The organism is Pseudomonas sp. GW531-T4 (assembly GCF_017349615.1).
In the GTDB taxonomy this organism is placed as follows: Bacteria; Pseudomonadota; Gammaproteobacteria; order Pseudomonadales; family Pseudomonadaceae; genus Aquipseudomonas; species Aquipseudomonas chlororaphis_I.
In genome coordinates, this window is sequence record NZ_JACMZT010000008.1 from 113,590 (window position 1) to 169,133 (window position 55,544).

Genomic DNA, 55,544 nt, shown 5'->3' on the forward strand with positions numbered 1-55,544 from the left:
CCGGCGTTGAAGTTGACGAAACCTTCGTGCATCACGGTGGTGCCTTCGCCGATGTAGGCGCCCAGGCGAATACGCGCGCTGTCAGCGATACGCACGCCGCTCGGTACCACGTAGTCGGTCATTTTCGGGAACTTGTCCACCGAGAACACTTCCAGCAGCTCGCCGCGCAGGCGCGCTTCCAGTTGACGCTCGGCCAGTTCGCCGAGGTCGACCGCGCCCTGGTTGGTCCAGGCCACGTTCGGCAGCAGCGGGAAGATCCCGGCCAGGTTCAGGCCGTGTGGCTTGACCAGGCGGTGGGACAGCAGGTGCAGCTTCAGGTAGGCCTCCGGGGTGGAGGTCAGCTGGGCGTCTTCGGCCAGCAGGGTGGCAACCAGCGGCTTGTGGCTCTCGGCCAGGCGGGTCAGCAGCGCGGCCTGGGTGGCGTCGATGCTTTTCAGGGCCTCGGCCAGTTGCGCGGCCTGGGCGGTGGTGAAGGTGATGGCCTGGTTGCCTTCGCTGTAGCCCAGTACCGGGGCGATGGCGGCAACGATTTCCGCGGATGGCTTGACCAGGGGCGCGGCGTAGAACACTTCCAGCCACGCGCCTTGACGGTTTTGAGTGCCGACACCAAAGGCCAGGCTGAACAGGGTAGTGGACATGCTGTTACCTCTTACAAAATTGAACGGGCAGGCGTTATTTGATTTCTGCCGCGTAGATATCGGGCTTGAAGCCAATCAGGGTTCGGTCACCGAGATCGAGCACCGGGCGCTTGATCATCGAGGGTTGTGCGAGCATCAGTTCGATCGCTTTCGCCTGGTCGAGATCGGCTTTGCGTTCGTCGTCGAGTTTGCGAAAGGTCGTGCCCGCACGGTTCAGCACCACCTGCCAGCCGTGCTCGTTGCACCACTGGGCCAGGTGTTCGCGGTCGATACCGACCGCTTTGTAGTCGTGGAAGTCATAGCTGACAGCGTGTTCATCGAGCCAGGTGCGCGCCTTTTTCATGGTGTCGCAGGCTTTGATGCCGAAAAGGTGCAACGTTTTGCTTGAAGCGGTCAAGGAATTGCCCCCTTTTGAGATGCTGGAGTTAAAGGTCACGGATTATGCCATGCCCGCGCCGGTTCGGCGTCGGCGAAGGCCCGGCTTTGTAGCTTTGTGTGACAGCGGCATGGGCCACTTGCGACTTTTGTGCAGCGGCGAGGCCCGAGCTTAAGCGGCTAATATGGCACTTCGACGGTAACCTGTTGCCTGAAGTCTGCTGCTGATCGATTGGGAAAACCGCTTTATGCAAACCGCTTATACCGTCCTTATCCTGCTGATGCTGGTGAGTCTCTCGCGGCTGGTCGGACGGGTGATTCCGTTGCCGTTGCCGCTGGTGCAGATCGCCGCCGGGGCCTTGTTGGCCTGGCCCACCCTGGGGCTGCACGTGGCCCTGGACCCGGAATTGTTTCTATTCCTGTTCCTGCCGCCGCTGCTGTTCTCCGATGGCTGGCGCATGCCCAAGCGTGAGCTGTGGCGCCTGCGCGGGCCGATCCTGACCCTGGCCGTGGGCCTGGTGCTGTTCACCGTGGTGGGCGCCGGTTATTTCATTCACTGGTTGCTGCCGACCATCCCCTTGCCGGTGGCCTTTGCCCTGGCGGCTGTCTTGTCGCCGACCGACGCCGTGGCGGTCTCGGCGATTTCCCAGAACCGCCTGCCGACGCCCTTGATGCACATGCTGCAGGGCGAGGCTTTGATGAACGACGCTTCCGGCCTGGTGACCTTCAAGTTCGCCCTGGCGGCGGCCGTGACCGGGGTGTTTTCCCTGGCCAATGCCAGCCTGACCTTTGTCCTGGTGGCGGTGGGTGGCCTGGCGGTCGGCGTGGCCCTGAGCTGGCTGGTGGGGCGCTTGCGTGCCTGGATGATCGCCCGCGGCTGGGATGACCCGGCGACCCACGTGGTGTTCATGCTGTTGCTGCCGTTCGCCGCCTACGTGCTGGCCGAGCGCCTGGGAGCCTCGGGCATCCTCTCGGCGGTGGCGGCGGGGATGATGCAGAGCTGGCTCGATCTGTTGCCCCGGCAGACCAGCACCCGCTTGCTCAACCGCAGTGTCTGGTCGCTGCTGGAATTCGCCTTCAACGGCCTGATCTTCCTGCTGTTGGGCCTGCAACTGCCCGACATCATCAAGGCCGTGGTCAGCCAGGAAACCACCTTGTGGCCGACCCTGTTCTATCGCTGCCTGGATGTCGGGGCGATCTTCCTGGTGCTGCTGGTGCTGCGGTTCATCTGGGTGCAAAGCATCTGGCGCCTGTCCGGGCTGTTGCGCCGCTGGCGTGGCAAGGGCGAGCTGACGCTGGTGCCGACCGCGCGTTCCTGCTGGTTGCTGACCCTGGGCGGGGTGCGCGGGGCGGTGACCCTGGCGGGCGTCATGTCGGTGCCGCTGTTGCTGGGGGCGGGCGAGGCTTTCCCCGAGCGCGACCTGCTGATCTTCATTGCCGCGGGGGTGATCCTGTTGTCGCTGATTGCCGCCTGTATCGCCCTGCCGCTGTTGCTGCGGGGCATCCAGAAGAGCCCCGACGAGAAGCGCCACGCCGAAGTGCGTGACGCCTGGCGCAAAACCGCCGAGGCGGCGATCCATGCCCTGGAAGCCGAGGAAGTGGCCGATGCGGCCAACTCGCCGGATGCGGCCCAGGCGGCGCTGGCCACCGAGCTCAAGGGGCGGTTGATGTCGGAATATCGCCATCAACTGGAGGTGTTCAACGATTCCGCCGAAGCCCAGGCATTGGCGTTTCAGATGGACTTGCTGGAGCGCAAGTTACGTTTGAAGGCGCTGCGGGCGCAGCGGCTGGAGTTATATCGGTTGAGCCGCCAGCACCAGATTGGCGACGACGTGTTGCGCGAGGTCCTGGGTGAGCTGGACCTCAGCGAGGCCAATCTGGGGCAGGTGAAATGACCCTGGCTTTGTAGGAGCGAGGCTTGCCCGCGATGAACGATAACGCGGTGTATCAGATGTACGGCGTTGTCTTGATCGCGGGCAAGCCTCGCTCCTACAGGGGCGTGGGTTATTGACGGCGCTGAACGAAATCCCGGATCCGCTCGGCGGCTTCCACGCATTCGGCCAATGGCGCTACCAGGGCCATGCGTACCCGACCGGCTCCCGGGTTGCTGCCGTCGACATCGCGCGACAGATAGGAGCCCGGCACCACGGTCACATGCTCCTGTTCGAACAGGTCACGGCAGAACGCCGTATCGTCGCCCGCCACGTTCGGCCACAGGTAGAAGCTGCCGTCCGGGCGCTGCACGTCGAGCACCGGCGCCAGAATCTCCAGCACCGCATCGAACTTTTCGCGATACAGCGCGCGGTTGGCGCGCACATGCACTTCGTCGTTCCAGGCGGCGATGCTGGCCAGCTGGGTCTGAACCGGCATGGCGCAACCATGGTAGGTGCGGTACAGCAGGAAGCCCTTGAGGATATCCGCGTCGCCCGCGACGAAACCGGAGCGCAGGCCCGGCAGGTTGGAGCGCTTGGACAGGCTGTGGAACACCACGCAACGCTTGAAGTCCTGGCGTCCCAGTTCGGCGCAGGCAGTGAGCAGGCCGGGCGGCGGGGTCTGCTCGTCGAAGTACAGCTCGCTGTAGCACTCGTCGGCGGCGATCACGAAATCGTACTGGTCGGCCAGGGCGATGAGTTTCTTCAGGGTTTCGATCGGGATCAGCGCGCCGGTCGGGTTGCCCGGTGAGCACAGGAACAGGATCTGGCAGCGCTGCCAGATCTCGGCCGGTACCGCGTCGAAGTCCGGGTTGAAGCCGTTTTCATCCAGGCACGGCAGGTAGTGCGGCTTCGCGCCGGCGAGGAAGGCCGCGCCTTCGTAGATCTGATAGAAGGGGTTCGGGCTGACCACCAGCGCGTCGTCGCCACGGTTGACCACGGTCTGGGTGAAGGCGAACAGCGCCTCGCGGGTGCCGTTGACCGGCAGCACGTTGCGCGCCGGATCGATCCAACCATTGGGTACGCCAAAACGCCGTTCGCACCAGCCGGCGATGGCTTCGCGCAGGGCAGGGAGGCCCAGGGTCGTCGGATACACCGCCATCTGGTCCAGGTTATTGGCCAGGGCTTCGGCGACAAAGCTCGGCGAGCGGTGCTTGGGCTCGCCGATGGACAGCGCGATAGGACGCTTGGCCGGGTTCGGCTGGACGCCGCCGAGCAGGGCGCGGAGTTTCTCGAACGGGTAGGGCTGCAGCTGGTTCAGAGCGTTGTTCATCGGTGCGGTGTCTCACTCAAAGCGGGTCGTGGCGCGTGATCAGATGTTCAGGCGCGTCAAGGTGGTAGGCGGTTCGTGGCTGACGCTCAGCTGTTCGACGATGGCGTCCTGCAGTCGGCTGCACAGCTGGGGATCGGACAGTTGCTGGTTGTTCGCGTCGGTAATGAAGAACACGTCTTCCACGCGCTCGCCCAGGGTGGCGATCTTGGCGTTTTGCAGCGACAGGTCGAACTCCAGGAAGATCTTGCCGATGCGCGCCAGCAGGCCGGGGCGATCGGGGGCGCTCAGTTCGAGCACGGTGACCGGGCGCTGGGCGTCGTTGTGGATAGTCACTTGCGGCGGGAAGGCGAAGTGCTTGAGCTGACGCGGTACCCGACGCTGGATGATGGTCGGGTAGTCGTCAGGGTTGCGCAGGGCCTCGGTAAGGCCATCGCGGATCTGTTTGACGCGTTGCGGGTTGTTGCCGATCGAGCCGCCGTCGTTGTCGAGCACGATATAGGTGTCGAGGGTGAATTGGCTGCTCGAGGTGATGATCCGGGCGTCGTGGATGTTCAGGTTCAACTGGTCCATCGCGGCCACGGTCACGGCGAAGAAGTCGTGCTGGTCCGGGGCGTAGATGAAGATCTGCGTGCCACCCTCGAATTCGCGCTGGGTGGTTTCCTTGATCAGCACCAGCGGGCCGCCGTCGGCCGGCTGCTGGAGGATCGCGTCGCTGTGCCAGGCCACGTCGCCGGCAGTGTGGCGCAGGAAGTAGTCGTCCCCCAGTTGCGCCCAGAGCTGCTCGACGTCGTCCGGATCGGTGCCGGCGCGGACCAGGATGTCCAGCGCCGCGCTTTGCGTCTGGCGGATCTGCTCTTCGCGGTCCACCGGGTTTTCCAGGCCGCGGCGCAGGGCGCGCTTGGTCTCGGTGTAGAGCTGGCGCAACAGGCTGGCGCGCCAGGAGTTCCACAGCGTCGGGTTGGTGGCGTTGATGTCGGAAACCGTCAGCACGTACAGATAGTCCAGGCGGGTCTGGTCGACCACGACCTGGGCGAAGTCATGGATGACCTGCGGGTCGGACAGGTCCTTGCGCTGGGCGGTGGTCGACATCACCAGGTGGTTTTGCACCAGCCAGACGATCAGGCGGGTGTCCCACAGCGGCAGCTGGTGGCGGATGCAGAAGGCTTCCGCGTCCACGGCGCCGATTTCCGAGTGGTCGCCGTGCCGGCCCTTGCCGATGTCGTGGTAGAGCCCGGCCAGGTAGATCAGCTCGGGCTTGGGCAGCTTGGCCATGAGCTTGCTGGCCAGCGGGAATTTCTCCGAAACCTGGGTGTACTGCAGTTTGCGCAGGTGCTTGATCAGGTTCAGGGTGTGGGCGTCGACCGTATAGATGTGGAACAGGTCGTGCTGCATCTGCCCGACGATATGGCCGAACTCCGGCAGGTAACGCCCGAGAATGCCGTAGCGATTCATCCGTCGCAGGTTGCGGTGAATACCGATCTCGCACTTGAACAGCTCGATGAACAGGCTGGTATTACGAATGTCATGGCGGAAATCGTCGTCGATCAGGTGGCGATTTTCGCGCAACAGGCGAATGGTGTCGGCGCGTACGCCCTTGATCTCCGGGTGCTGGGCCATGAGCACGAAGATTTCCAGCATGGCGAACGGTGTGCGGCGGAACACGTTGGCGTTGATCGCCTCGATGTAGCCGTCGTGCAGCTGGAAGCGCGAGTTGATCGGCTGCGGCGGCGCTTCGTCTTCCGGGGCGAGGATGACTTCCTCGAAGTGCTGGATGATCAGGTCGCTGAGCTGGGCGATGCTCATCACCACCCGGTAGTACTGCTGCATGAAGCTTTCGATGGCCTGCTTGGCATCGTTGCCCTCGAAACCCAGCAACTTGGCGATCGAGCGCTGGTGATCGAACAGCAGGCGGTCTTCGGCGCGCCCGGCGAGCATGTGCAGGGCATAGCGGACCTTCCACAGGAACTCCTGGGACGAAGCCAGCAGCGCGTTCTCGCTTTCCACCAGGAAACCTTCGCCGGCCAGGGCTCGCAGGTTCAGCGTGCCGTACTGGCGACGGGCGACCCAGAGGATGGTCTGGATGTCGCGCAGGCCGCCGGGCGAGCCTTTGACGTTGGGTTCCAGGTTGTATTCGGTGTCGTTGTACTTGTGGTGCCGGGCCTTCTGTTCGGCGCGCTTGGCCAGGAAGAAGTCCTTGCTCGGCCACATGTGCGCGGTGCTGGTGACGTCGAGCATGCGCTGGCGCAGGCGTTCGGGGCCGCAGATGGTGCGGCTTTCCATCAGGTTGGTAACCACCGTCAGGTCGGCGCGGGCCTCTTCGGCGCATTCCTCCACCGAGCGCACGCTTTGTCCGACTTCCAGGCCGATGTCCCAGAGCAGGGTCAGGAAGCGTTCGATGGAATCGCGGAAAATCTCGTGGTCGGCGCTGTCCAGCAGGATCAGCAGGTCGATGTCCGAGTAGGGGTGCAGCTCGCCACGACCGTAGCCACCGACCGCCACCAGGGCGATGTCGGCGTCTTCGCTCCAGTCGAACTGGTCCCAGGCCTTTTGCAGGATGTTATCGACGAACCAGGCGCGGTCCTCGATGAGCCGGCGGATATCCCGTCCGCTGCGAAAGCGCTCGTCGAGCACTTCACGTGCCTGACGAATGGCTTTCTTGAAGGCGGCGATAGGGCTTGCCTTCAGGGCCAGTTCCGCCTGGAACTGGCCGCGGTCGAACAATTCGGGATCCACCTGCGGCATCGATTGGCTTTCCTTTCTATCTATAGGTAAGGGCGCAACTGCGTGGATCAGGCCGAAACGCGCGGGATGGTGTCATCGCTGCGCAGGGTGAAGATCTCGTAGCCGGTCTCGGTCACCAGCAGGGTGTGTTCCCACTGCGCGGAGAGCTTGCGGTCCTTGGTGATCGCGGTCCAGCCGTCGCCCAGCACCTTGGTGTCGGCCTTGCCCTGGTTGATCATCGGCTCGATGGTGAAGGTCATGCCGGCTTTCAGTTCCATGCCGGTGCCGGCGCGGCCGTAGTGCAGGATCTGCGGTTCTTCGTGGAACACCTTGCCGATACCGTGGCCGCAGAACTCGCGGACCACCGAGAAGCCGTTCTTTTCAGCGTGCTTCTGGATGACTTCGCCGATATCGCCCAGGCGGCAGCCCGGCTTGACCAATTCGATGGCCTTGTACATGCATTCCTGGGTGATCTGCGACAGGCGCTCGGCCCAGACCGGCACGGTGCCAACGTGGAACATGCGGCTGGTGTCGCCGTGGTAGCCGTCCTTGATGACGGTGACGTCGATGTTCAGGGTGTCGCCATCCTTCAGCGGCTTCTCGTTCGGGATGCCGTGGCACACCACGTGGTTGATCGAGGTGCAGATGGATTTGGGGAAACCCTTGTAATTCAGTGGCGCGGGAATCGCATGCTGCACATTGACGATGTAGTCGTGGCAGATGCGGTCCAGTTCTTCGGTGGTCACACCGGGTTTGACATGCTCGGCAATCATTTCCAGCACTTCGGCGGCCAGTTTGCCGGCGACACGCATTTTTGCGATGTCCTCGGGAGTTTTGAGGGTGACGGTCATACAGGCTCTCTTGACGCTCAGTGGCGCGGATAAACACGGAATGGCTTGAAAACGGTGTACCGAAGGCTGAGCCCGCTGTGGGGTCGCCACGTTTTCAAAAGCCTCAAAGGTGCGATTCTAACAGAGCCCCGGGGCAAATCTGAGGCTCTGTGCGTCGCTTCTTTCTATAACAGTGGAGCATTCTGGCCCGATTCCAAGGGGGGAGCAAAAAAGCGCCCCGGGGGAAATGAGAATCCGGGTTCCGTTTTTACCCTTCTTGTGGTATAAAATGCGCCGCTTTCCGGGGATGCTCCGAAAAGCCTAAACCCACACACGTGTCGACACGATGACCTGGGTGCCCTCAGCACAAGCTGTTGGTTGGTCATTGGGATACGTGGAGGCCTAACCCGACTTATTAAGGAACTATCATGTCCCAAGTCAACATGCGCGATATGCTGAAGGCCGGTGTGCACTTCGGTCACCAAACCCGTTACTGGAATCCGAAAATGGGCAAGTACATTTTCGGCGCGCGTAACAAGATTCACATCATCAACCTTGAAAAAACCCTGCCAATGTTCAACGAAGCTCTGACTTTCGTAGAGCGTCTGGCCCAGGGCAAAAACAAGATTCTGTTCGTCGGCACCAAGCGTTCCGCTGGCAAGATCGTTGCTGAAGAAGCAGCACGTTGCGGTTCGCCGTACGTCGATCACCGCTGGTTGGGCGGCATGCTGACCAACTACAAGACCATCCGTGCTTCCATCAAGCGTCTGCGTGACCTGGAAGTTCAGTCGGAAGACGGCACCTTCGCCAAGCTGACCAAGAAAGAGGCGCTGATGCGCACTCGCGATCTGGAAAAGCTGGATCGTAGCCTGGGTGGTATCAAGGACATGGGCGGTCTGCCTGACGCGCTGTTCGTGATCGACGTTGACCACGAGCGCATCGCGATCACCGAAGCCAACAAGCTGGGCATCCCGGTCATCGGCGTTGTCGATACCAACAGCAGCCCGGAAGGCGTTGACTACATCATCCCAGGCAACGATGACGCCATTCGCGCCATCCAGCTGTACATGGGTTCGATGGCTGACGCCGTGATCCGTGGCCGCAACAACGTTGCTGGCGGCACCGAAGTATTCGCTGAAGACGCTCCAGCGCCGGCAGCTGAAGCCTGAGTAACTGACGCTTAGCGTTTACTCAGTACGCAAAAAGGGGGCTAGGCCCCCTTTTTGCCACCTCGAAAATCATTTACCGATGGCGCCCCTGCAGTTCTTGTCATGTGTGGCGGCTATCAAGGGTTTTCGAGAGCGCAGCTCAAGAATTGATCGCCCGTTGAGTCGGGTGGAATGGTTGAAAACCTATCCAAGAGGAATTTGAAAATGGCAGAGATTACTGCGGCGTTGGTTAAAGAACTGCGCGAGCGTACCGGCGAAGGCATGATGGACTGCAAGAAAGCCTTGACCAAGGCTGGCGGCGACATCGAGAAAGCCATTGATGACATGCGTGCTTCGGGCGCCATCAAGGCTGCCAAGAAAGCAGGCAACATCGCTGCTGAAGGCGCCATCGCCATCAAGGACGACGGTAAAGCCGCCGTTCTGCTGGAAGTCAACTCGCAGACCGACTTCCTGGCTCTGCAGGATGACTTCAAGGCATTCGTTGCTGCCAGCGTTGAAAAAGCGTTCGCTGACAAGCTGACCGACGCCGCTCCGCTGATCGAAGCTCAAGAAGCCGATCGTCTGGTTCTGGTTGGTAAAACTGGCGAGAACGTCAACATCCGTCGTCTGGCTCGCGTTGAAGGTGACGTGGTCGGTACTTACCTGCACGGTAACAAGATCGGTGTTGCGGTTGTCCTGAAAGGCGGTTCCGTAGAGCTGGCCAAGGACATCGCCATGCACGTGGCTGCAAGCAACCCTGAGTTCCTGCTGCCATCGCAAGTTTCCGCTGAAGCCATCGAACGCGAGAAAGCCGTGTTCCTGCAGTTGAACGAAGACAAGATGAAAGGCAAGCCAGCCGAAATCGTTGAAAAAATGATCGGTGGCCGTATCAGCAAGTTCCTGGCCGAAGCCAGCCTGGTTGAGCAAGCTTTCGTCAAGGATCCAGAAATCACCGTAGGTGCCCTGGCCAAGAAAGGCGGCGCTGAAATCGTTTCGTTCACCCGCTTCGCGGTAGGTGAAGGCATCGAGAAGAAAGAAGACAACTTCGCTGAAGAAGTTGCCGCACAACTGGCTGCTGCCAAGCAACAGTAAGACGGTTTTTCAACTGTCGCCCGAAAGAGGCTGCCCGCTCACGCGCGCAGCCTCTTTTCAAATGGGGTAACCAATTTAGTTGGTTGCCTTCGGAACCGGTTTACAAAGTCGTGTTCTGATGGCGCTGTGACAGCGTCAAGCTAGAGTGAACGCAGGCTGCAAACAGCTTGCAGAGAATTTTTAAAATACGCCGCAGGAGAGATTCGCAATGGCTCAGCAGGGCAGTGGTTATCAAGCTCGCTATAAACGCATTCTACTCAAGCTTAGCGGCGAGGCCCTGATGGGCTCGGAAGAGTTCGGGATCGACCCTAAGGTGCTGGATCGCATGGCGCTGGAAGTCGGCCAGCTGGTTGGCATCGGTGTTCAGGTCGGTCTGGTCATCGGCGGTGGCAACCTGTTCCGTGGCGCGGCGCTCAGCGCGGCCGGCATGGATCGGGTGACAGGCGACCACATGGGCATGCTGGCCACTGTGATGAACGGCCTGGCCATGCGCGACGCGCTGGAACGTGCGAATATCTCGGCGATCGTCATGTCGGCCATTTCCATGGTCGGTGTGACCGATCACTATGACCGTCGCAAGGCGATGCGTCATCTGAACTCCAAGGAAGTGGTGATCTTCGCTGCCGGTACCGGCAACCCGTTCTTCACGACCGACTCCGCAGCATGCCTGCGGGCGATCGAGATCGATGCCGACGTCGTGCTCAAGGCAACCAAGGTTGACGGTGTATACACCGCAGACCCATTCAAAGACCCGCATGCCGAGAAGTTCGATCATCTGACCTACGATGAAGTACTGGATCGCAAGCTGGGTGTCATGGATCTGACGGCGATCTGCCTGTGCCGCGACCATAAGATGCCGTTGCGTGTCTTCAACATGAACAAGCCCGGCGCCCTGCTGAATATCGTGCATGGCGGCGCTGAAGGAACCCTGATCGAGGAAGGCGAACAATGATCAACGAAATCAAGAAAGACGCTCAAGAGCGCATGAAGAAGTCCCTGGAATCCCTGGCGCATGCATTCAGCCGCATCCGCACCGGCCAGGCTCACCCAAGCATCCTGGCAGGCGTGATGGTGCCTTACTACGGTGCTGACACCCCGATCAACCAGGTGGCCAACGTCACCGTGAAGGATGCTCGCACCCTGCAGGTCGTGGCCTTCGAGCGCAACATGCTGGCGGCGGTGGACAAGGCGATCCAGAGCTCCGGCCTGGGCTTCAACCCGACCAACCTGGGCGAGCTGCTGCTGATCACCATGCCGGCGCTGACCGAAGAAACCCGCAAGGGCTTCACCAAGCAGGCTCGTGAAGCGGCCGAAGACGCCCGTATTGCTGTGCGCAACGTGCGTCGTGACGCGCTGAGCCAGTTCAAGGACCTGGTCAAGGAGAAGGAAATCAGCGAAGACGACGAGCGTCGCGCCGCCGATGAAATCCAGAAGCTGACCGACAAGTTCGTGGCGGAAATCGAAGTCGCTGTGAAGCAAAAAGAAGCGGACCTGATGGCCGTATAAGGGTCAGGACGTTTTCATGGACAAGACCAAGCAGCCTGTACCGTCTTCGGTGCCGCGCCATGTCGCGATCATCATGGATGGGAACAATCGCTGGGCAAAAAAACGCTTTATGCCGGGTGTCGCCGGGCATAAAGCGGGTGTCGATGCTGTTCGTGCGGTGATTGAAGTGTGCGCCGAGGCCAAGGTCGAGGTGCTGACGCTGTTCGCCTTCTCCAGTGAAAACTGGCAGCGGCCGGCCGATGAAGTCAGTGCCTTGATGGATCTGTTCTTCAAGGCATTGCGCCGCGAGGCCAAGCGTCTCAACGAAAACAACATCAGCCTGCGCATCATCGGCGATCGCTCGCGCTTCCATCCCGAGCTGCAAGCGGCGATGCGCGAGGCGGAAGCGATGACCGCGGGGAGTAATCGCTTCATTCTGCAGATCGCCGCCAACTATGGCGGTCAGTGGGATATTGCCCAGGCCGCTCAGCGCCTGGCGCGGGAAGTCCAGGCAGGGCACCTGCGCCCTGACGACATTACCCCCGAGTTGTTGCAAACCTGCCTGGCGACTGGCGACCTGCCGTTGCCGGACCTGTGCATCCGTACGGGCGGCGAACACCGCATCAGCAATTTCCTGCTCTGGCAGCTGGCTTATGCCGAGCTGTACTTCTCCGACCTGTTCTGGCCGGACTTCAAACACGATGCCATGCGCGCTGCGCTGGCCGATTACGCTTCTCGCCAGCGCCGCTTCGGTAAAACGAGCGAGCAGGTCGAAGCTGGAGCCCGGGTTTAATGCTCAAACAACGAATCATTACTGCGCTGATCCTGCTGCCGATCGCTTTGTGCGGTTTTTTCCTGCTCGCAGGTTCCGCCTTCGCCCTGTTTATCGGGCTGGTGGTGACCCTTGGAGCCTGGGAGTGGGCGCGCCTGGCGGGTTTCGAGGCTCAGTCGACCCGTATTGCCTATGCAGTAGTGGTCGCTGCGCTGTTGTTCCTGATGCAGCTGTTGCCGGGTATCGCGCCTTGGGTGCTTGGTGCCGCGGTGCTCTGGTGGGGGCTGGCGACTTTTCTGGTGCTCACCTATCCGCGCACCAGCGAGCATTGGGCCGGTGCCGCGGCCAAGCTGGTGATCGGTCTGCTGATTCTGCTGCCGGCCTGGCAAGGCCTGGTCTTCATCAAGCAGCAGCCTTTGGGTAACTGGTTGATCATGGCGGTGATGGTGCTGGTCTGGGGCGCCGATATCGGTGCCTACTTCTCCGGCAAGGCCTTCGGCAAGCGCAAGCTGGCGCCGCAGGTCAGCCCGGGCAAGAGCTGGGAAGGGGTGTACGGCGGTCTGCTGCTGAGCCTGGTGATCGCTGCGGTGGTCGGTCTGGTTGCAGGCTGGTCCGTCGGGCAGATCATCCTTGGCTTGCTCGGAGCGGCTATCGTGGTGTTCATCTCGGTGGTCGGCGACCTGACCGAAAGCATGTTCAAGCGCCAGGCCGGGATCAAGGACAGCAGTAACCTGCTGCCGGGTCATGGTGGCGTGCTTGATCGTATCGATAGCCTGACCGCGGCCATTCCGGTATTCGCCGTACTGTTGTGGATGGCTGCATTGTGAGTCGCCCACAGCAGATTACGGTTCTCGGGGCTACCGGCTCTATCGGCCTCAGCACCCTGGATGTCATTGCCCGTCATCCCGAGCGTTATCAGATCTTCGCCCTGAGCGGTTTCAGTCGTCTGGCCGAGCTGCTGGCGCTGTGTATCCGTCATGCTCCCCGCTTTGCCGTCGTCCCGCATATCGCTGCCGCGCGCAGCCTGCAGGAAGACTTGCGCAATGCCGGCTCGCGCACCCGTGTACTGGTGGGCGAGGAGGGCTTGTGTGAAGTGGCGTCCGACCCTGAAGTCGACGCGGTCATGGCGGCTATCGTCGGTGCCGCGGGCTTGCGTCCGACCCTGGCTGCCGTCGAGGCTGGCAAGAAAATTCTCCTGGCCAATAAAGAAGCGCTGGTCATGTCCGGCGCATTGTTCATGCAGGCGGTGGGCAAGAGCGGTTCGGTATTGTTGCCCATCGACAGTGAGCACAACGCCATCTTCCAGTGCATGCCCGCGGACTTTTCCCGTGGGTTGAGCCATGTGGGGGTGCGGCGCATTTTGCTGACCGCATCCGGTGGCCCGTTCCGGCAAACGCCGCTGGCCGACCTGGAGCAGGTAACGCCCGAGCAGGCGTGTGCCCATCCCAACTGGTCGATGGGGCGCAAGATTTCCGTCGATTCGGCCAGCATGATGAATAAAGGCCTTGAGCTGATCGAGGCGTGCTGGCTGTTCGATGCCAAGCCTGCCCAGGTCGAGGTGGTGATTCATCCGCAAAGCGTGATTCACTCGCTGGTCGACTATGTGGACGGTTCGGTACTGGCCCAGTTGGGCAACCCGGATATGCGCACGCCGATCGCCAATGCCCTGGCCTGGCCGGAGCGAATCGACTCGGGCGTGCCGCCGCTGGATCTGTTCGCCGTGGCGCGCCTGGATTTCCAGGCGCCTGATGAAGAGCGGTTCCCGTGCTTGCGTCTGGCGCGCCAGGCCGCCGAGGCCGGCAACAGTGCTCCGGCCATGTTGAATGCCGCCAACGAGGTAGCTGTTGCCGCGTTTCTCGAACGGCGCATCCGCTACCCCGAGATCGCGAGTATCATCGAAGAAGTTTTAAGCCTTGAACCGGTTGTCGCAGTCGATGAGCTGAGCGCCGTGTTCGCGGCGGACGCCAAAGCCCGTGCCCTGGCTGAGCAGTGGCTGGGTCGCAACAGCCGGTAAGTTGCGACAAGCCCGAGCGTATCGGTACTGGATAGGATTGCGGAGAAAGTAGATGAGCGCGCTCTATATGATTGTCGGCACCCTGATCGCCTTGGGTGTGCTGGTCACCTTCCATGAATTCGGTCACTTCTGGGTGGCGCGTCGTTGCGGCGTCAAGGTTCTGCGTTTCTCCGTGGGCTTCGGCATGCCGTTGCTGCGTTGGTATGACCGGCAAGGTACCGAATTCGTGATTGCCGCCATTCCGCTGGGTGGCTACGTGAAGATGCTTGACGAGCGCGAAGGCGAAGTGCCCGTCGACCAGCTCGACCAGTCGTTCAATCGCAAGTCGGTACGCCAGCGTATCGCCATCGTTGCTGCCGGTCCTGTCGCCAACTTCCTGCTGGCACTGGTGTTCTTCTGGGGGCTGGCGATGCTCGGTACCGAGCAGGTGCGTCCGGTCATCGGCAGTGTCGAGTCTGGAAGCATTGCCGCCAAGGCTGGCCTGAGCCCTGGCCAGGAAATTGTTGCCATCGATGGCGAGCCCACCGTGGGCTGGTCGGCGGTCAACCTGCAACTGATCCGACGTCTGGGCGAAAGCGGTACCTTGCAGTTGCTGGTGCGTGAGCAGGGTTCGACCGCCGATTCGCCGCGCGAGCTGGTGCTCGACAACTGGCTCAAAGGTACCGATGAACCTGATCCTATTCGTTCCCTGGGGATTCGCCCCTGGCGTCCGGCGCTCGCCCCCGTTCTGGCTGAACTCGATCCGAAAGGCCCGGCCCAGGCGGCTGGCCTGAAAACCGGCGATCGCTTGCTGGCGCTGGATGGTCAGGCGCTGACCGATTGGCAGCAGGTCGTCGACTGGGTGCGTGTACGTCCTGATACTAAAATTGTGCTGCACGTCGAGCGTGATGGTGCTCAAATCGACGTCCCGGTGACCCTGGCCGCACGCGGTAAAGAGAAGGTCGCCAGTGGTTATCTGGGGGCTGGGGTGAAGGCGGTCGATTGGCCGCCGGAAATGCTTCGCGAGGTCAGTTATGGTCCGCTGGCTGCCATTGGGGAAGGTGCCCGGCGTACTTGGACCATGAGCGTGCTGACCCTCGACTCACTGAAGAAAATGTTGTTCGGCGAGCTCTCGGTAAAAAACTTGAGTGGACCGATAACCATTGCTAAAGTGGCGGGCGCTTCTGCCCAGTCGGGCGTTGCTGATTTCTTGAATTTCCTTGCTTATCTGAGTATTAGCCTAGGGGTTCTGAACTTGCTGCCCATTCCTGTACTGGATGGGGGGCATCTGTTGTTTTATCTGATCGAGTGGGCGCGTGGTCGTCCCTTGTCGGATCGGGTGCAAGGTTGGGGGATACAGATCGGTATCAGTTTGGTGGTCGGGGTGATGTTGCTTGCCTTGGTCAACGATCTGGGTCGACTGTAACGCTTCGCTGAATTGCGAATCTGCCGCATTTTGCGGCAGTTTCTTTATTGCCAGTTGGAATAAGAAAGGACTTCATGAAACGTCTGCTGCTAACTGCGGTTCTCTCCGTATTGATGATCGCCGAAGTTCACGCCGAGTCCTTCACTATCTCCGATATCCGCGTCAATGGCCTCCAGCGGGTCTCCGCGGGTAGCGTCTTTGGGGCCTTGCCGCTGAACGTCGGTGAGCAGGCGGACGATCGTCGCCTCGTGGAATCCACTCGTGCGCTGTTCAAAACCGGCTTCTTTCAAGATATCCAGCTGGGCCGCGATGGCAATGTCCTGGTCATCACGGTAGTCGAGCGTCCATCCGTCGCCAGTATCGAAATCGAAGGCAACAAGGCGATTTCCACTGAAGACCTGATGAAAGGCCTCAAGCAATCCGGTCTCGCGGAAGGCGAAATCTTCCAGCGCGCGACCCTTGAAGGTGTTCGTAACGAACTGCAGCGCCAATATGTCGCTCAGGGCCGCTACTCGGCCACCGTCGATACCGAAGTGGTCCCGCAGCCGCGCAACCGTGTGGCGTTGAAGGTCAATATCAACGAAGGCACCGTAGCGGCCATCCAGCACATCAACGTCGTGGGCAATACCGTATTCCCGGACGAAGACCTGGTTGACCTGTTCGAACTGAAAACCACCAACTGGCTGTCGTTCTTCAAGAACGACGACAAGTATGCGCGTGAGAAGCTGTCCGGTGACCTGGAGCGCCTGCGTTCCTACTATCTGGATCGTGGCTATATCAATATGGATATCGCTTCGACCCAGGTTTCGATCACTCCGGACAAGAAACACGTCTACATCACTGTGAACGTCAACGAAGGCGAGAAGTACAGCGTTCGTGACGTGAAGCTCAGCGGTGACCTGAAAGTGCCTGAAGACCAGGTCAAGTCGCTGCTGCTGGTCGAGAAGGGCCAGGTGTTCTCGCGCAAACTGATGACCACCACTTCCGAGCTGATCACCCGCCGCCTGGGCAACGAGGGTTATACCTTCGCCAACGTCAACGGTGTTCCGCAGCCGCACGACGAAGATCACACGGTCGATATCACTTTCGTGGTCGATCCCGGCAAGCGTGCCTACGTGAACCGCATCAACTTCCGCGGCAACACCAAGTCCGAAGACGAAGTGCTGCGCCGTGAAATGCGTCAGATGGAAGGTGGCTGGGCTTCGACCTACCTGATCGACCAGTCCAAGACCCGTCTGGAGCGCCTGGGCTTCTTCAAGGAAGTCAACGTCGAAACCCCGGCCGTGCCAGGTGTCGACGATCAGGTAGACGTCAACTACGCAGTAGAAGAACAGGCTTCCGGTTCGATTACCGCCAGCGTCGGTTTCGCCCAGAGCGCCGGCCTGATCCTCGGTGGTTCGATCACCCAGAACAACTTCCTGGGTACTGGTAACAAGGTCAGCATCGGCCTGACCCGCAGCGAATACCAAAGCCGTTACAACTTCGGCTATGTCGACCCCTACTGGACTGCCGATGGCGTGAGCCTGGGTTACAACGCGTTCTATCGCACCACCGACTACGACGACCTCGATGTCGACGTGGCGAGCTATGCGGTAGACAGCCTGGGTGCCGGCGTCAGCGTTGGTTACCCGATCAGCGAGACTTCGCGTCTGACCTTCGGCCTGACTGCGCAGCAGGACAAGATCAAGACCGGTCGTTATACCGTCGACGAAATCTTCGACTTCGTGAACCGCGAAGGCGACAACTATCTGAACTTCAAGGCTTCGGCCGGCTGGTCCGAGTCGACCCTGAACAAAGGTGTCCTGGCGACCCGTGGTCATTCCCAGAGCCTGGTGCTGGAAGCCACTACTCCGGGCAGCGACCTGTCGTTCTTCAAGCTCGACTACCGCGGCCAGTTGTTCCAGCCGCTGACCGACACCTACACCATGCGCCTGCACACCGAGCTGGGTTATGGCGACGGTTATGGTTCGACCGACGGCTTGCCGTTCTATGAAAACTACTATGCTGGTGGTTTCAACTCGGTCCGTGGTTTCAAGGACAGCACCCTGGGTCCTCGTAGTACTCCGAGCCGTGGTGCAGGTGCGACGGGCAACGCCGGCACGACTCGTGATCCGGATCAGGATCCGCTGCCATTCGGTGGCAACGTGCTGATCCAGGGCGGTGTCGAGGTGCTGTTCCCGATGCCGTTCGTCAAGGACCAACGCTCTCTTCGTACCTCCGTATTCTGGGACGTGGGTAATGTGTTCGACTCCAAATGCGAGCAGGTCAGAAACCCTAGTGGTTTGCGTTCCGATACGCAGTGTAATGACGTCAGTCTGAGCAATCTGGCCAGTTCCGTGGGTGTCGGCGTGACGTGGGTAACCGCTCTGGGGCCGCTGAGTTTTGCTCTTGCAATGCCGGTCAAGAAACCTGACAACGCTGAAACCCAGGTGTTCCAATTCTCCCTCGGCCAGACTTTCTAAGAGCCTGACCCAAGATAACGACAATGGATTTTGTAGGAGTGCATCGTGCGTAAGTTGACTCAATTGGTTCTCCTGGCGACTGTCCTGGTAGCAGGTCCGGCCTTCGCCGACATGAAAATCGCCGTACTGAACTATCAGATGGCACTGCTGGAATCCGATGCTGCGAAGAAATACGCGGTGGATGCCGAGAAGAAGTTCGGCCCGCAGTTGAACAAGCTGAAAACCCTGGAAAGCAGCGCGAAGGGCATCCAGGATCGCCTGGTTGCCGGTGGCGACAAGATGCAGCAGGGCGAGCGTGAGCGCCTGGAGCTCGAATTCAAGCAGAAAGCCCGTGACTTCCAGTTCCAGTCCAAGGAACTGAACGAAGCCAAGGCCGTTGCCGATCGTGAAATGCTCAAGCAACTGAAGCCGAAACTCGACAGCGCCGTGGAAGAAGTCATCAAGAAAGGTGGTTTTGACCTGGTGTTCGAGCGTGGTGCAGTGATTGATGTCAAACCTCAGTACGACATCACTCGCCAGGTTATCGAGCGCATGAATCAGCTGAAGTAACCCATGACAGCGACTATAAAGCTCGGCCAGCTGGCCGAGTTCCTCGGAGCCACCCTGCGTGGCTCCGCAGAGAAAGAAATCACTGGGCTAGCCACCTTGCAGGAGGCTGGCCCAGCTCAGTTGAGCTTTTTGGCAAATCCCCAATACCGTAAGTATCTGGCTGACAGTCAGGCAGGCGCCGTGCTGCTGAAAGCGGCGGATGCCGAGGGTTATGCCGGTGATGCCTTGGTCGTGGCCGATCCCTACGTGTCGTACGCACGGATTTCCCACCTGTTCGATCCCAAGCCCAAGGCCGCTGCCGGTATTCATCCGACTGCGATCATTGCCGAGGACGCTGTGGTCGACGCAACTGCCAGTATTGGCGCGTTTGCGGTCATCGAGAGCGGTGCGCAAATCGCCACGGGTGTCACGATCGGTGCTCATTGTTTTATCGGTGCCCGTTGCCAGATTGGCGAGGGCGGCTGGCTGGCTCCACGCGTGACGCTTTACCACGATGTGCGTATCGGCAAGCGTGTGGTCATTCAGTCCGGTGCGGTACTGGGCGGCGAAGGTTTCGGTTTCGCCAACGAGAAAGGCGTCTGGCAGAAGATCGCGCAGGTTGGTGGCGTCACCATTGGCGATGATGTCGAGATCGGCGTGAATACCGCTATCGATCGCGGTGCGCTGGCCGATACCGTCATTGGCAATGGCGTGAAGCTGGATAACCAGATTCAGATCGCCCACAACGTCCAGGTCGGTGATCACACCGCCATGGCGGCCTGTGTCGGTATTTCCGGCAGCACCCGGATCGGCAAGCACTGCATGCTCGCCGGCGGTGTCGGGCTGGTTGGCCATATCGATATTTGCGATAACGTTTTCCTGACCGGGATGACCATGGTGACCCACTCGATTACCGAGCCGGGCTCCTACTCTTCCGGTACAGCCATGCAGCCTGCTGCCGAGTGGCGCAAAAGCGCGGCACGCATCCGTCAGCTCGATGATCTCGCGCGACGCCTGCGACAACTGGAAAAGCGCGTAGGGGACGTGACCCCCGACGGTAAAGCTTCATCAGATGGCTGATACCATTTCCATATCAAGTGTGCACAGCCGTTAGACTGCCTCCTTGATTTGCTAGAGGAGTGTGCGTTAGTCGCGCGCTCCCAATCTTTACTACAGGCTTCCCCCCGAAATGATGGACATCAACGAGATTCGCGAATACCTGCCTCACCGTTACCCGTTCCTGTTGGTGGACCGGGTAGTGGATCTGGATGTTGAGGGCAAGTGCATTCGTGCCTACAAGAATGTCAGCATCAACGAACCTTTCTTCAATGGTCACTTCCCCGCGCATCCAATCATGCCGGGCGTGCTGATCATCGAAGCCATGGCTCAGGCTGCGGGCATTCTTGGTTTCAAGATGCTGGACGTGAAGCCGGCCGATGGCACCCTCTACTACTTCGTCGGTTCCGACAAGCTGCGCTTCCGCCAGCCGGTACTGCCGGGCGACCAGTTGATCCTGGAAGCCAAGTTCATCAGCTGCAAGCGCCAGATCTGGAAATTCGAATGCCAGGCTTCGGTCGACGGCAAGCCAGTCTGCTCCGCTGAAATCATCTGTGCGGAACGCAAACTATGAGTTTGATTGACCCTCGCGCAATCATCGATCCGACGGCCATTCTGGCCGACGACGTTGAGGTTGGCCCGTGGTCGATCGTTGGCGCCGGTGTGGAAATCGGCGAGGGTACGGTGATCGGGCCGCATGTGGTGCTCAAAGGCCCGACCCGGATCGGTAAGCACAATCGTATCTACCAGTTCTCCTCGGTAGGCGAAGACACTCCCGATCTGAAATACAAAGGCGAGGAAACCCGCCTGGTGATTGGTGACCACAACGTCATTCGTGAAGGCGTGACCATTCATCGCGGCACTGTCCAGGACCGTTCCGAGACCACTCTCGGTGATCACAACCTGGTCATGGCGTATGCCCATATCGGTCACGACAGCGTGATCGGCAACCACTGCATCCTGGTCAACAACACGGCGTTGGCCGGCCATGTGCATGTGGACGATTGGGCGATCCTGTCCGGCTTCACCCTGGTTCACCAGTACTGCCATATCGGCGCCCACAGCTTTTCCGGCATGGGGACGGCGATCGGCAAGGATGTTCCGGCCTTTGTCACAGTGTTCGGCAACCCGGCCGAGGCGCGCAGCATGAACTTCGAGGGGATGCGCCGTCGTGGTTTCAGCGAAGACGCGATTCACGCCCTGCGTCGAGCCTATAAAGTGGTGTATCGCCAGGGCTTGACCGTCGATCAGGCACTCGTCGAGCTGGCAGAAGCTGCTGCACAATTTCCCGAAGTCGCGGTATTTCGTGACTCGATCCAGTCTTCGACTCGCGGCATCACCCGTTAATCATGAGCAAACTGCGTATTGCGCTGGTGGCTGGCGAAGCTTCCGGTGACATTCTTGGCGCCGGTTTGATGCGCGCGCTCAAGGTCCAGCATCCCGCCGTTGAGTTCATCGGTGTCGGTGGCCCGCTGATGCAGGCCGAAGGGCTGGTTTCCTACTTCCCGATGGAGCGCCTGGCGGTCATGGGCCTGGTAGAGGTCCTGGGACGCCTGCGCGAACTGCTGGCCCGGCGCAAGAAGCTGGTGCAGACCCTGATCGCCGAAAAGCCGGACGTGTTCATCGGCATCGACGCCCCCGATTTCAACCTGAACATCGAACTCCAGTTGCGTCAGGCCGGCATCAAGACCGTGCACTACGTCAGTCCTTCGGTCTGGGCCTGGCGGCAAAAGCGCGTGCTGAAGATCCGCGAAGGTTGCGACCTGATGCTGACGCTGTTCCCGTTCGAAGCCAAATTCTATGAAGAGAAGGGCGTGCCGGTGCGGTTCGTCGGGCACTCCCTGGCCGATGCCATTCCGCTGGAGGCCGATCGGGCCGCGGCTCGCGCTGAGCTGGGCTTGCCCGAGGGGCCGCTGGTGGCCCTGATGCCGGGCAGCCGTGGCGGCGAAGTCGGGCGCCTCGGGGCCTTGTTCCTCGACGCGGCACAACGCCTGCGCGCCTTGCGTCCAGGGGTGCGTTTCGTCATGCCTTGCGCGAGCCCCGAGCGGCGTACTCAGCTGGAAGAGCTGCTGGCCGGTCGCGACCTGCCGTTGACCCTGCTCAACGGCCAGTCGCATCAGGCGCTGGCGGCTTGCGATGCGGTATTGATCGCCTCCGGCACCGCAACCCTTGAGGCGCTGCTCTACAAGCGCCCGATGGTCGTCGCCTATCGCCTGGCGCCGCTGACCTTCTGGATTCTCAAGCGTATGGTCAAGAGCCCTTATATTTCCCTGCCGAACCTGCTGGCCCAGCGCCTGCTGGTTCCCGAACTGCTGCAGGATGACGCGACTGCGGAGGCCCTGGCCCAGACCCTGTCGCCCTTGATCGAAGACGGCCAGGAGCAGACTCGCGGTTTTGACGAGATCCATCGCACTTTGCGCCGGGATGCCTCCAACCAGGCGGCTGAAGCGGTGTTGAACCTGATTGGCAAACCGGCATGAGTAACGAAAAGATGCAGATGGGACTGGATTTCTCTCTGGTGGCCGATGCCGAAGACCTGGTGGCCGGTGTCGACGAAGTCGGGCGCGGCCCCTTGTGCGGCGCAGTGGTCACGGCTGCGGTCATCCTCGATCCGAGCCGGCCGATTCTCGGTCTGAATGACTCGAAGAAGCTCACCGAGGCCCGTCGCGAAAAGCTCTATGACGAGATTTGTGAAAAAGCCCTGAGCTGGTGCATTGCCCGCGCCGAAGTCGAGGAAATCGACGAGTTGAATATCCTGCATGCCACCATGCTGGCCATGCAGCGGGCGGTAGAAGGGCTGAGCGTGACCCCGAAACTGGCAATGATCGACGGTAATCGTTGCCCGAAACTGTCGATGCCTGCCGAAGCCGTGGTCCAGGGTGATGGCAAGGTGCCGGCGATCGCAGCGGCGTCGATTCTGGCCAAGGTCAGCCGGGATCGCGAGATGGCGGCGTTCGAGCTGATCTACCCGGGTTATGGCATCGGCGGGCACAAGGGCTACCCGACGCCCGTTCATCTGGAAGCGCTGGCCCGCCTGGGGCCGACGCCGATTCACCGGCGCTCGTTCGCGCCGGTACGCCAAGCCTACGAAGCCCGTGAGAACCTGGGCGAGATTCAGTCCTGAGGCTGATGTTTTAGCGAAGGCCCGGTACAATCCGGGCCTTGTTGTTTTTGTGCTCATTACAGGATCACTATGCCGGCTTCATTCGTTCATCTACGCCTGCACACTGAATATTCCCTGGTTGACGGTCTGGTGCGGATCAAATCGCTGGTCAAGACGTTGGCCGGCATGGGCATGCCCGCGGTGGCGGTTACCGACCAGAACAACATGTGTTCCCTGGTCAAGTTCTACAAGGCGGCCATGGGCACCGGGATCAAGCCGATCTGTGGCGCCGACCTGTGGCTGTCGAACAAGGATCCCGAGAATCCACTGAGCCGCATCAGCCTGCTGGTGATGAACGCCGTTGGCTATCGCAACCTGACCGAGCTGATTTCCCGCGGCTTTATCGATGGCCAGCGTAATGGCCAGATCATCATCGAGCGCGAGTGGGTGGCCGAGGCCGCCGAAGGCCTGATCATGCTCTCGGCCGCGAAAGAGGGCGAGATCGGTCTTGCCCTGCTCTCTGGCGACCTGCAAGAAGCGGAAACCCTGGCTCGCGAATGGATGGCGGTGTTCCCGGACCGTTTCTATCTGGAAGTCCAGCGTACCAACCGTCCCAACGACGAAGAGCAGTTGCACGCAGCCGTGGCCCTGGCGGACAAGATCGGCGCGCCGCTGGTGGCGACCAACGATGTGCGGTTCATCAAGCGCGAAGACTTCGAGGCCCATGAAACCCGGGTCTGCATCGGTGAAGGCCGCGCCCTCGACGACCCGCGTCGCTCGAAGAACTACAGCGACCAGCAGTACCTGAAAAGCGCCGAGGAAATGGCCGAGCTGTTCAGCGACCTGCCCGAGGCCCTGGAAAACACGGTCGAGATCGCCAAGCGCTGCAATATCGAAGTGAAGCTGGGCAAGCACTTCTTGCCTGACTATCCGATTCCCGATGGCATGACCATCGATGAATATTTCCGCAAGGTTTCCTTCGACGGGCTGGAAGAGCGCCTCAGCGTGCTGCTGCCCAAGGACACCACCGAAGACTATGAAGCCAAGCGCCAGGTGTATGTCGACCGGCTGAATTTCGAGCTGGATATCATCATCCAGATGGGGTTCCCCGGTTACTTCCTGATCGTTATGGATTTTATCCAGTGGGCCAAGAGCAACGGTGTGCCGGTAGGTCCTGGCCGGGGCTCGGGTGCCGGTTCCCTGGTGGCCTACGTGCAGAAGATCACCGACCTCGACCCGCTGGCCTACGACCTGCTGTTCGAACGTTTCCTCAACCCGGAACGGGTTTCCATGCCCGACTTCGACGTCGACTTCTGCATGGACGGTCGTGACCGGGTTATCGACTACGTGGCCGAGAAATATGGCCGCAACGCCGTAAGCCAGATCATCACCTTCGGTTCCATGGCCGCCAAGGCTGTGGTGCGGGACGTGGCGCGGGTGCAGGGCAAGTCCTACGGCCTGGCTGACCGTCTGTCGAAGATGATCCCCTTCGAAGTCGGCATGACCCTGGAAAAAGCCTACGAGCAGGAAGAAATCCTGCGCGACTTCATCAAGGTCGATGAAGAAGCGGCGGAAATCTGGGAGATGGCGCGCAAGCTCGAGGGCGTGGTGCGTAACGTCGGCAAGCACGCCGGTGGCGTAGTTATCGCCCCGACCAAGCTGACCGACTTCTCGCCGATCTATTGCGACGAAGCCGGCGACGGCCTGGTAACCCAGTTCGACAAGGACGACGTCGAGGCTGCCGGCCTGGTGAAGTTCGACTTCCTCGGCCTGAGGACCCTGACCATCATCAAGTGGGCGATGGAGACCATCAACCGCGAGCAGGTGAAAAAGAACCTGCCCGACGTCAACATCGACTTCATCCCGCTGGACGACAAGAAGACGTACGAGCTGCTGCAGAAGGCCGAGACCACCGCGGTGTTCCAGCTCGAATCCCGAGGCATGAAGGAGCTGATCAAGAAGCTCAAGCCCGACTGCCTGGAAGACCTGATCGCACTGGTAGCGTTGTTCCGTCCCGGTCCGTTGCAATCGGGCATGGTGGACGACTTCATCAACCGTAAGCACGGGCGCGCCGAGCTGGCCTATCCGCATCCGGACTACCAGTACGATGGCTTGCGGCCGGTACTGGCACCGACCTACGGCATCATCCTGTATCAGGAACAGGTGATGCAGATTGCCCAGGTGATGGCTGGCTACACCCTTGGTGGGGCCGACATGCTGCGTCGTGCCATGGGTAAGAAGAAACCCGAGGAGATGGCCAAGCAGCGCGGCGGCTTCATCGAAGGTTGCGCCAACAACGGTATCGATGCCGACCTGGCGGGCAACATCTTCGACCTGGTGGAAAAATTCGCCGGCTACGGTTTCAACAAGTCCCACTCGGCCGCCTACGGGCTGGTGTCCTACCAGACTGCATGGCTCAAGACGCATCACCCGGCGCCTTTCATGGCGGCGGTACTGTCCGCGGATATGCACAACACCGACAAGGTGGTGGTGCTGATCGAAGAAGTGCGCAGCATGAAGCTGCGCCTCGATGCGCCGGATGTGAACAGTTCCGACTTCAAGTTCACCGTCAACAACGACGGCCGTATTGTCTATGGCCTGGGAGCGATCAAGGGTGTGGGCGAGGGGCCGGTGGAGGCGATCGTCGAGGCCCGTGCCGAAGGTGGCCCGTTCAAGGACCTGTTCGACTTCTGCAGCCGGGTCGACCTCAAGCGCATCAACAAGCGTACCCTCGATGCGCTGATCCGCAGTGGTGCCCTGGATCGCCTGGGGCCCTACTTCCACGACGAACTCAAGGCCTACCAGGCCAACATCGACCGCAATCGCGCGGTGCTGTTGTCGGCCCTGGAGGAAGCGGTCAAGGCGGCCGAGCAGACCGCGCGAACCGCCGACAGTGGCCACGCCGACCTGTTCGGCGGGGTCTTCGTCGAAGAGGATGCGGATGTCTACGCCAATCATCGCAAGGCCAAGGAACTGACCCTCAAGGAACGCCTGAAAGGGGAGAAAGACACCCTCGGCCTGTACCTGACCGGGCACCCGATCGACGAATACGAAGGTGAGATCCGGCGTTTCGCCCGCCAGCGCATCGTCGACCTGAAGCCGGCGCGCGATACCCAGACCGTCGCGGGCATGATCATTGCCCTGCGGGTCATGAAGAACAAAAAGGGCGACAAGATGGGGTTCATCACCCTTGACGATCGTTCGGGGCGGATCGAGGCCTCGCTGTTCGCCGATGCCTTCCATTCGGCGCAGTCCCTGCTGCAGACCGACGCGATGGTGGTGGTCGAGGGCGAGGTCAGCAACGACGACTTCTCCGGCGGCCTGCGCCTGCGGGTCAAGCGGGTGATGAGTATGGAAGATGCCCGCACCAACCTGGCGGAAAGCCTGCGCCTGAAGGTGCATACCGAAGCCCTCAAGGGCGATCAGCTACGCTGGCTGGGGGAGCTGTGCAAACGCCATCGCGGTGCTTGCCCGATCTCCATGGAGTACACCAAGGAGGACGCCAAGGCCTTGCTGCAGTTCGGCGAAGCCTGGCGGATCGACCCGGCGGATGCCTTGATTCAAGCCCTGCGTGACCAGTTCGGGCGAGACAACGTCTTCCTCCAATACCGTTGACGGTCAGGCGCCATGAAAGTGCGCCGATCTCGACCCGAACTTTTAATCTCGACCTGAACGCGCCTCTCCCTTAAGGTAGGGCGCGAATAGACAACCGGCCGGCCCAAGCTCTCTTGGACGTCGACCCAAGACGGACGCCTATGAACCCGAATTTTCTTGATTTCGAACAGCCGATCGCCGACCTGCAAGCCAAGATCGAAGAGTTGCGCTTGGTCGGTAATGACAATTCGCTGAATATCGGCGATGAGATCTCCCGCCTGCAAGACAAGAGCAGCACCCTGACCGAGGACATCTTCGGCAAGCTGACCAGCTGGCAGATCGCACGCCTGGCGCGTCACCCGCGTCGTCCGTACACCCTGGACTACATTGAGCACATCTTTACCGAGTTCGACGAACTGCATGGCGACCGTCACTTCTCCGACGACGCCGCGATCGTTGGTGGTGTTGCCCGTCTGGACGACCAGCCGGTCATGATCATCGGCCACCAGAAAGGCCGTGAAGTGCGTGAGAAAGTCCGTCGCAACTTCGGCATGCCGCGTCCTGAAGGCTATCGCAAGGCGTGCCGCCTGATGGAAATGGCCGAACGCTTCAAGATGCCGATCCTGACCTTCATCGACACTCCGGGCGCCTATCCGGGTATCGACGCCGAAGAGCGCAACCAGAGCGAGGCTATCGCCTGGAACCTACGGGTCATGGCACGCCTGAAAACCCCGATCATCGCCACCGTGATTGGTGAAGGTGGTTCCGGCGGTGCGCTGGCCATTGGTGTCTGCGATCAACTGAACATGCTGCAGTACTCCACTTACGCGGTGATCTCGCCGGAAGGCTGCGCCTCGATCCTGTGGAAAACCGCCGAGAAAGCGCCGGATGCTGCCGAAGCCATGGGCATCACCGCCGAGCGCCTGAAAGGCCTGGGCATTGTCGATAAGGTCATCAGCGAGCCGCTGGGTGGCGCGCACCGTGATCCGGCTGCCGCTGCTGCTCTGATCCGCGCCGAGCTGACCTCCCAGCTGGCGATGCTCAAGAAGATGGATAACGGCACCCTGCTGGCGCGTCGTTACGATCGCCTGATGAGCTACGGTCTCTGACAGATCGACGCTCCTTGTAGGGGCGGGCTTGCTCGCGAAATGGGCGCCTCGGCCATTCAGGTCGAGGCTTTTCAGGCACTGCGAGCAAGCTCGGTCTCTACTCAGGATCCGGTCCACTCATGAGCCCATTCGATACCGTCCTTACGCAAAAACTGCTGCAACGCCTCCTGCCCTGGCTGGATCGATCGGCCTGGCGCATCGCGTTCTCCGGTGGCCTCGACTCCACCGTCCTGCTGCACCTGCTTGCCCAACTCAGGCAGCGACACACACTTCCCCCATTGACCGCCATCCATGTGCATCACGGCCTTCAGGCTGTGGCTGACGCCTGGCCGGAGCATTGTCGAACCCAGTGCGAGGCCTTGGGGGTGCTGTTGCAAATAGTGGCGGTGCAGGTGCAACCGGGGGCCAGCCTGGAGCGTGCAGCGCGGGAGGCGCGTTATGCCGCGTTCGAAGAGGTAACCGGCAGCAATGAGCTGTTGCTGACGGCTCAGCACCGTGACGATCAGGCGGAAACCCTGTTGTTCCGTTTGCTGCGTGGGGCCGGGGTCAGGGGCTTGTCCGCCATGCCGGCGTCGCGTGCCTTGGGGCGGGGGCACTTGCTGCGGCCCTTGCTCGACGTCTCCCGCGACGAACTGGAGCGTTACGCTCGTGATCACCAACTGCACTGGATCGACGACCCTTCCAACCAGGACCGGCAGTTCTCCCGTAATTACCTGCGCCATCAGGTGTTCCCATTGCTGACTGCCCGCTGGCCACAAGCTGCCAGCAGCCTGGCGCGTAGCGCGGCGCATGTGCGCGAGGCCCGGGAGTTGCTGGATGAGCTGGCGATCATCGATCTGCAAGAGGCGGCTAAGGAGGGGGAGTTCGAGTGGCTGGGGTTGCCGTCCCTGGCGCTGGTGCCTTTGGTCGGCTTGTCGGAGGCGCGTCAGCGCAATGCCCTGAGTCACTGGCTGAGCCGGCTCACGCCGCTGCCTGACAGCGACCACTGGGCGGGCTGGCAGACGCTGCGCGATGCCGCGGGCGACAGCCGTCCGGTATGGCGGCTGGGGCAGGGCGAGTTGCAGCGGGCGGCAGGGCGCGTCTGGTGGTTGTCGGGTAGCTGGCTGCAATCCCCGCTATCGGTGCCGAGTTGGGTCGATACCGCTGCGCCTTTGCCGTTACCAGGCAATGGGCAATTGCAATTCATCGGTGGCGCGCCGCAAGGGCCCTTGCAGGTGCGTTACCGTCAGGGGGGCGAGGTGATGCAACTGCCTGGGCGCGGCCACCGCGATCTCAAGCGCCTGCTCAATGAGGCGGGTCTGCCGGCCTTCGCCCGTGGCAGATTGCCGCTGCTGTATCGAGGTGAAGAATTGCTCGCGGTGGCGAACCTGCCAGGTCTTGACGCAAATGCCTATGAAGGCTGGCAATTGCATTGGCAGCCGCCTTCGAGCGATCAAGGTTTGAGCTGAAAGTCCCTTTCCGGTAGACTACGCTCCCTTCTTGATACAACTTCTGTGGATTCGCCTGAATTGCAGGAGTTGCCGATTACCAAGCAGTCTTTGCTGGGCGATTCCAAAAAATGTGTAGCGAGCAACGTACCGGTGTTTTCTCTTCCGGTCTGTCCCAACGCGGCGGTTTTTTTGAAAGGTGCACTGTGATTAATGCAGGTGATCGGGGGCTTCGGCCTTCCTTCGCTTTCCCCGGCGGCTCGGACCGCTTTAACGCAGACTTCTAGGGTTTTTCATGACGCGCTACATATTCGTCACGGGCGGTGTTGTTTCTTCATTGGGGAAAGGCATTGCCTCGGCTTCATTGGCGGCCATCCTGGAGGCGCGGGGACTTAAGGTCACCATGCTCAAGCTGGACCCGTACATCAACGTCGACCCGGGCACCATGAGCCCGTTCCAGCACGGTGAAGTGTTCGTCACCCACGACGGCGCCGAGACCGACCTGGACCTGGGCCACTACGAGCGGTTCATCCGCACGACCATGACCCAGAACAACAACTTCACCACCGGTCGTGTCTACGAGCACGTGCTGCGCAAAGAGCGCCGTGGTGATTACCTGGGCGCCACCATCCAGGTGATTCCGCACATCACCGACGAGATCAAGCGTCGCATCATCAAGGGCGCCGGCGATGCCGACGTGGCCCTGGTGGAGATCGGCGGCACCGTGGGTGACATCGAGTCGCAACCGTTCCTCGAGGCCATCCGCCAGCTGCGCGTCGAAGTCGGTTCCAAGCGCGCGATGCTGATGCACCTGACCCTGGTTCCGTACATCGCCACCGCTGGCGAGACCAAGACCAAGCCGACCCAGCACTCGGTGAAAGAGCTGCGCTCCATCGGCCTGCAGCCTGACGTGCTGATCTGCCGCTCCGACCACCCGGTGGACGTGTCCTCGCGTCGCAAGATCGCGTTGTTCACCAACGTTGAAGAGCGCGCGGTGATCTCCCTGGAAGACGTCGACACCATCTACAAGATCCCGGCCGTGCTGCACGCCCAGGGTCTGGACGATTTCGTCGTCGAGCGTTTCGGCCTGCAATGCAACGGTGCCGATCTGTCCGAGTGGGAAAAAGTGGTCGACGCCAAGCTCAACCCCGAGCACGAAGTCACCATCGCCATGGTCGGCAAGTACATGGAGCTGCTGGACGCCTACAAGTCGCTGATCGAAGCGATGAGTCACGCCGGTATTACCAACCGTACCAAGGTCAACCTGCGTTACATCGACTCCGAAGACATCGAGAACCAGGGCACCGCGCTGCTCGAAGGCGTCGATGCGATCCTGGTTCCAGGCGGTTTCGGCCTGCGTGGCGTGGAAGGCAAGATCACCGCCGTCCAGTACGCTCGGGAAAACAAGGTGCCTTACCTGGGTATCTGCCTGGGCATGCAAGTGGCCGTGATCGAGTTCGCTCGTAACGTCATGGGCTGGAAGGACGCCAACTCCACCGAGTTCGATCGCGCCAGCGGTCACCCGGTCGTCGGCCTGATCACCGAGTGGGCTGATGCCACCGGTGCCGTCGAAACCCGTACCGAAGCTTCCGACCTGGGCGGCACCATGCGTCTCGGCGCTCAGGAATGCCTGCTCGAAGCCGGCTCCAAGGTGCACGATTGCTACGCCAAGGATGTGATCGTCGAGCGTCACCGTCACCGTTACGAAGTGAACAACAACCTGCTGCCACAGCTGATCGACGCCGGCCTGAAGATTTCCGGTCGTTCCGGCGATGGCGCGCTGGTTGAAGTGGTCGAGGCACAGGACCATCCATGGTTCGTCGCCTGCCAGTTCCACCCTGAGTTCACCTCGACCCCACGTGACGGCCATCCGCTGTTCAGTGGCTTCGTCAAGGCCGCTTTGGCTCAACACCAGAAGAAGGCGTAACCCCGATGGCACAGAAGATCATCCGCGTCGGCGACATCGAGATTGCCAACGACAAGCCCATGGTGCTGTTCGGCGGCATGAACGTGCTGGAAAGCCGTGACATGGCCATGCAGGTCTGCGAAGAGTACGTGAAGGTCACCGAAAAGCTCGGTATCCCTTACGTGTTCAAGGCCAGTTTCGACAAGGCCAACCGGTCTTCTGTGACCTCTTATCGTGGTCCTGGCCTGGAAGAGGGCATGCGCATCTTCCAGGACATCAAGCAAGCCTTCGGCGTGCCGATCATCACCGACGTCCACGAGCCGTACCAGGCCGCGGTCGTCGCCGAGGTCTGCGACATCATTCAGCTGCCGGCCTTCCTTTCGCGCCAGACCGACCTGGTGGTCGCGATGGCCAAGACCGGTGCGGTGATCAACATCAAGAAAGCCCAGTTCCTCGCGCCCCAGGAAATGAAACACATCCTGAGCAAGTGCGAAGAAGCGGGTAACGATCAGTTGATCCTCTGCGAGCGTGGTTCGAGCTTCGGTTACAACAACCTGGTGGTGGACATGCTCGGCTTCGGCATCATGAAGCAGTTCGAATACCCGGTGTTCTTCGACGTGACCCACGCGCTGCAAATGCCCGGCGGTCGTGCCGACTCGGCCGGCGGTCGTCGTGCCCAGGTCACCGACCTGGCCAAGGCCGGCATGAGCCAGTCCCTGGCCGGCCTGTTCCTGGAAGCCCACCCGGATCCGGACAACGCCAAATGCGACGGTCCATGCGCCCTGCGCCTGGACAAGCTCGAACCTTTCCTGGCCCAGCTCAAGGCCCTGGACGAACTGGTTAAGAGTTTTCCGACGGTAGAGACCGCGTAAAACCGATTTCTCCGGTAAAGTACCGCACGATTAAATGCTCAGGCCCGCGGGCCTGAGCCTTATCGTCCGCAAGTCTGCCCCCTGTTCCCTGCTTGCCGACGGTAAAGAGATTCCCTTCAGCTGCGTCGTTTTCGTCAACTTTGGAGTGTTTACAACAATGGCAAAAATCGTCGACATCAAAGGTCGTGAAGTTCTCGACTCCCGTGGCAACCCCACCGTCGAAGCGGACGTGCTTCTCGATAACGGCATCATCGGCAGCGCCTGCGCGCCGTCCGGTGCTTCCACCGGCTCGCGTGAAGCGCTGGAGCTGCGTGATGGCGACAAGAGCCGTTACCTGGGCAAGGGCGTACTGAAGGCCGTAGCCAATATCAATGGTCCGATCCGTGACCTGCTGCTGGGTAAAGACCCAAGCGACCAGAAGGCCCTCGATCAGGCGATGATCAAGCTGGACGGTACTGAAAACAAGGCAACCCTGGGCGCCAACGCGATCCTCGCCGTGTCCCTGGCCGCGGCCAAGGCAGCAGCACAGGACCAGGACCTGCCGCTGTACGCGCACATCGCCAACCTGAACGGCACACCGGGCGTCTACTCGATGCCGGTGCCGATGATGAACATCATCAACGGTGGCGAGCACGCCGATAACAACGTCGACATCCAGGAATTCATGGTGCAGCCGGTTGGCGCAAAGTCCTTCTCCGAAGGCCTGCGCATGGGCACCGAGATTTTCCATCACCTCAAAGCCGTGCTGAAGGCCCGTGGCCTGAGCACCGCCGTAGGTGACGAAGGTGGTTTCGCACCGAACCTGGCTTCCAACGAAGACGCCCTGAAAGTGATCTCCGAAGCGGTGGCCAACGCCGGTTACAAGCTGGGCACCGACGTGACCCTGGCTCTGGACTGCGCAGCCAGCGAGTTCTTCGAAGACGGCAAGTACAACCTGTCCGGCGAAGGCCAGGTGTTCACCGCTGAAGGTTTCGCCGACTACCTCAAGGGCCTGACCGAGCGTTACCCGATCATCTCCATCGAAGACGGTCTGGACGAGTCCGACTGGGCTGGCTGGAAGATCCTCACCGACAAGATCGGCGAGAAGACCCAGCTGGTGGGCGACGACCTGTTCGTGACCAACACCAAGATCCTGAAAGAAGGCATCGACAAGAAGATCGCCAACTCGATCCTGATCAAGTTCAACCAGATCGGTACCCTGACCGAAACCCTGGAAGCCATCCAGATGGCCAAGGCTGCCGGTTACACCGCAGTGATTTCGCACCGTTCCGGCGAAACCGAAGATTCGACCATTGCCGACCTGGCCGTGGGCACCTCGGCTGGCCAGATCAAGACCGGTTCGCTGTGCCGTTCCGACCGCGTGTCCAAGTACAACCAATTGCTGCGTATCGAAGAGCAATTGAATGGCAAGGCCAAGTACAACGGCCGCAGCGAGTTTCGCGGTTAAGCGGTAGATGGTACAAAGACACCGGATTGGGTCAGAAAAATCGCATCAGCGAGGTTTTTGCCACTAATCTGATGCCTTAAGAGCACAAGCCTGGTTCTTCCAGGCTTCGTGCTGTCAGTAGGTTCGAAGTTGTTGGCATGGCTGTCTTTTTTCACTGGATACCCGATATTCGATGCGCAGTCCCAATTGGTTGTTCCTCGTCTTGCTCTTGCTGCTGGCTGGCCTGCAGTACCGCCTCTGGGTGGGGAATGGCAGCTTGGCGCAGGTAACCGACCTGACTCAGCAAATTGCCGATCAGCGCGCTGAAAACGAGCGCCTGCTGGAGCGCAATCGTGTACTCGACGCGGAAGTCATGGAATTGAAGAAAGGCATGGAGACCGTGGAAGAGCGGGCTCGTCATGAACTGGGCATGGTCAAGGAGGGCGAAACCCTCTACCAGTTGGCCCAATGATTCAGTCTCTACCGGCCTTCTGGGCCGTGATTCCTGCCGCGGGCGTCGGTGCCCGCATGGCCGCGGACCGTCCCAAGCAATACTTGCAACTGGGCGGGCGCACTATTCTCGAACACAGCCTCAGCTGTTTCCTCGACCATCCTTCCATGAAGGGGCTGGTGGTCAGCCTGGCGCTTGACGATCCTTACTGGCCGACCCTGGCCTGTGCCCACGACCCGCGGATCCAGCGGGTCGAAGGTGGCGCGGAGCGTTCCGGATCGGTCCTCAATGCCTTGCTCCATCTGCACGCCCAGGGCGCTGCGGATGATGACTGGGTGCTGGTCCACGATGCCGCACGGCCGAACCTGTCCCGGGATGACCTGGACAAGTTGCTGGGCGAGCTGGCGGATGACCCCGTGGGCGGCCTGCTCGCGGTGCCGGCCCGTGACACCCTGAAACGGATCGACAAGCACGGCCGAGTGCTGGAAACCGTGGATCGCAGCCTGATCTGGCAAGCCTATACGCCGCAGATGTTCCGTCTTGGCGCCTTGCATCGCGCCTTGGCCGACAGCCTGGTGGCGGATGTGGCGATTACCGATGAGGCGTCGGCAATGGAGTGGGCCGGCCAGGCACCGCGCCTGATCGAAGGGCGTTCGGACAACCTCAAGGTGACCCGTCCGGAAGATCTGGAGTGGCTACGCCAGCGTTGGACCAATCGCCGCTGATCTTAGGTTTCGCTGGTCCCTGTAGCCGCTGCCGCAGGCTGCGATCGGCTACGCAGTAGCCGTTTACCGGGCAACACGGTCGATCGGTTTGACTATGCGTGGTGATGACCTGCGAAAAGCGCACCTCGTTCCGGGCCGATCGCAGCCTGCCGCAGCGTCTACGGATCAATCCTTGTACTCCGGCCGCTTGGCCAACCCCTCCTTGAGATAGTCCACCAGCTTGCGCACCTTGGGCGACAGATGCCGTTGTTGCGGATACAGCGCCCACACCGCGGTATTCGGTGGCTGATGCGCCTCGAGCAGGGAAATCAGGGTGCCTTGATGCAGATGCTCCAGCACGTAATAGTCCGGTAGCTGGCAGAGGCCAACCCCCTGCAGCGCCGCATCCAGCACAGCCTGCCCGCTGTTACAGCGCCAGTTGCCTTGCACCCGCTGGGAGAACTCGCGGCCGTCCTGCTCCAGCTGCCAGATATCCGAGCTGCCGATCAGGCAGTTGTGCCGACTCAACTCCGACAAGCTGTGGGGACGGCCATAACGCTCCAGGTAGGACGGCGAGGCGCAAAGGTACATGCGACGCGGCGCCAGGCGGGTCGCCACCAGTCGTGAATCCTGCAGGCGACCAAGACGGATCGCCAGGTCCAGGCCTTCATGCACCAGGTCCAAAGGGCGGTTGCTCAGTTCGATATCCACCCGCAGTTGCGGATAAAGCCCCATGAAACTGGTGACCAGCGGCACGATAAACCGCTCGCCATAGGCCACTGCGCAGGTCATGCGCAGCATGCCCTTGGGTTCGCTGGTCAGGTCGCCGACGGCGCGCAACGCCTCTTCGCGTCCATCCTGCAGGCGCTGGCAATGTTGCAAGAAAGTCTGCCCGGCTTCGGTCAGGGTCACCCGGCGGGTACTGCGATACAGCAGGCGGGTCTGCAGCCGTTCTTCCAGGCGGACGATCTGCCGGCTGATATGGGAAGACGACACCCCGAGGCGTTCCGCGGCGGCAGTGAACTGGCTGCATTCAGCTACGGCGACGAACTCATCGATGCCTTCCCAGCGGTTCTCATTCATGACGATTATCCCTATACAGCAATAATGTTTTGCTTTTGTCCGGATTATTCATCGCCAGGCGCTGTTTTACACTCCCTGTCTCGTTTTTATTCGCTGGAGACCCAGGATGATCAAGTCGCGCGCTGCCGTTGCCTTCGAGGCCAAGAAACCCCTTGAGATCGTTGAAGTCGATGTCGCCATGCCCAAGGCCGGCGAGGTGTTGTTGCGGGTCGTCGCTTCCGGCGTTTGCCATACCGACGCCTACACCCTGTCCGGGGCCGACCCGGAAGGCATCTTCCCGTCGATCCTCGGTCACGAAGGTGGTGCCGTGGTCGAGGCCATCGGCGAGGGCGTGACCTCGGTGGCTGTGGGCGATCATGTGATCCCGCTGTACACCCCGGAATGCGGCAAGTGCAAATTCTGCCTGTCGGGCAAGACCAACCTGTGCCAGGCGATCCGCGCCACCCAGGGCAAGGGCCTGATGCCGGACGGCACCACTCGTTTCTCCTATAAAGGCCAGCCGATTTTCCACTACATGGGCACCTCGACCTTTTCCGAGTACACCGTGTTGCCGGAAATCTCGGTAGCCAAGATCCCTAAAGAAGCGCCTCTGGAAAAAGTCTGCCTGCTGGGTTGCGGCGTCACCACCGGGATCGGTGCGGTGATCAATACCGCTAAGGTCAAGGCCGGCGACACCGTGGCGATCTTCGGCCTGGGCGGTATCGGCCTGTCGGCGGTGATTGGCGCGGTGAAAGCCAAGGCTGGCCGGATCATCGCCATCGACATCAACCCGGCCAAGTTCGAAATCGCCAAACAGCTGGGCGCCACTGATTGCGTGAACCCGAAAGACTTCGACCGGCCGATCCAGGAGGTCATCGTCGACATGACCGACGGCGGCGTGGACTTCTCCTTCGAGTGCATCGGCAACGTGCAGTTGATGCGTGCCGCGCTGGAGTGCTGCCACAAGGGCTGGGGCGAGTCGGTGATCATCGGCGTGGCCGGTGCCGGCCAGGAAATCTCCACCCGTCCGTTCCAGCTGGTGACCGGCCGTGTCTGGCGCGGTTCGGCGTTCGGCGGCGTGCGTGGCCGTTCCGAGTTGCCAAGCTATGTGGAAATGGCCCAGAGCGGCGAAATCCCCCTGGACACCTTCATCACCCACACCATGGGACTGGAGGACATCAACAAGGCCTTCGACCTGATGCACGAAGGCAAGAGCATCCGTACCGTCATTCATTTCTAAGGAGCAGTGGCAAGCGGCAAGCAGAAGCTGCGAGAGCGATCACCGCCAACTTGCAGCCTGAAGCTTGAAGCCTGCGGCTGAAATGCCCATGAGTCTGGAAAACCTGTCCTGCCAGAAAAGCTTCGGCGGCTGGCACAAACGCTACAAGCATCATTCCGAGGTGCTGGGCTGCGACATGGTGTTTGCCGTGTACCTGCCGCCACAGGCGGAGCAGGGTGGCAAGCTGCCGGTGCTGTACTGGTTGTCCGGCCTGACCTGCACCGACGAGAACTTCATGCAAAAGGCCGGCGCCCAGCGGCTGGCCGCCGAACTGGGGTTGATCATCGTCGCGCCGGATACCAGCCCGCGTGGCCCTGGCGTGCCGGGCGATCCGGATGGCGCCTGGGACTTCGGCCTGGGGGCCGGGTTCTACCTGAATGCCACCCAGCAGCCCTGGGCCGAGCATTACCGCATGCATGACTATGTGGTGCAGGAGCTGCCGGCATTGGTCGAGGCGCATTTCCCTGCCTCGGACAAGCGTGGCATCAGCGGGCACTCCATGGGCGGCCACGGTGCTCTGGTCTGCGCGTTGCGCAATCCGGGACGTTACCAGTCGGTGTCGGCCTTCGCGCCGATCAGCAACCCGATGGATTGCCCGTGGGGGCAGAAAGCCTTTTCCCGCTACCTGGGCGAAGAGCGCTCCCGCTGGCGCGAATGGGATGCCAGCGTGCTGATCCAGGAGGCCAGCGAAAAGCTGCCGTTGCTGGTGGACCAGGGCGATCGTGACGATTTCCTGGCCAATCAGCTCAAGCCCGAAGTGCTGCAGCAGGCGGCGAAAGCCGCGGGTCATCCGCTAACGTTGCGCCTGCAACCCGGCTACGACCACAGCTATTTCTTTATCGCCAGCTTCATTGGCGACCACCTGCAGCATCATGCGCGCGCTCTGAGCGGCTAATGTCCGCCAAAGCAGGTAGAATCACGCCCTGACTCAATCAGGGCGTTTTTTTATGCGTATTGGCCACGGCTACGATGTGCACCGTTTCGCTGAAGGCGATTTCATCACTCTGGGCGGCGTGCGGATTGCACACAGCTTCGGGCTGCTCGCCCACTCCGACGGCGATGTGCTGCTGCACGCTCTGAGCGATGCCTTGCTGGGGGCTGCCGCGCTGGGCGACATCGGCAAACATTTTCCGGACACCGATCCGCAGTTCAAGGGCGCCGACAGCCGTGCGCTGTTGCGTCATGTCGTCGCACTGATCCATGCCAAGGGCTGGAAGGTCGGCAACGTCGATAACACCATCGTGGCCCAGGCGCCGAAGATGGCCCCCCATATTGAAACGATGCGCGCGCTGATCGCCGCGGATCTGCAAGTCGAGCTGGATCAAGTGAACGTCAAGGCCACCACTACCGAAAAGCTCGGCTTCGTCGGGCGCGAAGAAGGCATCGCCGTCCATTCCGTTGCCTTGTTGCTGCGCGCATGAACGAACTGCAACTGTTGGGCCCGCGGGCCTATGGCGAAGCCCTGGGCAGCGCGGTACTGAAGGCCACCGCCGAAGACTTCCAGGTCGACGAAGTCCTGGACATCCCTCTGACCGGCGAGGGCGAACACCTGTGGTTGTGGGTGGAAAAGCGCGGCCTGAACACCGAAGAAGCGGCGCGGCGGATTGCCAAGGCCGCGGGCGTGCCGTTGCGCACCGTCAGCTATGCCGGCTTGAAGGATCGCCAGGCGCTGACCCGGCAGTGGTTCAGCATCCAACTGCCTGGCAAGGCCGACCCCGATCTGTCGGCGGCTGAAAACGACACGCTGAAGATCCTCAAGCTGACCCGCCACAAGCGCAAGCTGCAACGCGGCGCCCATGCGGCCAACGGCTTTACCCTGCGCCTGACCGAATTGAAGGCAGACAAGGCGGGGATCGAAGAGCGCCTGCAATCGATCACCAAGCACGGCATCCCCAATTATTTCGGCGCCCAGCGTTTTGGCCATAACGGCGGCAACCTGGTCGATGCCCGCGATTGGGCCGCCCGCAAGGCCTTGCCGGAACAGCGCAACGTGCGTTCGCGGCTGCTTTCCACCGCGCGCAGCTATCTGTTCAACCGGGTGCTGGCGGCGCGTGTGGCCGATGGCAGCTGGCAGCGGGCCCAGGTCGGCGACCTGCTGGCCTTCACCGACAGCCGCAGTTTTTTCCCGGCCGGCGAAGCCGAATGCAGCGATCCGCGCCTGGCCATCCTCGACTTGCACCCGACCGGCCCGCAGTGGGGCGAAGGCGAATCGCCTGCCGCGGGAGCGACCCAACTGCTGGAACAGCAGGTGGCTGGCGACGAAGCGGATCTGCGCGATTGGTTGATTAAAGCCGGAATGAGCCACGAACGTCGCATCCTGCGGCTGCCCATTGGCGGGTTGACGTGGCATTATCCCGAGCCTGACATTCTGCAACTGGAATTCGTCCTGCCGGCCGGATGCTTCGCCACCGTATTGGTGCGTGAACTCGTCGATCTGGTGCCGGTGGGGCAGACGGACAGCCCATGCGTATTCTGATTTCTAACGACGATGGTGTAACAGCACCCGGTCTCGCCGCGCTTCATGCTGCGCTGGCGGATTACGCCGAGTGTGTGGTGATCGCCCCGGACCAGGACAAAAGTGGCGCCAGCAGCTCGCTGACGCTCGACCGGCCGTTGCACCCGCACACCTTGAGTAACGGTTTCATCAGTATCAATGGCACCCCCACCGACTGCGTGCACCTGGGCCTCAACGGGCTGCTGGAGCGCGATCCGGACATGGTCGTATCCGGAATCAACCTCGGGGCGAACCTGGGTGACGACGTGCTGTATTCCGGTACTGTCGCCGCGGCCCTGGAAGGGCGTTTTCTGGGGCTTCCGGCATTTGCCTTTTCGTTTGTCTCGCGTCAGGTGGATAATCTGCCGACGGCGGCCTATTTCGCCCGCAAACTGGTCGAGGCCCATGGGCAGCTGGACCTTCCACCACGTACCGTGCTGAACGTGAACATTCCCAATCTACCCCTCGATCATATTCGCGGCATTCAGCTGACTCGTCTGGGCCATCGCGCCCGTGCGGCGGCGCCGATGAAGACGGTCGACCCGCGCGGCAAGGCCGGTTACTGGATCGCCGCGGCGGGGGACGCCGAGGACGGTGGCCCGGGTACGGACTTCCACGCGATCATGCAGGGTTATGTCTCGGTCACGCCGTTGCAGCTCGATCGCACCTTCAACGATGCTTTCAGAAGTCTTGATGGCTGGCTGGAGGGGCTGCGCTGATGGCTCGCGAACAGGACGATTTGTTGCGTCGCGGTATCGGGATGACTTCCCAGCGTACCCGCGAACGCCTGATCCAGCGTCTTTACGATGAAGGCCTGTCCAACGCCCAGGTGCTGGAAGTCATTCGGCGTACGCCGCGGCATCTGTTCGTCGACGAGGCCCTGGCGCATCGCGCCTATGAAGACACGGCCTTGCCGATCGGGCACAACCAGACGATCTCGCAGCCTTATATGGTGGCGCGCATGAGCGAGTTGCTGCTGGCGGCCGGCCCATTGGACAAGGTGCTGGAGATCGGCACTGGCTCGGGCTACCAGACAGCGGTGTTGTCGCAACTGGTGGAGCGGGTGTTCTCGGTCGAGCGCATCAAGGTGTTGCAGGATCGGGCCAAGGAACGTCTGGTCGAGCTGAACCTGCGCAACGTGGTATTCCGCTGGGGCGACGGCTGGGAAGGCTGGCCGGCGCTGGCGCCGTACAACGGGATCATCGTGACGGCGGTCGCCACCGACATCCCTCAGGCCCTGCTGGACCAGTTGGCGCCGGGTGGCCGGATGGTGATTCCGGTCGGGGCCGGCGAAGTGCAGCAACTGATGCTGGTCATTCGTGAAGAGCAGGGGTTTTCGCGGCAGGTTCTCGGCGCGGTTCGCTTCGTTCCCTTGCTCAACGGGCCGTTGGCCTGAGCATTTGTTTGGAGCGGGTGAATTCTGTTTGATCGGCTTGGTCTTACAGCTTGATCAATCGGTTAAGCAACCTTGAACCATGATCGATATGCCGGTACCTGCCGATTTCGCTTTACCGGGAGTAAAGCGCGGGTGGCCGGTTATACTTGCGACATTTCATGCCTGAGCCAGGCACCATTTATCTTCAACCACCACAAAGGGAGCGGCGGGTGAGTCTCACAGTCATTGCGCAGCGTATGGGTACAACAAGCTTTCAGCGACTGGTGATTGGCCTTGTCTTGAGTTCTCTGTTGGTCGGGTGTTCGAGCAATAAGTCGAGCAGCGCCCGGGTCGTCGATCGCACCAGTGCGGTACCGCAGCGCCCGACGGTGACCACGGGGCAATACACGGTTCGTCGCGGCGACACCCTGTTCTCGATCGCCTTCCGTTATGGCTGGGACTACAAGGCCCTGGCCGCGCGCAACAATATTGCCGAGCCGTACACCATTCACCCGGGGCAGACCATCCGCTTCGACGGCCGCTCGGGTTCGGCACCGACAGCGGTGGTTACAAAGTCGGCTTCCAGTGCATCTTCTTCAAGTAAAACCACGGTAATTCGTCGTCCGGCAGGTGCCGCGCCAACGATTGCGAGCCAGCCCGCGCCGGCTCCATTACCGCCTGCAGGCCCCGCGCCAAAGGGCTGGGGCTGGCCTGCGAACGGTATTCTGATTGGAAAATTCTCTTCAAACGGTAGTTTGAATAAAGGCATTGATATCGCCGGGGATTTGGGACAGCCTGTTTTAGCTGCGTCTGATGGGACGGTGGTTTACGCCGGGAGTGGCTTAAGGGGCTACGGCGAACTGGTCATCATCAAACACAGCGATACCTACGTCAGTGCTTACGGCCACAGCCGTAGGCTGTTGGTTCGGGAGGGGCAGCAGGTCAAAGTCGGACAGACAATTGCCGAAATGGGATCAACTGGTACAGACCGGGTGAAACTGCACTTTGAGATTCGCCGACAAGGTAAACCTGTAGATCCGCTGCAATTCCTGCCACGTCGTTGATCCGTTACCAAGCCTGTTCCGTCACGTAGAGGGAACAGGTTCCAGCGTTGCCAAGGATAAAGGCGTCGCTTGAGCCTGAGGTCGAACTCACCAAAGGACTATAACAATGGCTCTCAGTAAAGAAGTGCCGGAGTTTGACATCGACGATGAAGTTCTCCTTATGGAGACGGATATCGCCACTGATTCGATGTCGAATGAGGGATCTGCTGTACCTTCAGTTCGTGCCAAATCCAAACACTCCGCTTCATTGAAACAACACAAGTACATTGATTACACGCGAGCGCTCGACGCGACGCAGCTGTATCTCAATGAAATCGGCTTTTCCCCATTGCTCTCTCCGGAAGAAGAAGTTCATTTTGCGCGTCTGTCGCAAAGTGGCGATCCGGCCGGGCGTAAGCGCATGATTGAAAGCAACCTGCGTCTGGTGGTGAAAATCGCCCGGCGTTATGTCAATCGTGGGCTTTCGCTGCTGGACCTGATCGAAGAGGGCAACCTCGGTTTGATCCGGGCGGTGGAGAAGTTCGATCCGGAGCGCGGTTTTCGCTTCTCGACCTATGCCACCTGGTGGATCCGTCAAACCATCGAACGGGCAATCATGAACCAGACCCGGACTATCCGGCTGCCGATTCATGTGGTCAAAGAGCTCAACGTCTACCTGCGGGCAGCACGGGAGCTGACACAGAAACTCGACCATGAACCCTCCCCTGAAGAAATCGCCAACCTGCTGGAGAAACCGGTAGGTGAGGTCAAGCGCATGCTGGGCTTGAACGAGCGGGTTTCTTCAGTCGACGTCTCGCTGGGTCCGGATTCGGATAAAACCCTGCTGGACACCCTCACCGACGATCGTCCTACCGATCCGTGCGAGCTGCTGCAGGATGACGACCTGTCGCAAAGCATCGATCAGTGGCTTTCCGAATTGACCGACAAGCAACGTGAAGTGGTCGTTCGCCGCTTCGGCTTGCGCGGCCACGAGAGCAGCACCCTGGAAGATGTGGGCCTGGAGATCGGGCTTACCCGAGAGCGGGTACGCCAGATCCAGGTCGAAGGTCTCAAGCGTCTGCGTGAGATCCTCGAGAAGAACGGCCTCTCCAGCGAGTCGCTGTTCCAGTAACGGTACGAGCAATCCTGCCGTGAAAAGCCCCGACATGTTCGGGGCTTTTTATTGGGTGATCGATAGGAGTCAGATGAAATAGGCAGGCGCGCGTTCAATAGCTGAAAGAGCATGTAAGTAAAGGCTTACTCTTTCGTAAGTGTTCGGTTTTTATGCGGTATGAAAGTTGTCTATTTGATCTGAGGTTTTTGGTTATCTTATTGATTAATAAGAACTTATTATAAGGTCTAGAACGGTGTTCGACACTTTTTATAGCTGTCAGTGCCATTGCTCTGTCATGGAAACTCTCTAATATCAGCCCTGTGTCGACGGATAGACACAGCCATCAAGGATGATGGTCAGGACATCGCAGGATGCGATTCATCAGGACGATGAAAAGGAACACAGGGACTAGGGAAAAAAGGTGGGCGGGTCATACCGCCCCTTTTTTTTGCCTGCGTAAAAGTGAATCCGGAACAGCAAAAAGGCCCGCAAGGGGCCTTTTTGGGGAACGCGAGGTAATCAGCGTTCGAGATCTTTGATCTTGCCTTTGACGCCATCCCACTCTTCGGCATCGGGCAGGGAATCTTTCTTTTCAGTGATGTTGGGCCAGATTTCGGCCAGCTCAACGTTCAACTGAATGAACTCCTGCATCTCTTCCGGAACTTCGTCCTCGGAGAAGATCGCTACAGCGGGGCATTCAGGCTCGCACAGCGCGCAGTCAATGCACTCATCCGGGTGAATCACCAGGAAGTTCGGGCCTTCGTAAAAGCAGTCCACCGGACAGACTTCTACGCAGTCGGTGTACTTGCACTTGATGCAGTTGTCGGTGACGACGAAGGTCATTTCTAATTCTCTCCTCAGGCGGCGGCAGCGGAGCCCCTTCAGGACGGGGTCGCCAGGTTCGGGAGCGATAGTCTGCGGACCAGGCTAATAGTCCGCAGCATCCCAAACCGCGCGAGATTCTAACAGCTTGAAAGCATCAGCGTTAGATGCGTGTCTTCAATGTATAGAGCATTTCCAGTGCCTTGCGCGGGGTCATGTCGTCCAGATCGAGCTTGGCCAGGTCATCGAGGACCGGGTGCGGCAGGCTGGCGAACATGTCGCTTTGCTGCGGGACCGAAGCCTTGCCCGGTACCGGAGACGGCGCTTCATGGGGCAGGCTGGTGGTCTCCAGGCGACTCAGGTGCTCGCGGGCGCGGACGATTACATCGCTCGGAACCCCCGCCAACTGGGCCACGGCCAGGCCATAGCTCTGGCTGGCAGGACCTGGCAGCACATGGTGCAGGAACACAATGCGCTCGTTGTGCTCGGTGGCATTGAGGTGCACGTTGGCGACCAGAGGTTCGCTTTCCGGCAGGACGGTGAGCTCGAAGTAGTGGGTGGCGAACAGGGTGTACGCCCGCAGATGGGCGAGACGTTCTGCCGCAGCCCAGGCCAGGGACAGACCATCGAAGGTACTGGTGCCGCGACCCACTTCGTCCATCAACACCAGGCTGCGCTCGGTGGCGTTATGCAGGATGTTGGCGGTTTCGCTCATTTCCACCATGAAGGTGGAGCGACCACCGGCCAGGTCATCGCTGGAGCCGATCCGGGTAAAGATGCGGTCCACCAGCGACAGCTCGCAGCTGGCCGCCGGCACGAAGCTGCCGATATGGGCCAGCAGCACGATCAGCGCGGTTTGCCGCATATAAGTGGATTTACCACCCATGTTCGGGCCGGTGATCACCAGCATCCGGGTTTGATCGTCGAGGCTCAGGTCGTTGGCCACGAACGGCGTGGTCAGGACCTGCTCGACCACCGGGTGGCGACCCTGAGTGATGCGCATGCACGGCTCGCTGACGAAGCGCGGGCAATTGAGATCGAGGTTCAGCGCTCGCTCGGCCAGGTTGCTCAGCACGTCCAGCTCGGCCAGCGCCGCGGCGGTGTCCTGCAGCGGCGGCAGGTGGCCGATCAGGGTTTCCAGCAGGGCTTCGTAGAGCATCTTCTCGCGGGCCAGCGCGCGGCTCTTGGCGGACAGCGCCTTATCTTCGAAAGCCTTGAGCTCAGGGGTGATGAAGCGTTCTGCGCCTTTGAGGGTCTGGCGCCGGATGTAGTCCGCCGGGGCCTGTTCCGCCTGTTTGCTCGGCAGTTCGATGAAGTAGCCGTGAATCCGGTTGTAACCGACTTTCAGGTTGGCCAGGCCGGTACGGGCCTTTTCCCGGGCTTCCAGGTCGATGAGGAACTGGCCGGCGTTTTCGCTCAGCGATTGCAACTCGTCCAGCTCGGCGTCGTAACCGGTCTTCAACACGCCGCCATCGCGGATCACCGCTGGCGGGTTGTCGATGATGGCTTTTTCCAGCAGCGCTGCCAGTTCCGGGTAGGTGCTGGTGGTCACGGCCAGTTGGCTCAGGTGCTCGGCTTCCAGCTCGGTCATCGCCACTTGCAGTTCCGGCAGCGCCGCCAGGGCATCGCGCAAGCGCGCCAGATCGCGGGGACGGGCGTTGCGCAGGCCAATACGGGCGAGGATCCGCTCGATGTCGCCGATCTCCTTGAGCTGCGGTTGCAGCCTTTCGAAGCGGTAACCGTCCAGCAGGCAGCCGATCGAGGTCTGCCGCGCCTGCAGGACTTTCAAGTCCCGCAGCGGGCGGTTCAGCCAGCGGGTCAGTAAGCGGCTGCCCATGGCGGTCTGGCAACGGTCGACCACCGATTGCAGGGTGTTGTCGCGACCGCCGGCGAGGTTGGTGTCCAGCTCCAGGTTGCGTCGGCTGGCGCCGTCGAGCACCACGGTGTCGTCCAGGCGTTCGTGACGCAGGCTGCGCAGGTGGGGCAGGGCGGTGCGCTGAGTTTCCTTGGCATAGCTCAGCAGGCAGCCCGCGGCGCCGATGGCCAGGGTCAGGTTCTCGCAGCCGAAGCCCTTGAGGTCCTGGGTGGAGAACTGCTGGCACAGGCTCTTGTGGGCCGAGTCGCGTTCGAAGTCCCAGGGCGCGCGACGGCGCACGCCACGGCGTTTTTCCGCCGGCAGGCCTTGCGGCCAGTCGTCCGGGATCAACAGTTCCACCGGGTTGATGCGTTCCAGCTCGGCCAGCAGGTTCTCCCAGCCCTTGATTTCCAGAACCGTGAAATTGCCGCTGGTAATGTCCAGCACCGCGAGGCCGAACAGGCGCTCGTCGCCCAGCACCGCCGCGATCAGGTTGTCCCGGCGCTCGTCGAGCAGAGCCTCGTCGCTGACGGTCCCCGGGGTGATGATCCGCACCACCTGGCGCTCCACCGGGCCCTTGCTGGTGGCCGGGTCGCCGACCTGTTCACAGATCACTACCGACTCACCGAGCTTCACCAGCTTGGCCAGGTAACCTTCGGCGGCGTGATAAGGAATCCCGCACATCGGAATCGCCTGGCCAGCCGACTGCCCACGCGCGGTCAGGGTGATGTCCAGCAACTTGGCGGCCTTCTTTGCGTCTTCATAGAAGATTTCGTAGAAGTCGCCCATGCGATAGAACATCAGCTGGTCGGGGTGCTGGTTCTTGAGGCGCCAGTACTGCTGCATCATCGGCGTGTGGCTGGATAAATCAGAAATTGCTTTATTCATCAGTGACTTAGATAAAATTATAAAAAAGTGTGGGGCAAAAATGGGGCTATTTGTTCAGCCTTTGAATGCCCGACCAGATGTGCTGTAGCTCGGTCGGTGACTCGTCATCCATCCACTTGGCGTAGACCTCTACAAGCATGGTGAAGTCTTTGTGGCCCATCTGCTTTGCAATGAACGCAAGGTTACCACGGGCAGTCAGGCACCAGCAGGCGTAGGTGTGCCGGGTCTGGTATGGCCGGCGTGGCTGGATCCCGGACCGCTTTTGAATGGCGGCCCATTTGGTATTCCAGGCGGTAGGCACGAACCAATGGTTGATCCGCTTCTTGCGGGCCTGGGTTCGTGGTGACAGTAGAGGGGTGACGGCCTCGGTGCGGCTCTCATGGCGGTTGTGGTAGACCTCGATCTGCCTAGGTTCGTGTTCGGCCACCAGTTCGAGCAACACCTTGCAGGCCTCGAGCGCGGGTGGCATGAGTAGGACGGTTCTCGTCTTGCCGGTTTTAGGCAGCTTGAATGTGCCGGCGGCCGTGATGGCTCGTGTGATGTTGATGTGGCCGGCGGTGAGGTCGATGTCTTCAACAGCCAACGCGCACAGCTCGCCAGGTCGTAGTCCTGTGTAGACGGCGAGGGTGATGGCGGCGGAGTCCTGCCGGTGCAGACAGCCTTTGCTGATCAGCAGGTTGAACTCAGCCTGGGTCAGTGGATCCGGATCTTGTACGCGCTGAGCAAATCGAATGCAGGCGTCCGACAGTCCTTTGCGACAGTATCCGTTGCTTTCGCCCCAGCTCAGAAACCCCGACAGCGTGGCCAGGTAGTGGTTCGCGGTGGATGGGGCGCGACTCTCGATCAGTTGGGTCCGCAATCGCTGGATGTCTTCGGGCAGCAGAATGCTGGCCAGGCGATCAACGCCAAGCAAGTTGACGCAGATGTCCAGGGCATAGCCGTACTTGTCTTCCGTCATGGGTGTGATGTCGACGGCTTTCAGTGGCTTGTAGCGTTCCAGGAGTGGGCCCAGCCGTTCGTCCCTGGCGCTGCTGTTGTTGGCCGCATTCTTCGAGTCGGGGAAGTGGCGGCCGTAGTCGAACTTGCCGGTTTTGATCTCATGAAGAATTGCCGCCCTGAGAAGGGCGGCATGTTTGATGTTGGCTTTGGTGACGGGGAGCCCCAGAGATTCGCGGTACCGGTTGCGGCGCCACATGAACACGACGCGCAGGTTGCCGCCGTGTATCTCTATGCCCTTGTGCTTAGCCAGCTCGGCCTCTAGGCCGCTTCCTGCGGTGCGCTCTCGACCCACTTGTCGTACTCCGTCATGTTGATTGCGATGCGTCCGTCGGGTGCTTTGCGCCAGATCCGTCCCTGGGCCCAGACTCCGTCCTTGATCTTGTGTTCAATGGCGTCCTTGCTGTAGCCGGTGAGTTCGGAGGCGCGTTTGATCATTACCCAGCGTGGAATGCTCATGGCTTTGGCCCCTGATAGATGAACACATAGGTAAACCAGGTGAGAGCGATCATGCTGCCAGCCTCCTGTACATGTGGATCAGATCCGCGGCGTTCGCTGCGACAAGTAGCTCGGCTTCGTCCGGGCAGACGCTGTTCCCGATCAGCTTCACCTGGTCGGTTTTATTGACGGGGCGCCATTCTTCCGCGCCGGTTTCCGGGTCAACGAAGAGGCCGCGGTTAATGATGTAGTCCTTGTCGAAGCCCTGGGCGAGCTTCAGCTCTGGTGGCTGGAGCATGCGCAGGGTGATATCAACCAGAACGTAGCCGCCGACCAAGATGATGTCGGCCGGGTCTTTGAAGTGTTCGGGCAGATGCTCATGCATGAACGCGGCGCAGCGCGTGGCACCGGCCATTTGCTCGGGCGTCAGGGTGTCTTGAACCTGGATCGTCTGGACCAGTGCAATACGGTCCTTGGTTGGAAGCGTGTGCATGGGTTCGGCAAGCGAAACCCCGTCCTTGTGCATGCCGTAGTATTTCACCAAGTAAGCATTGACCAAGCGCTGATTCGACCCGGACTGGCATATGGTCGAAAGCGGCGCATCAGCTGGGCGGCCGTCTCCCTTGTAGAACCCACCATTGGCTTGTTCGAAGAAGGCGGCCACCACGGCTTGCTCGCCTCGATTGGCGCAAGTGACGGTTCGCATCGGTTCATCAGGGGCGTAACCGCTGCGGGCGCCATGGTGCGTGAGGTGGGTCAGGTGAGCAGCTACCAAGGCGAAGTGGCCACCTTTGACCTGGGCCACCTGCGTGCGCAAGGGTTCTTGCACGTCGAAGTTGCGTTGAGCTGAGCCGTTCGCGCACTCCGTCAGGAATGGCGCGCTGACCGGTTGCACCAGAGCGTGGTGGGTGCCGCCGGCGCTGATGGTCGATAGCGATTCATCGACTCCGTGAGTGCTGGTGTGTGAATCCGATGTGCCGCGCATCGGGACAATGAACGGCTTCGGGCTGGTCAGGACGTGCCGCCATAGCCCTTTGGCTACCCGCCGACGGGTATTCAACGCCATTGGTTTCTCCCGAAAGATCGAGCGGCTGCTATGGCTCCAGTCGATGCACTCGGCGGCGGTTCGCCAGGGTTGTTGCTTGCGGGTGGGCTGTTTGTGGCGCCGCGGTTCTGGCCAGGCGATTGGCTTTCCGTCGCTTCGAGCTACCAGGTAAAGGCGCTTGCGAATTGTGGGGGCTCCGGCATTCGCTGCAATGCGCTCGCGCCATTCGACGTTGTAGCCGAGCCCGCGCACCAGGCTCTCGACCGGTACAAACTCGCCGATAGATTGAACGACTTCGGGCATATCGGGGTGGTTGGCGGGTAGCCCGGTGCTGAGCGCAGCGATGAAAGCCTTGAAGGTTCGGCCCCGTTCTTCTTTGATCGGCTGGCCGTTTTCGTTCACTGGGCCCCAGTCGCAAAACTCTTCGACGTTCTCAAGGAACAGCAGTCGCGGGCGGGTGGCGTGCGCCCAGCGAACCACGACCCAAGCCAGGCCCCTGACGCCGCGGTCGCGTGGTGCGCTACCCTTGGCCTTGCTGTGGTGGCGGCAGTCTGGCGACGCCCAGAGGATGCCAACGGGTTGTCCGGCCGTGGCCATGATTGGGTCAACCTCGAACACGTCCGCCACATAGTGCGCGGTCTCCGGGTGGTTTGCGCGGTGGACGGCCAGGGCGATGGGGTTGTGATTGACCGCTACGTCAGGCTCGCGGTAGGCCCTGGCGATGCCAGTACTTGCACCGCCTCCGCCGGCGAACAGGTCCACCACCAGTTCCTTTTCGAATGGCAGGGCGAGGGACATGGACGTCATTGGTAGCCTCCGGCGTCGGCTGGGATATCTGTCAAGGTTGGGCCAGCCAGCTGTGCAACTGATGCGCAAACCTGCTTGGAAAAGAGTTCGCTCTTCTTCCGGCGGACGGTCAGATAGAACCGCTTACCCTCGCGCATTTCGCGGACCTTCACCGGGTCGGCCCAGCCGACGAGGGCGCCGCCGGAGCACTTCATTTCCTCGCGGGTCTTGAGGCTCTGCAGCTCGGCTAGTACTTCTTTCAGGTCCAGGGTAGAGACGTTGAGGGTCTTGTCGCCCTGGTGCTGGGCGCGGTGTAGGGAGGCGAGTAGGTAGGAGGTGGTCTGGCTCATGGCATCAGCTCCTTGGGCACGCTGACCACCTCGCCGAGCTTGGCGGCGTCAATGGCGTCATCCAGGTCTTTGCCATTCAGGACCATGTTTTGTGGTGTCTGGCCAGCGAACACGCCGCCGCGGTGAAGGGTTTCGAGGTCGCGCTCGCGCAGCCACTGGTACCGCTCGGCATCTTTACGCTGGGCATCAGCTACCGGCGCGGGCTGCTCTCGGTACAGGTCGCAATGCCCGTCCTCTGCACATAGATCCTGGGCCCCATCGGCGATCAGCAACACAGCGCCCGCCCAAAGTTCAGCGGTGCCGCCCTCAAGAATCCATTCGGGCGCTAGACCACCATCACCATCGTCACGCAATATGCCGACCGCCGTTAAAGCCACCGGCTCGCCCTGGGCGGCTTTCAGCGCGTCCAGCGCGGCTTGCGCATCGGCGGCATGTTTGCGAGTTTCTTGCAGCTTCCTGCTCAACTCGGAGGTATGCAGCTCTTGATCTGATGCAAGTTGCTTCCACCGCTCCCCGCCAGCAGGCGGCACGGGCTCGACTGCCCAGGGCGCGCCGCCAATGCCTCCCGAAACGTTCACACCGGATTGCGCCAACAGGATCAGCAGGGCCGCAAGGTTCGATTCGGCAGGGTGCGGGTTCCATGCCGACACGGGGACGGCGAGAAGGTCATTCATTTCTCCAAGGCAAGCCTGGGCGTCGGTGCAGTACGCTGGGTCGAAGCCTCCGGCCAGCCAGATGGCTTTTTGACAGGCGTCCAGGTCCCGATGCCATTTCTTCAACAGGTCGCGTGGCACGCTGAGTTCGTTGCTGCTCATGCGCAGACCCTCCGGCGGTGGTTGGCCTGCATCAGGTCCATAAGGCGGCTGAAGAACTGCAGGCTCGCTTCCTGGGCTGTCAGCGGGGTGATTCGCTCGGGCATGGCGGGGATGCCCTTCAGGCAATCCCACTCGCCGGGATGGTCGGGCATCAGGTCGCGGCGCTCGGTGGCCAGTAGCACCAGGTCAGCGCGCACCACCACGCTGGGCAGGGTCGGTTCGAGGTTGAAGCGGTCGCAGATTGCCTGCCAGATGGTTTCCTCGACCTGGCGGTACTGCGGCATTACTTGCTTGAGTGGCCGGGTCATATCGCCGATGTATGCTTCGGTCGCGTCGTGCAGCAGGGCGGCCAGCTGGTGTTTCTCGGGGCACAGGCCGGCCACCAGCAGGCTGTGCTGGGCGACGCTGTAATGCTGGCGGGTGTGGCCGTTGAAGCGGCACAGGTGGGCCAACGCGTGGGCGATGTCGTAGGGGGTGACCATCGCGGCGGTTGGGCTCAGCAAGTCGAACTGGCGGCCGCTGGCGGTGAGTATCCAGGTCATGCTGCGTTCTCCGCTGGCTGTTCGCCTTGGTCAGTGGCTCGGGCCTGTCTGGCCTGTTCGTAGGCTTCCCGCAGTACCTCGCGCAAATGACCGTGCTCTGTGTGAACCTCGCCGACAACGGTGACGCAGATGGTCACTGCTTCGGGTTCCGTGTTCAGCCACTCGATAAGTTGGGTGTCCAGTGGTTCGCCGTTCAGCGCGGTAGCCGAGGTGACGTTGCCGAAGACGCGATAGGCCAGGGCCTGGGCGTGTTTCGTCAGGGTTGCGGCCTTGAGCTGCATCGGGCCGGTGTTGGGAATCGCCTTCCAAGTGTCGTGCGCGACGCGTAGCAGATGGGCGATGTCCATCAGGGTCTGGTGGTCGTCCATCGTGAAAGGAGTAGCCTTCACCCGTTGGACCTGACGCCAGAGCGTGGCCAGCTCTTCCTTGTACACTTCAACAATGCCGTTGAGGCGGGCCAGATCGCCGTTTAGGTTCGCGATCCGGTTTTGCTTGTCCTGAAAGCGGTGATTGTGGCCAGCGGCGTAGCCGCGGTTCCAGGCACGCAGAAGTAGCTTGCGGATGAAGTACGCCATCAGGCCCAAGCCGAGAGCGCTGCCCGCGGCCATGATGATCAGGTGTTGAGTTTGCATGTGCTGTGTACCTCGTTAGAGCCCGCCGCCGGAATACTTGGTGAGAGGACGGCGGCGGGGTGTTGCAGGGGGTGTTACAGCAGCTCGAAGCTGCCGATGGTCAGGGTCGCGGCGGTGCCTACTTCTTCTTGCACGACGTCCTTGAACTCCTGGGCCAGGTCTTCGCGCAGTTGCTCTTCGCCGATCCAGCGCAGCTTCAGGCGGGGTTTGTCGCCGCCAGTCAGGACGGCGACGCGAAGGGTGATCGTCCGGGGTTGCAGGCCCTCGTAAGGCTCGGTCGTGAAGGTGAACCCGGCCGGCAGGCCCTCGGCCGACTTCGCTTCGATCTTCTCCATGGCCGATCTGGCGGCGCTGAGGTCGCCAACGGTGTGTTCGCTGTTGCGGGCTTGCTCGATGCTGATGGAACGAATGGCGCTTGCCGCCTTGCGCAGGTCAATCTCTGCGCCCTCGATGTCCGTGGCGATCAGGTTTGGCGCCCAGTCTTCAATCCAGTCGCTGAGGTCTTTCTGCTCGAACGTGGCCCCCGCGGCGCGCTCCAGGGCCTTGAATGCGGCTGTCTTTCTCAGGTTCAGCGTTGCGGTGAAGTCGCCGTGGCCGGGTACGGTGGTGTTGCCCAGGTTGAAGAACACGGTGCAGGCCATGCCTTCGGCGTTGACGAACCCGACCGCGGCATTCGCCTCGCTCTGTTGCGTCACGTAGTCGCCGAAGTCGTTCAGGGAGTGGGTGCTCAGGGCACCGCGGAAGCGGCTACGGGTTGCGCCGAAGTGCTCGATGCTGTGAATCCTCTGATCGTGGGGCAGTACCAAGGCCGGCTGGTGCGTTCCGAGGGGCTTGGCGTAGGCGAGTACCGCGGTGTCTTGAATCAGTTGAATTGCTTTGGCTTCCATTGGATCTATTCCTGCTTTGGTGAGAGGGATGGAACGGTGGGTTTAGGACTTGGCGTGGATCGGTGCCTGGTCCAGATTGAAGAGCTGGGCAGCCCCTGGCGCTTCTGGAAACAGCGTCAGCTTTCCGCCTTCGCCGACATACATTGGCGTGTCGAGCGCGGTGTTCTCGCTGCGGCTGCCGCGCTTGGTTGGCACCTTGTAGTCGAGCTTGTGGTTCACGGTGACCTGATGGCTGTCCGCGATACGCTTGAGGTTGAAGGTCAGGACAACGACCCCGGCCTTGCCGTGGTCGACGACCCCGGCCGCTACTTCGGACAGGGCGTGGCCGATCTGGTTGGCGAAGACGCCGGCGTTCAGTTCGCCGATGAACTCGGCGGTGTCGGTGGGTTTCATGTGCTGTGTCTCACTGTTGTTTGTCCCTGGGCGGCAGGGACCACCGTTGCTTCAGGCCGCCTGCGCTTGTGCGTCGAGGTAGGTGGCCAGGTCGTACAGGTAAACCACTCGCGGGGCCCGTACTGACTGATGGATGCGCTTAACAGTCAGCTTGATGCGACCTTTGCGGATCTCTTCCAGCAGGTGCTTGTCCGTGCGGATGTGCGGGAAGTATTCCTGCCGCACGGTTGCCAGCGTCGGGCACGGGGTCGCGAACTGGCGGCGCAACTGGTCGAGGGTGTCGGTCATGGGCTGGCCTCCCCGTACCCCACCGGGGCGGGCTGCAGCTTGAGGCGGATCAGCTCGGCCAACCCGTCCTTGCTCGCGCCCATGGCTGCGGCGCACACCTGGCCGCTGGCGTCCGCCACCACCGCGCCGTAAGGCGTTTCCGGTGAGTTGGTGGGGGTGACGTAAGCGGTCTGCCCCGGCTGGATAACGCTGTTCACACTGCGGAACACTTCGGCCAGCTCAACCGTCATTGCTGGCATGCTCTCCAGCAGCTGGACGGCTTCGGTGCTGGCGCCGACCAGCGTGGCGCGGCTGATCACGCCCGGGCAGTTCAGGTAAATCGGGATCAGCTTGAGGGCGCCCAGGGCCTGGGTGTAGGCGTTGAAGTAGTTGGTTTTCATGCTGCGTCGTCCTTGTGCGTGATGGTGATGCCGAGCTTCTTGGCCAGCCACGGCACCCCGGCCTCGGTGACCATGACCACGGCGTAATGCTTGTAGCGGCCGGTTTTGCCGATCTGCACGCTGCGAGGGTCGGAGAAGAGGTGACCGCCATCGCGGTGATGGCTGGCCAGGTCGCCGTCCGTGGTCAGAATGCGCAGGTCGCGCAGCTTGGCGCGGAAGGCGCGAGGCTTGATGCCCAGCACTGCCGCTGTTTCGTCCAGGGTGCGGTTCATAGTGGTCACCTCACGCGGCGGTCTGGTCCAGGGTGCGGCGCCGGATAACTGCAACGCAGTCGTCGATCCGGTAGCGCAAACGCTCTCGGTCGCTGGTGTTGCGAACGATCAGGTCGGGCCGCTTGACGCGAATACCGGCCTCGCTGATATGCGGGTTCACTGCAGCGGCGTCGGGCCGCGAAATGTGGACGATGGTGCCGCCGCGCTGGCGGATGAACTCGGCTTCATTCTCGAAGCGAACGTCACTGACGACGAAGCCGACCACGCCTGAAAGCGAGTTCTGCAGGTAGTTGAGGTTTTGCTCGGCGATCTTCACCCATACATCCGGGTGCACCATTTGGCGCGCCCACTCGGTGCCCATGGACTGCATCAGCTGGCGAGGCGAGCGACCCAGCCAGTCAATGGGCTGTTCCTTTTTGTCGCCCTCGAAGTCGTCCGGGTCGAGGTTGAAGATTTCCATCAGGCCGGAGCGCAGAGGGTCGGCGAACGCGTAGTGTTCCAGCAGGTGGTTGCGCACCAGGTGATCGGCGGCAGTGGATTTGCCCGAGCGGGCGGGGCCGGCGAGGCCAATCAGTATCGGCTTCATGCTGCGTCACCCCCGAACGGGCCGAAGTCGCCGGCGGGCTTAGGGGCGGTGATGGCGGAGCGGCGGCTGCTGGTGATCACCAGCAGCCCGGTCTGGCGCTGGATGGCTTCCACGGCGGCAGGGCTGGTGCAGGCTGCCGGGTGCAGATACACCGGGCAGCGGGTGTTGCTGTGCTGTGTAGTCGTTTGCATGTCTCGTACTCTTGGTGAGAGGGGTACGAGATAAAGTTAGCAACGGCTAACAGAATTAACAATAGCTGTGGCTATCTTATTTTTACGTAATGCAAAAAAAACCGCTCAGAGAGCGGTTTCTTTGGCGGTCTTGGGTCAGGTTTGAATCTGGCTCGGTGGCATGATGCCTCCGACATAGTGAATTTTCTCGATCTCCGTTCGTGGAATGGTGACCCTTCCATAGGTATCGTTGACTGACATCAGGCTGACTTCTTCGTCATTTGAATACAGCAGCTCTTTAATCATGCACTCGCCGTTAGTCCTTGATACCAGTACATATTCGCCCGGTACCAGGGCGTGGCGTGGCTCACACCACACAATCCAGCCATTCCTGATGGCTGGTGCCATCGCATCGCCCTTGATGCGCACTGAATAAACAGTTGGGTCCGAAGTAGGTACATCGACCCAGCCACTTGTTGGTGTCAGCTCATCCCACAATCCGTCCGGTTTCACTTGGGCTAGTCCTTGAATGGGCGCCCGCCGGAAAGGTGTAGCTAAATTGGGACCTGGCTCAACGCCAAGCGCCAGGCCGTCCTGGGCTGAGTGCGCGGGCATCAAGAGTGTTCCACCAGGCAGGCCAATCTTTTCTTCGAGATTTTTGGCTGCTTTATCACCCAATGGGCGATGACCATTCAAAAGCTGGGAAATGT

Annotated in this window: 55 protein-coding genes (2 of these 55 only partly in view); 32 read left to right on the plus strand and 23 right to left on the minus strand. The window is 61.0% G+C overall.

From position 1 onward, the window contains the following. Nucleotides 1–638, minus strand: partial view of a 2,3,4,5-tetrahydropyridine-2,6-dicarboxylate N-succinyltransferase gene (gene dapD / locus J4D28_RS08695; RefSeq protein ID WP_009047206.1) — the 5' portion only. The gene continues 397 nt to the left of window position 1, outside the view; only the first 638 of its 1,035 coding nucleotides appear in the window; the start codon lies at nucleotides 636–638; its stop codon lies off the left edge, out of view. A 34-nt stretch (nucleotides 639–672) separates the two neighbouring features. After that, nucleotides 673–981: an arsenate reductase gene (locus J4D28_RS08700; RefSeq protein ID WP_231999350.1), complete on the minus strand. Its 309-nt coding sequence runs from the start codon at nucleotides 979–981 to the stop codon at nucleotides 673–675. Between the two features lie 280 nt (nucleotides 982–1,261). Between J4D28_RS08700 and J4D28_RS08705 the strand changes: the two genes are divergently transcribed. Next, a complete protein-coding gene (locus tag J4D28_RS08705; protein ID WP_016705305.1) occupies nucleotides 1,262–2,908 on the plus strand; it encodes a Na+/H+ antiporter in 1,647 nt (548 codons plus the stop codon). 109 nt (nucleotides 2,909–3,017) lie between these two features. Here the strand turns inward: J4D28_RS08705 and dapC are convergent, their stop codons facing one another. From dapC to map, 3 genes are read right to left on the minus strand one after another with little or no spacing between them, the layout of a single operon-like run. Next, the gene (dapC, locus tag J4D28_RS08710; protein ID WP_009047209.1) at nucleotides 3,018–4,217 is read right to left on the minus strand and encodes a succinyldiaminopimelate transaminase; all 1,200 of its coding nucleotides are present in this window, start codon (nucleotides 4,215–4,217) and stop codon (nucleotides 3,018–3,020) included. Nucleotides 4,218–4,256: 39 nt separating this feature from the next. Continuing rightward, nucleotides 4,257–6,959 carry a [protein-PII] uridylyltransferase gene (locus J4D28_RS08715; protein WP_038630713.1) on the minus strand — a complete coding sequence of 901 codons (2,703 nt, stop codon included), beginning with the start codon at nucleotides 6,957–6,959 and terminating at the stop codon, nucleotides 4,257–4,259. 47 nt (nucleotides 6,960–7,006) lie between these two features. Then, a complete protein-coding gene (gene map / locus J4D28_RS08720) occupies nucleotides 7,007–7,789 on the minus strand; it encodes a type I methionyl aminopeptidase (RefSeq protein ID WP_009047211.1) in 783 nt (260 codons plus the stop codon). A gap of 407 nt (nucleotides 7,790–8,196) precedes the next feature. Between map and rpsB the strand changes: the two genes are divergently transcribed. The 23 genes from rpsB to ispD all read left to right on the plus strand — a co-directional run bounded on the left by rpsB (nucleotide 8,197) and on the right by ispD (nucleotide 34,343). Beyond that, entirely contained in the window at nucleotides 8,197–8,937 is a 741-nt protein-coding gene (gene rpsB / locus J4D28_RS08725; RefSeq protein WP_007924078.1) for a 30S ribosomal protein S2, read from the plus strand. Between the two features lie 204 nt (nucleotides 8,938–9,141). Then, the gene (gene tsf, locus J4D28_RS08730; RefSeq protein ID WP_009042383.1) at nucleotides 9,142–10,008 is read left to right on the plus strand and encodes a translation elongation factor Ts; all 867 of its coding nucleotides are present in this window, start codon (nucleotides 9,142–9,144) and stop codon (nucleotides 10,006–10,008) included. 208 nt (nucleotides 10,009–10,216) lie between these two features. Continuing rightward, on the plus strand, nucleotides 10,217–10,960 hold the full coding sequence (pyrH, locus tag J4D28_RS08735) for a UMP kinase (protein WP_007924076.1): 744 nt from the start codon (nucleotides 10,217–10,219) through the stop codon (nucleotides 10,958–10,960). Then, a complete protein-coding gene (frr, locus tag J4D28_RS08740; protein WP_009047212.1) occupies nucleotides 10,957–11,514 on the plus strand; it encodes a ribosome recycling factor in 558 nt (185 codons plus the stop codon). The genes pyrH and frr overlap by 4 nt, the downstream gene beginning before the upstream one ends. Nucleotides 11,515–11,530: 16 nt before the next feature. Next, nucleotides 11,531–12,286 (plus strand): polyprenyl diphosphate synthase, encoded by a 756-nt coding sequence (gene uppS, locus J4D28_RS08745; RefSeq protein WP_009047213.1) that lies wholly within the window; start codon nucleotides 11,531–11,533, stop codon nucleotides 12,284–12,286. Beyond that, on the plus strand, nucleotides 12,286–13,092 hold the full coding sequence (locus tag J4D28_RS08750; protein ID WP_103330484.1) for a phosphatidate cytidylyltransferase: 807 nt from the start codon (nucleotides 12,286–12,288) through the stop codon (nucleotides 13,090–13,092). Before uppS ends, J4D28_RS08750 begins: the two co-directional genes overlap by 1 nt. Further along, nucleotides 13,089–14,279, plus strand: a complete 1,191-nt coding sequence (ispC, locus tag J4D28_RS08755) for a 1-deoxy-D-xylulose-5-phosphate reductoisomerase (protein WP_103330481.1) — start codon at nucleotides 13,089–13,091, stop codon at nucleotides 14,277–14,279. The genes J4D28_RS08750 and ispC overlap by 4 nt, the downstream gene beginning before the upstream one ends. A 52-nt stretch (nucleotides 14,280–14,331) precedes the next feature. Continuing rightward, on the plus strand, nucleotides 14,332–15,684 hold the full coding sequence (gene rseP, locus J4D28_RS08760) for a sigma E protease regulator RseP (protein WP_009047216.1): 1,353 nt from the start codon (nucleotides 14,332–14,334) through the stop codon (nucleotides 15,682–15,684). A 74-nt stretch (nucleotides 15,685–15,758) separates the two neighbouring features. Next, nucleotides 15,759–18,146 (plus strand): outer membrane protein assembly factor BamA, encoded by a 2,388-nt coding sequence (bamA, locus tag J4D28_RS08765; RefSeq protein ID WP_009047217.1) that lies wholly within the window; start codon nucleotides 15,759–15,761, stop codon nucleotides 18,144–18,146. A 45-nt stretch (nucleotides 18,147–18,191) separates the two neighbouring features. Then, nucleotides 18,192–18,695: an OmpH family outer membrane protein gene (locus J4D28_RS08770; protein ID WP_007924063.1), complete on the plus strand. Its 504-nt coding sequence runs from the start codon at nucleotides 18,192–18,194 to the stop codon at nucleotides 18,693–18,695. A 3-nt stretch (nucleotides 18,696–18,698) separates the two neighbouring features. Then, the gene (gene lpxD, locus J4D28_RS08775) at nucleotides 18,699–19,754 is read left to right on the plus strand and encodes a UDP-3-O-(3-hydroxymyristoyl)glucosamine N-acyltransferase (RefSeq protein ID WP_103330479.1); all 1,056 of its coding nucleotides are present in this window, start codon (nucleotides 18,699–18,701) and stop codon (nucleotides 19,752–19,754) included. A 109-nt stretch (nucleotides 19,755–19,863) separates the two neighbouring features. Next, nucleotides 19,864–20,304: a 3-hydroxyacyl-ACP dehydratase FabZ gene (fabZ, locus tag J4D28_RS08780; protein WP_007924058.1), complete on the plus strand. Its 441-nt coding sequence runs from the start codon at nucleotides 19,864–19,866 to the stop codon at nucleotides 20,302–20,304. Next, nucleotides 20,301–21,077: an acyl-ACP--UDP-N-acetylglucosamine O-acyltransferase gene (lpxA, locus tag J4D28_RS08785; RefSeq protein ID WP_007924057.1), complete on the plus strand. Its 777-nt coding sequence runs from the start codon at nucleotides 20,301–20,303 to the stop codon at nucleotides 21,075–21,077. The genes fabZ and lpxA overlap by 4 nt, the downstream gene beginning before the upstream one ends. Before the next feature lie 2 nt (nucleotides 21,078–21,079). Next, entirely contained in the window at nucleotides 21,080–22,210 is a 1,131-nt protein-coding gene (gene lpxB / locus J4D28_RS08790; protein ID WP_028681759.1) for a lipid-A-disaccharide synthase, read from the plus strand. 11 nt (nucleotides 22,211–22,221) lie between these two features. Beyond that, nucleotides 22,222–22,854, plus strand: a complete 633-nt coding sequence (gene rnhB / locus J4D28_RS08795; RefSeq protein WP_103330477.1) for a ribonuclease HII — start codon at nucleotides 22,222–22,224, stop codon at nucleotides 22,852–22,854. Between the two features lie 69 nt (nucleotides 22,855–22,923). Next, complete coding sequence (gene dnaE, locus J4D28_RS08800; RefSeq protein ID WP_103330474.1) at nucleotides 22,924–26,448, plus strand: DNA polymerase III subunit alpha; 3,525 nt, start codon at nucleotides 22,924–22,926, stop codon at nucleotides 26,446–26,448. A gap of 140 nt (nucleotides 26,449–26,588) precedes the next feature. Continuing rightward, nucleotides 26,589–27,536 (plus strand): acetyl-CoA carboxylase carboxyltransferase subunit alpha, encoded by a 948-nt coding sequence (locus J4D28_RS08805; RefSeq protein WP_009047222.1) that lies wholly within the window; start codon nucleotides 26,589–26,591, stop codon nucleotides 27,534–27,536. Nucleotides 27,537–27,655: 119 nt separating this feature from the next. Continuing rightward, a complete protein-coding gene (gene tilS, locus J4D28_RS08810) occupies nucleotides 27,656–28,984 on the plus strand; it encodes a tRNA lysidine(34) synthetase TilS (protein ID WP_016705314.1) in 1,329 nt (442 codons plus the stop codon). Between the two features lie 274 nt (nucleotides 28,985–29,258). Further along, nucleotides 29,259–30,890, plus strand: coding sequence for a CTP synthase (locus tag J4D28_RS08815; RefSeq protein ID WP_007924045.1), 1,632 nt, complete (start codon nucleotides 29,259–29,261; stop codon nucleotides 30,888–30,890). Nucleotides 30,891–30,895: 5 nt separating this feature from the next. Then, entirely contained in the window at nucleotides 30,896–31,741 is an 846-nt protein-coding gene (gene kdsA, locus J4D28_RS08820; protein ID WP_009047224.1) for a 3-deoxy-8-phosphooctulonate synthase, read from the plus strand. Between the two features lie 157 nt (nucleotides 31,742–31,898). After that, nucleotides 31,899–33,188 (plus strand): phosphopyruvate hydratase, encoded by a 1,290-nt coding sequence (eno, locus tag J4D28_RS08825; RefSeq protein ID WP_009047225.1) that lies wholly within the window; start codon nucleotides 31,899–31,901, stop codon nucleotides 33,186–33,188. A gap of 172 nt (nucleotides 33,189–33,360) precedes the next feature. Continuing rightward, nucleotides 33,361–33,639 carry a cell division protein FtsB gene (gene ftsB, locus J4D28_RS08830; RefSeq protein ID WP_007924039.1) on the plus strand — a complete coding sequence of 93 codons (279 nt, stop codon included), beginning with the start codon at nucleotides 33,361–33,363 and terminating at the stop codon, nucleotides 33,637–33,639. Further along, nucleotides 33,636–34,343 carry a 2-C-methyl-D-erythritol 4-phosphate cytidylyltransferase gene (gene ispD / locus J4D28_RS08835; protein ID WP_009047226.1) on the plus strand — a complete coding sequence of 236 codons (708 nt, stop codon included), beginning with the start codon at nucleotides 33,636–33,638 and terminating at the stop codon, nucleotides 34,341–34,343. Before ftsB ends, ispD begins: the two co-directional genes overlap by 4 nt. 165 nt (nucleotides 34,344–34,508) lie before the next feature. Here the strand turns inward: ispD and J4D28_RS08840 are convergent, their stop codons facing one another. Beyond that, complete coding sequence (locus J4D28_RS08840; protein WP_009047227.1) at nucleotides 34,509–35,405, minus strand: LysR substrate-binding domain-containing protein; 897 nt, start codon at nucleotides 35,403–35,405, stop codon at nucleotides 34,509–34,511. A gap of 106 nt (nucleotides 35,406–35,511) precedes the next feature. Here J4D28_RS08840 and J4D28_RS08845 point away from each other — a divergent pair, with 106 nt between their 5' ends. The 8 genes from J4D28_RS08845 (at nucleotide 35,512) to rpoS (ending at nucleotide 42,707) form a co-directional block, all read left to right on the plus strand. After that, the gene (locus J4D28_RS08845) at nucleotides 35,512–36,624 is read left to right on the plus strand and encodes an S-(hydroxymethyl)glutathione dehydrogenase/class III alcohol dehydrogenase (protein WP_007924035.1); all 1,113 of its coding nucleotides are present in this window, start codon (nucleotides 35,512–35,514) and stop codon (nucleotides 36,622–36,624) included. A gap of 82 nt (nucleotides 36,625–36,706) precedes the next feature. Then, entirely contained in the window at nucleotides 36,707–37,558 is an 852-nt protein-coding gene (gene fghA, locus J4D28_RS08850; protein ID WP_162094495.1) for an S-formylglutathione hydrolase, read from the plus strand. 52 nt (nucleotides 37,559–37,610) lie between these two features. Beyond that, nucleotides 37,611–38,084, plus strand: coding sequence for a 2-C-methyl-D-erythritol 2,4-cyclodiphosphate synthase (gene ispF / locus J4D28_RS08855; protein WP_007924033.1), 474 nt, complete (start codon nucleotides 37,611–37,613; stop codon nucleotides 38,082–38,084). After that, the gene (gene truD, locus J4D28_RS08860; protein ID WP_009047228.1) at nucleotides 38,081–39,139 is read left to right on the plus strand and encodes a tRNA pseudouridine(13) synthase TruD; all 1,059 of its coding nucleotides are present in this window, start codon (nucleotides 38,081–38,083) and stop codon (nucleotides 39,137–39,139) included. The genes ispF and truD overlap by 4 nt, the downstream gene beginning before the upstream one ends. Beyond that, complete coding sequence (gene surE / locus J4D28_RS08865) at nucleotides 39,127–39,876, plus strand: 5'/3'-nucleotidase SurE (RefSeq protein WP_009047229.1); 750 nt, start codon at nucleotides 39,127–39,129, stop codon at nucleotides 39,874–39,876. The genes truD and surE overlap by 13 nt, the downstream gene beginning before the upstream one ends. A gap of 41 nt (nucleotides 39,877–39,917) precedes the next feature. Beyond that, nucleotides 39,918–40,553: a protein-L-isoaspartate(D-aspartate) O-methyltransferase gene (locus J4D28_RS08870; RefSeq protein WP_172833404.1), complete on the plus strand. Its 636-nt coding sequence runs from the start codon at nucleotides 39,918–39,920 to the stop codon at nucleotides 40,551–40,553. A 209-nt stretch (nucleotides 40,554–40,762) separates the two neighbouring features. After that, nucleotides 40,763–41,596 (plus strand): peptidoglycan DD-metalloendopeptidase family protein, encoded by an 834-nt coding sequence (locus tag J4D28_RS08875; protein WP_007924027.1) that lies wholly within the window; start codon nucleotides 40,763–40,765, stop codon nucleotides 41,594–41,596. A gap of 106 nt (nucleotides 41,597–41,702) precedes the next feature. Further along, nucleotides 41,703–42,707, plus strand: coding sequence for an RNA polymerase sigma factor RpoS (gene rpoS, locus J4D28_RS08880; protein ID WP_007924026.1), 1,005 nt, complete (start codon nucleotides 41,703–41,705; stop codon nucleotides 42,705–42,707). Nucleotides 42,708–43,208: 501 nt separating this feature from the next. Here the strand turns inward: rpoS and fdxA are convergent. The 17 genes from fdxA to J4D28_RS08965 all read right to left on the minus strand — a co-directional run. Next, nucleotides 43,209–43,532 (minus strand): ferredoxin FdxA, encoded by a 324-nt coding sequence (gene fdxA, locus J4D28_RS08885; protein WP_007924025.1) that lies wholly within the window; start codon nucleotides 43,530–43,532, stop codon nucleotides 43,209–43,211. Between the two features lie 142 nt (nucleotides 43,533–43,674). Continuing rightward, nucleotides 43,675–46,242 carry a DNA mismatch repair protein MutS gene (gene mutS / locus J4D28_RS08890; RefSeq protein WP_177477857.1) on the minus strand — a complete coding sequence of 856 codons (2,568 nt, stop codon included), beginning with the start codon at nucleotides 46,240–46,242 and terminating at the stop codon, nucleotides 43,675–43,677. A 58-nt stretch (nucleotides 46,243–46,300) separates the two neighbouring features. After that, entirely contained in the window at nucleotides 46,301–47,545 is a 1,245-nt protein-coding gene (locus J4D28_RS08895; RefSeq protein ID WP_103330469.1) for a site-specific integrase, read from the minus strand. Beyond that, on the minus strand, nucleotides 47,512–47,709 hold the full coding sequence (locus J4D28_RS08900) for an excisionase (protein WP_103330467.1): 198 nt from the start codon (nucleotides 47,707–47,709) through the stop codon (nucleotides 47,512–47,514). Before J4D28_RS08900 ends, J4D28_RS08895 begins: the two co-directional genes overlap by 34 nt. Before the next feature lie 49 nt (nucleotides 47,710–47,758). Continuing rightward, nucleotides 47,759–49,540 carry a DNA cytosine methyltransferase gene (locus J4D28_RS08905; protein WP_103330465.1) on the minus strand — a complete coding sequence of 594 codons (1,782 nt, stop codon included), beginning with the start codon at nucleotides 49,538–49,540 and terminating at the stop codon, nucleotides 47,759–47,761. Further along, the gene (locus J4D28_RS08910; RefSeq protein WP_103330462.1) at nucleotides 49,537–49,869 is read right to left on the minus strand and encodes a hypothetical protein; all 333 of its coding nucleotides are present in this window, start codon (nucleotides 49,867–49,869) and stop codon (nucleotides 49,537–49,539) included. Before J4D28_RS08910 ends, J4D28_RS08905 begins: the two co-directional genes overlap by 4 nt. Next, on the minus strand, nucleotides 49,866–50,684 hold the full coding sequence (locus J4D28_RS08915) for a hypothetical protein (protein WP_177477853.1): 819 nt from the start codon (nucleotides 50,682–50,684) through the stop codon (nucleotides 49,866–49,868). Before J4D28_RS08915 ends, J4D28_RS08910 begins: the two co-directional genes overlap by 4 nt. Next, nucleotides 50,681–51,226 carry a phosphohydrolase gene (locus tag J4D28_RS08920; protein WP_103330460.1) on the minus strand — a complete coding sequence of 182 codons (546 nt, stop codon included), beginning with the start codon at nucleotides 51,224–51,226 and terminating at the stop codon, nucleotides 50,681–50,683. Before J4D28_RS08920 ends, J4D28_RS08915 begins: the two co-directional genes overlap by 4 nt. Further along, nucleotides 51,223–51,858 carry a hypothetical protein gene (locus J4D28_RS08925; RefSeq protein ID WP_103330458.1) on the minus strand — a complete coding sequence of 212 codons (636 nt, stop codon included), beginning with the start codon at nucleotides 51,856–51,858 and terminating at the stop codon, nucleotides 51,223–51,225. The genes J4D28_RS08920 and J4D28_RS08925 overlap by 4 nt, the downstream gene beginning before the upstream one ends. A 74-nt stretch (nucleotides 51,859–51,932) precedes the next feature. Further along, on the minus strand, nucleotides 51,933–52,745 hold the full coding sequence (locus J4D28_RS08930) for a DUF2303 family protein (protein WP_103330456.1): 813 nt from the start codon (nucleotides 52,743–52,745) through the stop codon (nucleotides 51,933–51,935). Between the two features lie 42 nt (nucleotides 52,746–52,787). Beyond that, complete coding sequence (locus J4D28_RS08935; RefSeq protein WP_103330454.1) at nucleotides 52,788–53,138, minus strand: hypothetical protein; 351 nt, start codon at nucleotides 53,136–53,138, stop codon at nucleotides 52,788–52,790. 51 nt (nucleotides 53,139–53,189) lie between these two features. Continuing rightward, entirely contained in the window at nucleotides 53,190–53,426 is a 237-nt protein-coding gene (locus tag J4D28_RS08940) for a pyocin activator PrtN family protein (RefSeq protein ID WP_103330452.1), read from the minus strand. Next, nucleotides 53,423–53,806 carry a hypothetical protein gene (locus tag J4D28_RS08945; protein WP_103330450.1) on the minus strand — a complete coding sequence of 128 codons (384 nt, stop codon included), beginning with the start codon at nucleotides 53,804–53,806 and terminating at the stop codon, nucleotides 53,423–53,425. Before J4D28_RS08945 ends, J4D28_RS08940 begins: the two co-directional genes overlap by 4 nt. After that, a complete protein-coding gene (locus tag J4D28_RS08950) occupies nucleotides 53,803–54,078 on the minus strand; it encodes a hypothetical protein (RefSeq protein ID WP_103330448.1) in 276 nt (91 codons plus the stop codon). Before J4D28_RS08950 ends, J4D28_RS08945 begins: the two co-directional genes overlap by 4 nt. A gap of 10 nt (nucleotides 54,079–54,088) precedes the next feature. Then, nucleotides 54,089–54,664, minus strand: coding sequence for a deoxynucleotide monophosphate kinase (locus tag J4D28_RS08955; RefSeq protein ID WP_103330446.1), 576 nt, complete (start codon nucleotides 54,662–54,664; stop codon nucleotides 54,089–54,091). Then, nucleotides 54,661–54,855, minus strand: a complete 195-nt coding sequence (locus J4D28_RS08960; RefSeq protein ID WP_103330443.1) for a hypothetical protein — start codon at nucleotides 54,853–54,855, stop codon at nucleotides 54,661–54,663. The genes J4D28_RS08955 and J4D28_RS08960 overlap by 4 nt, the downstream gene beginning before the upstream one ends. Nucleotides 54,856–54,990: 135 nt before the next feature. Continuing rightward, nucleotides 54,991–55,544 carry the 3' portion of a helix-turn-helix transcriptional regulator gene (locus J4D28_RS08965; RefSeq protein ID WP_103330441.1) on the minus strand. The gene runs 97 nt beyond the window's last position, so only the last 554 of its 651 coding nucleotides appear in the window; the start codon falls outside the window, past its right edge; the stop codon is at nucleotides 54,991–54,993.

What these genes read in the sequence shown, in the direction of transcription:
- J4D28_RS08700 (WP_231999350.1), bottom strand. Translation starts at nt 981, where the DNA reads ATGAAAAAGGCGCGCACCTGGCTCGATGAACACGCTGTCAGCTATGAC.
- J4D28_RS08705 (WP_016705305.1), top strand. Translation starts at nt 1,262, where the DNA reads ATGCAAACCGCTTATACCGTCCTTATCCTGCTGATGCTGGTGAGTCTC.
- dapC (WP_009047209.1), bottom strand. Translation starts at nt 4,217, where the DNA reads ATGAACAACGCTCTGAACCAGCTGCAGCCCTACCCGTTCGAGAAACTC.
- J4D28_RS08715 (WP_038630713.1), bottom strand. Translation starts at nt 6,959, where the DNA reads ATGCCGCAGGTGGATCCCGAATTGTTCGACCGCGGCCAGTTCCAGGCG.
- map (WP_009047211.1), bottom strand. Translation starts at nt 7,789, where the DNA reads ATGACCGTCACCCTCAAAACTCCCGAGGACATCGCAAAAATGCGTGTC.
- rpsB (WP_007924078.1), top strand. Translation starts at nt 8,197, where the DNA reads ATGTCCCAAGTCAACATGCGCGATATGCTGAAGGCCGGTGTGCACTTC.
- tsf (WP_009042383.1), top strand. Translation starts at nt 9,142, where the DNA reads ATGGCAGAGATTACTGCGGCGTTGGTTAAAGAACTGCGCGAGCGTACC.
- pyrH (WP_007924076.1), top strand. Translation starts at nt 10,217, where the DNA reads ATGGCTCAGCAGGGCAGTGGTTATCAAGCTCGCTATAAACGCATTCTA.
- frr (WP_009047212.1), top strand. Translation starts at nt 10,957, where the DNA reads ATGATCAACGAAATCAAGAAAGACGCTCAAGAGCGCATGAAGAAGTCC.
- uppS (WP_009047213.1), top strand. Translation starts at nt 11,531, where the DNA reads ATGGACAAGACCAAGCAGCCTGTACCGTCTTCGGTGCCGCGCCATGTC.
- J4D28_RS08750 (WP_103330484.1), top strand. Translation starts at nt 12,286, where the DNA reads ATGCTCAAACAACGAATCATTACTGCGCTGATCCTGCTGCCGATCGCT.
- rseP (WP_009047216.1), top strand. Translation starts at nt 14,332, where the DNA reads ATGAGCGCGCTCTATATGATTGTCGGCACCCTGATCGCCTTGGGTGTG.
- bamA (WP_009047217.1), top strand. Translation starts at nt 15,759, where the DNA reads ATGAAACGTCTGCTGCTAACTGCGGTTCTCTCCGTATTGATGATCGCC.
- lpxD (WP_103330479.1), top strand. Translation starts at nt 18,699, where the DNA reads ATGACAGCGACTATAAAGCTCGGCCAGCTGGCCGAGTTCCTCGGAGCC.
- fabZ (WP_007924058.1), top strand. Translation starts at nt 19,864, where the DNA reads ATGATGGACATCAACGAGATTCGCGAATACCTGCCTCACCGTTACCCG.
- lpxA (WP_007924057.1), top strand. Translation starts at nt 20,301, where the DNA reads ATGAGTTTGATTGACCCTCGCGCAATCATCGATCCGACGGCCATTCTG.
- lpxB (WP_028681759.1), top strand. Translation starts at nt 21,080, where the DNA reads ATGAGCAAACTGCGTATTGCGCTGGTGGCTGGCGAAGCTTCCGGTGAC.
- rnhB (WP_103330477.1), top strand. Translation starts at nt 22,222, where the DNA reads ATGCAGATGGGACTGGATTTCTCTCTGGTGGCCGATGCCGAAGACCTG.
- dnaE (WP_103330474.1), top strand. Translation starts at nt 22,924, where the DNA reads ATGCCGGCTTCATTCGTTCATCTACGCCTGCACACTGAATATTCCCTG.
- J4D28_RS08805 (WP_009047222.1), top strand. Translation starts at nt 26,589, where the DNA reads ATGAACCCGAATTTTCTTGATTTCGAACAGCCGATCGCCGACCTGCAA.
- tilS (WP_016705314.1), top strand. Translation starts at nt 27,656, where the DNA reads ATGAGCCCATTCGATACCGTCCTTACGCAAAAACTGCTGCAACGCCTC.
- J4D28_RS08815 (WP_007924045.1), top strand. Translation starts at nt 29,259, where the DNA reads ATGACGCGCTACATATTCGTCACGGGCGGTGTTGTTTCTTCATTGGGG.
- kdsA (WP_009047224.1), top strand. Translation starts at nt 30,896, where the DNA reads ATGGCACAGAAGATCATCCGCGTCGGCGACATCGAGATTGCCAACGAC.
- eno (WP_009047225.1), top strand. Translation starts at nt 31,899, where the DNA reads ATGGCAAAAATCGTCGACATCAAAGGTCGTGAAGTTCTCGACTCCCGT.
- ftsB (WP_007924039.1), top strand. Translation starts at nt 33,361, where the DNA reads ATGCGCAGTCCCAATTGGTTGTTCCTCGTCTTGCTCTTGCTGCTGGCT.
- ispD (WP_009047226.1), top strand. Translation starts at nt 33,636, where the DNA reads ATGATTCAGTCTCTACCGGCCTTCTGGGCCGTGATTCCTGCCGCGGGC.
- J4D28_RS08840 (WP_009047227.1), bottom strand. Translation starts at nt 35,405, where the DNA reads ATGAATGAGAACCGCTGGGAAGGCATCGATGAGTTCGTCGCCGTAGCT.
- J4D28_RS08845 (WP_007924035.1), top strand. Translation starts at nt 35,512, where the DNA reads ATGATCAAGTCGCGCGCTGCCGTTGCCTTCGAGGCCAAGAAACCCCTT.
- fghA (WP_162094495.1), top strand. Translation starts at nt 36,707, where the DNA reads ATGCCCATGAGTCTGGAAAACCTGTCCTGCCAGAAAAGCTTCGGCGGC.
- ispF (WP_007924033.1), top strand. Translation starts at nt 37,611, where the DNA reads ATGCGTATTGGCCACGGCTACGATGTGCACCGTTTCGCTGAAGGCGAT.
- truD (WP_009047228.1), top strand. Translation starts at nt 38,081, where the DNA reads ATGAACGAACTGCAACTGTTGGGCCCGCGGGCCTATGGCGAAGCCCTG.
- surE (WP_009047229.1), top strand. Translation starts at nt 39,127, where the DNA reads ATGCGTATTCTGATTTCTAACGACGATGGTGTAACAGCACCCGGTCTC.
- J4D28_RS08870 (WP_172833404.1), top strand. Translation starts at nt 39,918, where the DNA reads ATGACTTCCCAGCGTACCCGCGAACGCCTGATCCAGCGTCTTTACGAT.
- rpoS (WP_007924026.1), top strand. Translation starts at nt 41,703, where the DNA reads ATGGCTCTCAGTAAAGAAGTGCCGGAGTTTGACATCGACGATGAAGTT.
- fdxA (WP_007924025.1), bottom strand. Translation starts at nt 43,532, where the DNA reads ATGACCTTCGTCGTCACCGACAACTGCATCAAGTGCAAGTACACCGAC.
- J4D28_RS08900 (WP_103330467.1), bottom strand. Translation starts at nt 47,709, where the DNA reads ATGAGCATTCCACGCTGGGTAATGATCAAACGCGCCTCCGAACTCACC.
- J4D28_RS08905 (WP_103330465.1), bottom strand. Translation starts at nt 49,540, where the DNA reads ATGACGTCCATGTCCCTCGCCCTGCCATTCGAAAAGGAACTGGTGGTG.
- J4D28_RS08910 (WP_103330462.1), bottom strand. Translation starts at nt 49,869, where the DNA reads ATGAGCCAGACCACCTCCTACCTACTCGCCTCCCTACACCGCGCCCAG.
- J4D28_RS08915 (WP_177477853.1), bottom strand. Translation starts at nt 50,684, where the DNA reads ATGAGCAGCAACGAACTCAGCGTGCCACGCGACCTGTTGAAGAAATGG.
- J4D28_RS08920 (WP_103330460.1), bottom strand. Translation starts at nt 51,226, where the DNA reads ATGACCTGGATACTCACCGCCAGCGGCCGCCAGTTCGACTTGCTGAGC.
- J4D28_RS08925 (WP_103330458.1), bottom strand. Translation starts at nt 51,858, where the DNA reads ATGCAAACTCAACACCTGATCATCATGGCCGCGGGCAGCGCTCTCGGC.
- J4D28_RS08930 (WP_103330456.1), bottom strand. Translation starts at nt 52,745, where the DNA reads ATGGAAGCCAAAGCAATTCAACTGATTCAAGACACCGCGGTACTCGCC.
- J4D28_RS08935 (WP_103330454.1), bottom strand. Translation starts at nt 53,138, where the DNA reads ATGAAACCCACCGACACCGCCGAGTTCATCGGCGAACTGAACGCCGGC.
- J4D28_RS08940 (WP_103330452.1), bottom strand. Translation starts at nt 53,426, where the DNA reads ATGACCGACACCCTCGACCAGTTGCGCCGCCAGTTCGCGACCCCGTGC.
- J4D28_RS08945 (WP_103330450.1), bottom strand. Translation starts at nt 53,806, where the DNA reads ATGAAAACCAACTACTTCAACGCCTACACCCAGGCCCTGGGCGCCCTC.
- J4D28_RS08950 (WP_103330448.1), bottom strand. Translation starts at nt 54,078, where the DNA reads ATGAACCGCACCCTGGACGAAACAGCGGCAGTGCTGGGCATCAAGCCT.
- J4D28_RS08955 (WP_103330446.1), bottom strand. Translation starts at nt 54,664, where the DNA reads ATGAAGCCGATACTGATTGGCCTCGCCGGCCCCGCCCGCTCGGGCAAA.
- J4D28_RS08960 (WP_103330443.1), bottom strand. Translation starts at nt 54,855, where the DNA reads ATGCAAACGACTACACAGCACAGCAACACCCGCTGCCCGGTGTATCTG.